The sequence below is a fragment of the Myroides sp. genome, assembly GCF_032073645.1.
In the GTDB taxonomy this organism is placed as follows: Bacteria; Bacteroidota; Bacteroidia; order Flavobacteriales; family Flavobacteriaceae; genus Flavobacterium; species Flavobacterium odoratimimum.
This window is the reverse complement of the sequence record NZ_DAMANB010000002.1, coordinates 115344-166344: the sequence shown is the minus strand read 5'-3', so window position 1 is coordinate 166344 and position 51001 is coordinate 115344. Positions and strand designations below refer to the sequence as shown.

General features: G+C 35.9%; 48 protein-coding genes, 1 tRNA gene and 2 riboswitches (2 of these 51 only partly in view). Of the genes, 28 read left to right on the top strand and 21 right to left on the bottom strand.

The annotated features are described in order from the left end of the window. A tRNA-Gly gene (locus tag RT228_RS02470) sits at positions 1-21 on the bottom strand; it reaches 152 nt to the left of the window's first position. 241 nt (positions 22-262) lie between these two features. Here RT228_RS02470 and RT228_RS02465 point away from each other — a divergent pair. From RT228_RS02465 to RT228_RS02445, 5 genes are all read left to right on the top strand, one after another. Beyond that, positions 263-736 carry a GbsR/MarR family transcriptional regulator gene (locus tag RT228_RS02465; protein ID WP_006262267.1) on the top strand — a complete coding sequence of 158 codons (474 nt, stop codon included), beginning with the start codon at positions 263-265 and terminating at the stop codon, positions 734-736. 8 nt (positions 737-744) lie between these two features. Then, a complete protein-coding gene (locus RT228_RS02460) occupies positions 745-1899 on the top strand; it encodes an efflux RND transporter periplasmic adaptor subunit (protein ID WP_006259722.1) in 1155 nt (384 codons plus the stop codon). Between the two features lie 3 nt (positions 1900-1902). Continuing rightward, positions 1903-5046 carry an efflux RND transporter permease subunit gene (locus RT228_RS02455; protein ID WP_313138382.1) on the top strand — a complete coding sequence of 1048 codons (3144 nt, stop codon included), beginning with the start codon at positions 1903-1905 and terminating at the stop codon, positions 5044-5046. A gap of 1 nt (position 5047) precedes the next feature. Beyond that, positions 5048-6457 (top strand): efflux transporter outer membrane subunit, encoded by a 1410-nt coding sequence (locus tag RT228_RS02450; RefSeq protein WP_058699151.1) that lies wholly within the window; start codon positions 5048-5050, stop codon positions 6455-6457. A 76-nt stretch (positions 6458-6533) separates the two neighbouring features. Beyond that, positions 6534-7163: a polysaccharide deacetylase family protein gene (locus tag RT228_RS02445; protein WP_006259725.1), complete on the top strand. Its 630-nt coding sequence runs from the start codon at positions 6534-6536 to the stop codon at positions 7161-7163. Here RT228_RS02445 and RT228_RS02440 read toward each other — a convergent pair. After that, positions 7158-7451, bottom strand: coding sequence for a thioredoxin family protein (locus RT228_RS02440; protein WP_006259726.1), 294 nt, complete (start codon positions 7449-7451; stop codon positions 7158-7160). The genes RT228_RS02445 and RT228_RS02440 overlap by 6 nt on opposite strands. Positions 7452-7519: 68 nt before the next feature. Then, complete coding sequence (locus RT228_RS02435) at positions 7520-8761, bottom strand: metallophosphoesterase (RefSeq protein WP_058699152.1); 1242 nt, start codon at positions 8759-8761, stop codon at positions 7520-7522. Positions 8762-8944: 183 nt separating this feature from the next. Here RT228_RS02435 and polA point away from each other — a divergent pair, with 183 nt between their 5' ends. After that, complete coding sequence (gene polA / locus RT228_RS02430; RefSeq protein WP_058699153.1) at positions 8945-11764, top strand: DNA polymerase I; 2820 nt, start codon at positions 8945-8947, stop codon at positions 11762-11764. A gap of 223 nt (positions 11765-11987) precedes the next feature. Next, positions 11988-12551 carry a 1-acyl-sn-glycerol-3-phosphate acyltransferase gene (locus tag RT228_RS02425; RefSeq protein WP_006264602.1) on the top strand — a complete coding sequence of 188 codons (564 nt, stop codon included), beginning with the start codon at positions 11988-11990 and terminating at the stop codon, positions 12549-12551. A 439-nt stretch (positions 12552-12990) separates the two neighbouring features. Here RT228_RS02425 and RT228_RS02420 read toward each other — a convergent pair whose 3' ends face one another. After that, positions 12991-13476 carry an immunoglobulin-like domain-containing protein gene (locus tag RT228_RS02420; RefSeq protein WP_058699154.1) on the bottom strand — a complete coding sequence of 162 codons (486 nt, stop codon included), beginning with the start codon at positions 13474-13476 and terminating at the stop codon, positions 12991-12993. A 270-nt stretch (positions 13477-13746) separates the two neighbouring features. On the opposite strand from RT228_RS02420, the gene rplM reads away from it, so the two are divergent. The 14 genes from rplM (at position 13747) to RT228_RS02350 (ending at position 25270) form a co-directional block, all read left to right on the top strand. Beyond that, complete coding sequence (rplM, locus tag RT228_RS02415; RefSeq protein ID WP_025124595.1) at positions 13747-14202, top strand: 50S ribosomal protein L13; 456 nt, start codon at positions 13747-13749, stop codon at positions 14200-14202. Further along, positions 14202-14588, top strand: a complete 387-nt coding sequence (gene rpsI / locus RT228_RS02410; RefSeq protein ID WP_006259732.1) for a 30S ribosomal protein S9 — start codon at positions 14202-14204, stop codon at positions 14586-14588. The genes rplM and rpsI overlap by 1 nt, the downstream gene beginning before the upstream one ends. Before the next feature lie 141 nt (positions 14589-14729). After that, positions 14730-15470, top strand: a complete 741-nt coding sequence (gene rpsB / locus RT228_RS02405; protein WP_006259733.1) for a 30S ribosomal protein S2 — start codon at positions 14730-14732, stop codon at positions 15468-15470. Between the two features lie 102 nt (positions 15471-15572). Then, on the top strand, positions 15573-16538 hold the full coding sequence (gene tsf / locus RT228_RS02400; protein ID WP_006259734.1) for a translation elongation factor Ts: 966 nt from the start codon (positions 15573-15575) through the stop codon (positions 16536-16538). A gap of 88 nt (positions 16539-16626) precedes the next feature. Further along, positions 16627-17802, top strand: a complete 1176-nt coding sequence (locus RT228_RS02395) for a dicarboxylate/amino acid:cation symporter (protein WP_006259735.1) — start codon at positions 16627-16629, stop codon at positions 17800-17802. 63 nt (positions 17803-17865) lie between these two features. Beyond that, positions 17866-18345 (top strand): methyltransferase, encoded by a 480-nt coding sequence (locus tag RT228_RS02390; protein ID WP_006262275.1) that lies wholly within the window; start codon positions 17866-17868, stop codon positions 18343-18345. A gap of 96 nt (positions 18346-18441) precedes the next feature. Beyond that, positions 18442-18541: riboswitch (TPP riboswitch) on the top strand. 64 nt (positions 18542-18605) lie between these two features. Continuing rightward, positions 18606-18812, top strand: coding sequence for a sulfur carrier protein ThiS (gene thiS / locus RT228_RS02385; RefSeq protein ID WP_006266784.1), 207 nt, complete (start codon positions 18606-18608; stop codon positions 18810-18812). A gap of 45 nt (positions 18813-18857) precedes the next feature. Further along, positions 18858-20672 (top strand): phosphomethylpyrimidine synthase ThiC, encoded by a 1815-nt coding sequence (thiC, locus tag RT228_RS02380; protein WP_058699155.1) that lies wholly within the window; start codon positions 18858-18860, stop codon positions 20670-20672. 12 nt (positions 20673-20684) lie between these two features. Further along, positions 20685-21317 carry a thiamine phosphate synthase gene (locus tag RT228_RS02375; protein ID WP_058699156.1) on the top strand — a complete coding sequence of 211 codons (633 nt, stop codon included), beginning with the start codon at positions 20685-20687 and terminating at the stop codon, positions 21315-21317. After that, positions 21284-22036 (top strand): hydroxymethylpyrimidine/phosphomethylpyrimidine kinase, encoded by a 753-nt coding sequence (locus tag RT228_RS02370; protein ID WP_006266780.1) that lies wholly within the window; start codon positions 21284-21286, stop codon positions 22034-22036. The genes RT228_RS02375 and RT228_RS02370 overlap by 34 nt, the downstream gene beginning before the upstream one ends. After that, complete coding sequence (locus RT228_RS02365) at positions 22026-22646, top strand: thiamine phosphate synthase (protein WP_006259742.1); 621 nt, start codon at positions 22026-22028, stop codon at positions 22644-22646. Before RT228_RS02370 ends, RT228_RS02365 begins: the two co-directional genes overlap by 11 nt. Beyond that, positions 22643-23419 (top strand): thiazole synthase, encoded by a 777-nt coding sequence (locus tag RT228_RS02360; RefSeq protein ID WP_016650305.1) that lies wholly within the window; start codon positions 22643-22645, stop codon positions 23417-23419. The genes RT228_RS02365 and RT228_RS02360 overlap by 4 nt, the downstream gene beginning before the upstream one ends. 3 nt (positions 23420-23422) lie before the next feature. Next, positions 23423-24532, top strand: a complete 1110-nt coding sequence (thiH, locus tag RT228_RS02355) for a 2-iminoacetate synthase ThiH (protein ID WP_058699157.1) — start codon at positions 23423-23425, stop codon at positions 24530-24532. A 15-nt stretch (positions 24533-24547) separates the two neighbouring features. After that, positions 24548-25270, top strand: coding sequence for a HesA/MoeB/ThiF family protein (locus tag RT228_RS02350; protein WP_006259745.1), 723 nt, complete (start codon positions 24548-24550; stop codon positions 25268-25270). Here RT228_RS02350 and aat read toward each other — a convergent pair. Genes aat through RT228_RS02335 form a run of 3 tightly spaced genes read right to left on the bottom strand, consistent with a single transcriptional unit; the run spans position 25260 to position 27515 of the window. Beyond that, entirely contained in the window at positions 25260-25910 is a 651-nt protein-coding gene (gene aat, locus RT228_RS02345) for a leucyl/phenylalanyl-tRNA--protein transferase (protein WP_025124583.1), read from the bottom strand. The two genes, RT228_RS02350 and aat, sit on opposite strands and share 11 nt — an antisense overlap. Before the next feature lie 47 nt (positions 25911-25957). After that, complete coding sequence (locus RT228_RS17955; RefSeq protein ID WP_058699158.1) at positions 25958-26617, bottom strand: DUF3127 domain-containing protein; 660 nt, start codon at positions 26615-26617, stop codon at positions 25958-25960. 25 nt (positions 26618-26642) lie between these two features. Next, positions 26643-27515: a flavin reductase family protein gene (locus RT228_RS02335; RefSeq protein WP_058699159.1), complete on the bottom strand. Its 873-nt coding sequence runs from the start codon at positions 27513-27515 to the stop codon at positions 26643-26645. 133 nt (positions 27516-27648) lie between these two features. Between RT228_RS02335 and RT228_RS02330 the strand changes: the two genes are divergently transcribed. Then, positions 27649-28803, top strand: coding sequence for a sensor histidine kinase (locus RT228_RS02330; protein WP_006259749.1), 1155 nt, complete (start codon positions 27649-27651; stop codon positions 28801-28803). Between the two features lie 34 nt (positions 28804-28837). On the opposite strand, the gene RT228_RS02325 is transcribed toward RT228_RS02330, so the two are convergent. Together RT228_RS02325 and greA are read right to left on the bottom strand one after the other, a co-directional pair. Then, a complete protein-coding gene (locus tag RT228_RS02325) occupies positions 28838-29227 on the bottom strand; it encodes an HIT family protein (protein ID WP_006259750.1) in 390 nt (129 codons plus the stop codon). A 16-nt stretch (positions 29228-29243) separates the two neighbouring features. Next, the gene (gene greA / locus RT228_RS02320) at positions 29244-29720 is read right to left on the bottom strand and encodes a transcription elongation factor GreA (protein ID WP_006259751.1); all 477 of its coding nucleotides are present in this window, start codon (positions 29718-29720) and stop codon (positions 29244-29246) included. 155 nt (positions 29721-29875) lie between these two features. Between greA and RT228_RS02315 the strand changes: the two genes are divergently transcribed. After that, on the top strand, positions 29876-30331 hold the full coding sequence (locus RT228_RS02315; RefSeq protein WP_006259752.1) for a Rieske (2Fe-2S) protein: 456 nt from the start codon (positions 29876-29878) through the stop codon (positions 30329-30331). A 401-nt stretch (positions 30332-30732) separates the two neighbouring features. Here RT228_RS02315 and RT228_RS02310 read toward each other — a convergent pair whose 3' ends face one another. The 12 genes from RT228_RS02310 to RT228_RS02255 all read right to left on the bottom strand — a co-directional run bounded on the left by RT228_RS02310 (position 30733) and on the right by RT228_RS02255 (position 46545). Then, complete coding sequence (locus RT228_RS02310; RefSeq protein ID WP_058699160.1) at positions 30733-32874, bottom strand: TonB-dependent receptor; 2142 nt, start codon at positions 32872-32874, stop codon at positions 30733-30735. Positions 32875-32951: 77 nt separating this feature from the next. Continuing rightward, positions 32952-33040: riboswitch (TPP riboswitch) on the bottom strand. Between the two features lie 75 nt (positions 33041-33115). Next, positions 33116-33514 carry an alternative ribosome rescue aminoacyl-tRNA hydrolase ArfB gene (gene arfB / locus RT228_RS02305; protein WP_006259754.1) on the bottom strand — a complete coding sequence of 133 codons (399 nt, stop codon included), beginning with the start codon at positions 33512-33514 and terminating at the stop codon, positions 33116-33118. Beyond that, a complete protein-coding gene (gene pnuC / locus RT228_RS02300) occupies positions 33499-34125 on the bottom strand; it encodes a nicotinamide riboside transporter PnuC (RefSeq protein WP_006259755.1) in 627 nt (208 codons plus the stop codon). The genes arfB and pnuC overlap by 16 nt, the downstream gene beginning before the upstream one ends. A 72-nt stretch (positions 34126-34197) precedes the next feature. Further along, positions 34198-34920, bottom strand: coding sequence for a Bax inhibitor-1 family protein (locus tag RT228_RS02295; RefSeq protein ID WP_006259756.1), 723 nt, complete (start codon positions 34918-34920; stop codon positions 34198-34200). A gap of 49 nt (positions 34921-34969) precedes the next feature. Further along, positions 34970-35581, bottom strand: a complete 612-nt coding sequence (locus RT228_RS02290) for a 4'-phosphopantetheinyl transferase family protein (RefSeq protein ID WP_006266769.1) — start codon at positions 35579-35581, stop codon at positions 34970-34972. 147 nt (positions 35582-35728) lie between these two features. Next, on the bottom strand, positions 35729-37075 hold the full coding sequence (locus tag RT228_RS02285; protein WP_006262293.1) for a DUF4302 domain-containing protein: 1347 nt from the start codon (positions 37073-37075) through the stop codon (positions 35729-35731). Positions 37076-37095: 20 nt separating this feature from the next. Then, entirely contained in the window at positions 37096-37974 is an 879-nt protein-coding gene (locus RT228_RS02280; RefSeq protein WP_006266768.1) for a putative zinc-binding metallopeptidase, read from the bottom strand. A gap of 21 nt (positions 37975-37995) precedes the next feature. Continuing rightward, a complete protein-coding gene (locus tag RT228_RS02275; protein ID WP_006262295.1) occupies positions 37996-39558 on the bottom strand; it encodes a RagB/SusD family nutrient uptake outer membrane protein in 1563 nt (520 codons plus the stop codon). A 13-nt stretch (positions 39559-39571) separates the two neighbouring features. Continuing rightward, positions 39572-42931 (bottom strand): SusC/RagA family TonB-linked outer membrane protein, encoded by a 3360-nt coding sequence (locus tag RT228_RS02270; RefSeq protein ID WP_006262296.1) that lies wholly within the window; start codon positions 42929-42931, stop codon positions 39572-39574. 266 nt (positions 42932-43197) lie between these two features. Continuing rightward, a complete protein-coding gene (gene mscL / locus RT228_RS02265) occupies positions 43198-43635 on the bottom strand; it encodes a large conductance mechanosensitive channel protein MscL (RefSeq protein WP_006259762.1) in 438 nt (145 codons plus the stop codon). Between the two features lie 44 nt (positions 43636-43679). After that, positions 43680-46121 (bottom strand): bifunctional UDP-N-acetylmuramoyl-tripeptide:D-alanyl-D-alanine ligase/alanine racemase, encoded by a 2442-nt coding sequence (locus RT228_RS02260; protein WP_006259763.1) that lies wholly within the window; start codon positions 46119-46121, stop codon positions 43680-43682. Positions 46122-46185: 64 nt separating this feature from the next. After that, positions 46186-46545, bottom strand: coding sequence for a DsrE family protein (locus RT228_RS02255; protein WP_006259764.1), 360 nt, complete (start codon positions 46543-46545; stop codon positions 46186-46188). Positions 46546-47204: 659 nt separating this feature from the next. Between RT228_RS02255 and RT228_RS02250 the strand changes: the two genes are divergently transcribed. The 5 genes from RT228_RS02250 to RT228_RS02230 all read left to right on the top strand — a co-directional run. Next, a complete protein-coding gene (locus RT228_RS02250) occupies positions 47205-47765 on the top strand; it encodes a YeeE/YedE family protein (RefSeq protein ID WP_016650296.1) in 561 nt (186 codons plus the stop codon). A gap of 37 nt (positions 47766-47802) precedes the next feature. Next, positions 47803-48216 carry a DUF6691 family protein gene (locus RT228_RS02245; protein ID WP_006259766.1) on the top strand — a complete coding sequence of 138 codons (414 nt, stop codon included), beginning with the start codon at positions 47803-47805 and terminating at the stop codon, positions 48214-48216. A gap of 89 nt (positions 48217-48305) precedes the next feature. Beyond that, positions 48306-48938 (top strand): Crp/Fnr family transcriptional regulator, encoded by a 633-nt coding sequence (locus tag RT228_RS02240; protein WP_006259767.1) that lies wholly within the window; start codon positions 48306-48308, stop codon positions 48936-48938. Positions 48939-48946: 8 nt separating this feature from the next. Further along, on the top strand, positions 48947-49738 hold the full coding sequence (locus RT228_RS02235) for a sulfite exporter TauE/SafE family protein (protein WP_006259768.1): 792 nt from the start codon (positions 48947-48949) through the stop codon (positions 49736-49738). 73 nt (positions 49739-49811) lie between these two features. Continuing rightward, positions 49812-51001 carry the 5' portion of an MBL fold metallo-hydrolase gene (locus tag RT228_RS02230; RefSeq protein ID WP_006259769.1) on the top strand. The gene runs 241 nt beyond the window's last position, so only the first 1190 of its 1431 coding nucleotides appear in the window; it begins with the start codon at positions 49812-49814; its stop codon lies beyond the right edge, outside the window.

The window sequence follows — 51001 nt, the reverse complement described above, 5'->3', positions numbered from 1 at the left end:
TACCAACTGAGCTACTTCCGCTTTTGTGGATGCAAATATAATGCTATTTTTAATTTTGATGCAAGCATTTTTGTTGATTTTTTTAAATAATTCTTCAATTAAATGTTTTCTATCATAATATCAAATAGATGCAAAAATGTTCCTACTATAAAATACATCTTATATAGACGCCATCTAAATAATTAAGAAACTTTTAAGTTTGGTTGGTTCGGTAATTACAAAACTAACCGTATATTTGCATCTCTCAAAACATTAAAGTAAAATGCAATACGACCAAAATTTAGTAGACTTATTCCAAGATTATTGCGCTCACCATGAACTGGTGCACCACTTCTCACCATTAACTGCACAGATTTATACATACATTATGTTTAATAATAACAGAGATGGCGTGACTTTTGATGAATTAGTTGAAAGATTAAATGCAAGTAAGAGTTCTGTCTCTACAAGTTTAAATCTATTGATTTCGAATAACCAAATTGAGCATTTCAATAAGATTGATGAAAGAAAAAGATACTTCAGATTGAACCCTAACTATATGACTCTAAGATTACAAATCATTAGAGATGTATTAGAACGTGAGCATGCATTGTGTCTTAAAATGCTTAAATTCGTTGATGAAGGTGTTTTAAAAACAGACAATTGCAACAATAAAGTAGAACTTTATATAGATCATTTAGCAAAAAGTAAAAGTCATTTAGCAGATACAATAGAAAAATTAAAAAGTACAAATTAAGTAATTATATGAAACGTTATTTACAATCGATCACTTTCGCTGCAATCGCTATCACTGTAGCGTCATGCGGAAATAAAGATCAACAGCAAGGGGGACCTCAGGCATTACCTTACAAAGTAATCGAAGTACCTACTCAAAATGTAACAGGTTATAAAAACTACCCTACTAATATCCAAGGGAAAGTTGCTAGTAGCGTTCGTGCTAAAATAGCTGGATACATTCAAGAAGTTTATGTAGACGAAGGTGCAATCGTTAGAAAAGGACAACCTCTATTTAGACTTGAGACGAACACTTTAAACGAAAGTGCTGATGCAGCTAAAGCAGCAATCAGAACAGCTGAAGCTCAAGTTAATGTTGCTCAAGTAAACGTTGACAAATTAGTACCTCTGGTAAACAAAGGGATTATCAGTAAAATCCAGTTAGAAACTGCTGAAGCTAACTTAGCTAGTGCAAAGAGTCAAGTAGCTAATGCTAAAGCACAACACAAAAGTATAGTTGCTAATATTGACTACGCTGTGGTTAAAAGCCCTATCGATGGTATTGTAGGACAAATTAACTTCCGTGAAGGGGCATTAGTAAGCCCTAGTGACCCTCAACCGTTAACTGTAGTATCAGATGACAGTAGTGTATTTGCTTATTTCACACTTAATGAAAAAGAATACTTCGATTTCTTAGAAAAAATAGAAGGTAAATCTTTAAAAGAGAAATTAAGTCACTTACCTACAGTAAAATTACAGTTAGCTAATGGACAAGTGTATGAAGAACCTGGTAAAATCGAAACTATCTCAGGTCAAATTAATCCAACTACGGGTACAGTACAGTTAAGAGCTGCTTTTAACAACCCTAACAGATTGTTGGCTAATGGTAATAGTGGTACCTTATTATTACCTAACGAATATACTAATGTATTAGTAGTTCCTGAATCAGCTACATTCGAACAACAAGGTCAGGTATATGTATATACTGTGGCAAACGATACAGCTAAGGCTACTAAGATCGAAGTAATCGATAGAATCAACAAGTTGGCAATCGTAAAAGATGGTGTCAAAAAAGGAGAAAAAATCATTGGAACAGGATTAGGAACACTGCGCAGTGGATCTCCTATAACTCCAGTACCAGAGAAATTTGAAAAAATTAACGAAGACATCAAATCAACATTCTAAAGTATGTTAAAAACATTTATTGAAAGACCTGTATTATCTACAGTTATTTCTATACTTATAGTAATACTAGGGGTACTGGGATTAACAGTACTTCCAGTTACGCAATATCCAGATATTGCGCCGCCTACTGTACAGATTGCTGCTTCATATCCTGGAGCCAATGCTGAGACAGTAATGCAATCTGTTGTTATTCCAATTGAAGAACAGGTGAATGGGGTTGAAAACATGGACTATATTACTTCTACTGCATCGAATGATGGTAGTGCTAGTATTCAAGTTGTGTTTAAGCAAGGAGTTGACCCAGATATCGCTGCAGTAAACGTACAAAACCGTGTGGCACGTGCTACACCACTTTTACCAGCAGAGGTAACGCGTTCAGGGGTAACTACTCAGAAACAACAAACAAGTGCATTAATGTTCTTGTCTTTCTATTCGACAAGCCCTAACTACGATGCTATTTACATCCAAAACTACATGAATATTAACGTTATTCCTGTACTAAAACGTGTAAGTGGTGTTGGGGATGCACAGGCTTTTGGTTCTCGTAACTACTCTATGCGTATTTGGATTGACCCTGCTAAGATGAAAGCTTATGGATTAGTTCCTTCTGATGTTGTAAGAGTCCTAAACGAACAGAGTTTAGAGGCTGCTGCTGGTCAGTTAGGTGAAAATAATGCTGAGGCATTCCAATATGTAATTAAGTATAGTGGTAAATATAAAACGCAAGACCAATACGAAAATATCGTAGTAAAATCATTGGGTAATGGACAAGTACTATACTTGAAAGATGTCGCTAAGATAGAATTAGGTGCAATGTCTTATGTAGGTAGTTCTGAACAAAATGGACACCCTGCTGTAGCTATGGCTATCTACCAAACACCAGGTTCTAACGCTCAAGAGATTATTCAGAACTTACATACTGAACTTGAGAATATGAAGACTTCGTTCCCTGATGGTATTAATTATACAGTACTGATGGATACGAACGAATTCTTAGATGCATCTATTAGTAAAGTAATCAGCACACTTATAGAGGCATTCTTACTAGTATTCGTAGTGGTATATATCTTCTTACAGGATTTCCGTTCTACGTTAATTCCTTTAATTGCTGTACCAGTTGCAATTATAGGTACGTTCTTTTTCTTAAGTGTATTCGGGTTCTCAATTAACTTGTTAACACTGTTTGCACTTGTACTGGCCATCGGTATTGTGGTGGATGATGCCATCGTGGTAGTAGAGGCTGTGCATGCGAAGATGGAAGAGACAGGCCAAGATGCTAAAGAAGCGAGTTTAAACACCATGAGTGAGATTTCAGGTGCTATTATCTCGATTACATTAGTAATGTCTGCTGTTTTTATACCTGTAACCTTTATTCCAGGTCCTACAGGAGTATTCTATAAGCAGTTCGGTATTACACTTATTGTTGCGATTTTAATTTCGGCTGTTAACGCCTTGACCTTGAGTCCTGCATTATGTGCACTGTTCTTAACTCAACATGGAGCTCATGGAGAAGGAAAGAAAAGAAACTTTATTCAACGCTTCTTTGATGCATTCAACGTTGCATTCAACAAATTAACTCACAAATACGGTAACTCATTTAAGTTCTTATTAAAACATAAATGGACTACGTTTGCCATCTTACTTGCGTGTTTAGGTATTACATATTATGCTGCTAAAACAATGCCTAGTGGATTCGTACCAAACGAAGACCGTGGATTCATCATGGGTAATATCGAGTTACCTGCTGGTGCTTCTCAAGACCGTGTAACGAGTTTACAACAACAGTTCTCTAAAGTAGTACAGCAAATCCCAGGAGTAGAAGGGGTAACTATCGTATCAGGATTCTCATTCATCAACGGACAAGGTTCTAACTACGGTATGGCGATGATTAAGCTAGACGACTTTAAAGATAGAACTACACCTGAGTTAGCAACTGATGCGATCATTGGTAAACTGTTTGGTATCGCTGCTACACAGTTCCAAGATGCTAGAATGATTTTCTTCCAACCGCCAAGTATACCAGGTTTCGGTATGTCTTCAGGTTTTGAGATGAAATTATTAGATAAAACTGGAGGTGCACTTACTGACTTCGACCAAAAATCAAAAGAGTACTTAGCTGCATTAATGGATCGTCCTGAAATCTTGTATGCTCAGTCATCATTTAATACAAACTATGCTCAGTATGAATTAGATCTTAATATTCCTCGTGCAAAAGAATCAGGAGTATTAGTAAGTGATATTTTCTCTGCTCTTCAAGGGTATATCGGAGGTATCTATGCAGCTGACTTTACTCGTTTTGGTAAACAATACCGTGTAATGGTACAGTCTTTACCTGAGTACAGATCAGACAAAAATAGCTTAAACGAGATTTATGTAAGAACTGCTTCAGGAGAAATGACACCAGTAACTCAGTTCGTTGATTTGAAAAAAGTATATGGTCCACAGTCAGTGAACCGCTATAACTTATTTACATCTTCGAATATCACAGGAGCTCCTAAACCAGGATACAGTTCTGGAGACGCAATTAAAGCGGTACAAGAAGTAGCTGCTCAAACCTTGAGCACTGATTACGGTATTGACTTTACAGGTCTATCTCGAGAGGAGATTAGCTCTGGTAACCAAACTGTGATGATCTTTGCTTTATGTATTATTTTCGTTTACTTCTTATTATCTGCTCAGTATGAAAGTTACTTATTACCACTAGCTGTAATCTTATCATTACCTACTGGTATCATGGGAGCGTTCATCGCACAGAAATATGCAGGATTAGAAAACAATATTTACTTCCAGATTGCACTGGTGATGCTGGTCGGGCTTCTTGCTAAGAATGCTATTCTTATTGTGGAGTTCGCTTTACAGAGACGTCAGCATGGAGAGTCTATAGCAGAGTCTGCAATCAACGGTGCTAAAGCTCGTCTAAGACCGATCTTAATGACCTCTTTTGCCTTCATCTTAGGTATGATGCCATTAGTATTCGCTAAAGGTGTTGGAGATGTGGGTAACAGATCTATCGGTACTGGTGCAGCATTTGGTCTATTGATTGGTACTATACTTGGGGTATTCGTAATTCCAGTACTTTACGCTATCTTCCAATACATACAAGAAAAAATTAAACCGATTAAATTCGTAGAGCACAAGTCAGAATAATATGAAAAAACAAACTTTATATAGAGCTTTACCTATTGCTGTTTTAGCTGTTACTATGCAGTCTTGTATCGTATCTAAAAATTACGAGAGACCTGAAGTAACTAACGAAGCGCAATTCCGTACTGATAACATATCTCAAGATACTCTTTCTATGGCAAATATGTCATGGAAAGAGCTATTCTCTGATCAAACGCTTATTCAATACATTGAACACGGATTAGAAAATAACTTAGATATCAGAATCGCATTAGAGAATATCAATGCTGCTCACGCTTATATGCAACAAGGTAAATGGGGATACGCTCCTACATTAAACCTAGGTGCTAACTATACTCACTCAGTATTATCTAAAAACGGACCTCAAGGAATCGCTTTCGGAGATACTAGAGTTAAAAATGATATGTATGATGTTACAGGACAGTTCTCTTGGGAACTAGATGTATGGGGTAAAATCAGAAGTGATAAAAGAGCTGCAGGTGCTAGTTACCTACAAACTCTTTCTGCTCACCAAGCTGTAAAAACTCAGTTAATCTCTACTATCGCTACAACGTATTTTCAATTAGTAGCTTTAGACGAGCAAAAACGTGTAACAGAACAAACTATCGTAAACAGAACTAACAGTTTAGAAACAATTGAAGCTTTAAAAGAATCTGGACAAGTGAATGAGGTAGCAGTTAAGCAAACTCAAGCACAGTTATTCAATGCAAAAGCTCTTTTAGTTGATCTTGAAAACAATATCAAACTAACAGAGAACGCATTCAGTATTCTATTAGGTAATAATCCTGGTACAATCACTAGAGGAGAACTTAAGAGTCAAAAACTTAATGCAGACCTTTCTGTTGGTGTACCACTTCAATTATTAAGCAATAGACCTGATGTAAGAGCTGCTGAGTATGGATTAATTAACGCTTTTGAAATGACTAATGTTTCTAGAGCGAACTTCTATCCATCTTTCAGACTTACAGCGAATGGTGGTTTACAGAGTTTAGATTTTGATAACTTATTCAATACAAGTTCTTTATTTGCAAACTTCATCGGTGGTTTAACTCAACCTTTATTAAATGGTAGAAAAGTTAGAACTGCACATGAGGTAGCTAAAGCAAAACAAGAATCTGCTTACCTAAGTTATAAACTATCTATTCTTAATGCGTCAAAAGAAGTTTCTGATGCATTATACACTTACCACAGTTCTTCAGATAAGTTAAAACTTAAAAAGCAAGAATACGAAGCATATAACCTAGCTACTGAATACTCAGAAGAGTTATTAGTACAAGGTATGGCTAACTACCTAGATGTATTGACAGCTAGAGAGAGTGCACTTGCTGCAGAATTAAGTTACATTAATACAGAATTAGCACAACTTACCTCTATCGTACAGCTTTATAGAGCTGTCGGAGGTGGTATAAAATAATTTTATAGTTAATTGTTATTCATTAAAAGAGAGTAGTTATTTAGTTAACTACTCTCTTTTTTTATACATTTGACTTATGAATATCTCTAGATTACTTCTTCCTCTTCTTTTTCCAAAATACACTTGGAAAAGGCCAAATACTCAAAAGCACATTTACTTAACTTTTGACGATGGCCCTATACCCGAAGTCACAGAATGGGTATTAGATATACTGAAGCAGTATCAAGTAAAAGCCACATTCTTCTGCATAGGTGATAATGTGAGAAAACACCCTGCTCTATTCAATAGAATCTTACAAGAAGGACATCAGATAGGCAATCATACTTTTAATCACTTAAATGGCTGGAAAAACGCAAATGAAGTATATATAAACAACTTCTGCTTATCAACGGAAGAAATGGCCAAACACACTAGCTTTGAGAACAGAACACGTCTATTCAGACCTCCTTATGGTAAAATAAAAAAGCAACAAGCTAAACAAGTAATATCAGAAGGATATGACATCATCATGTGGTCACATCTTACCAAAGATTATGATAAGAACACCACTCCTGAAGAATGTTATAAAAGAGCCATAACGAATATGGCTCCTGGAAGTATTATTGTATTTCATGATAGTATCAAGGCTAGTCATAATTTATACTATGCCTTACCTAAGACTATCGACTACTTATTATCTAAAGGGTATACCTTCTCTACGTTATAGTGTCTTAGTGACATTGATAAGAGAGTTTGCATCCATAACACCACTTTGGCGCCAGATCATACTACCTCTTTTATACAGCATCATAGTAGGCACTTGCTTTATTCTTAAAGCCTCTACTAGTTCACCATTTTTCTCAACATCTATTTTTACTATACGCAACCTATCCCCCATAGCAGCTGCTACATCGATTAAGACAGGATTCATAGTAGTACATGCTTCGTTCCACTGTGCATAAAAGTGGATTAAAACAGGAACATCTGCTGTTACTAACTCTCCGAATTTTGACATATAATATAAATTAACTTTACTATAAACTTCTTTTAATATACAAAAATATCACTTTTTAGCAATATTCTTTACTTTTTTCGCCTTAATTCTATCACTGTGATTTCTGGCCAGATACCTGTACGTCCTTGATAAGCGTGATATCCAAATCCTCTATTTACATAAATATACTTACCCATCTTCTCATAAAGCCCTGCCCACTGCTTATACACGTACTGTATAGGACTCCATTTTATAAATCCTGGTATCTCTATACCGAACTGACTACCATGCGTATGACCAGCTAGAGTCAATTGAAAGTTCTTTTCATGCTCTAATACTTTAGCTTCCCAGTGTGATGGATCATGGCTCATTAAGATCTTAAAGTCTTTAGAGCTCACTCCTTCTGTAGACTTATCTAAATCACCAAGTTTCTGAAAGTGTCCACGTACTCCCCAGTTCTCTACCCCTACTACCGCTATACGTTGACCATCTTTCTCAAACCACACATGCTCATTTCTCAATAATCTGAAACCTAACTTTGGACTGATTTCACAGATTTCCTTAAAGTTCTTTTGTCTATCTTCCTCTGTATCCCAATGTGCATAATCCCCATAATCATGATTTCCTAATATAGAGTATTTACCATATTTATAATGGCGTATTTTATTGAACACATCATACCACGGAATCATCTCATCTGCTAAACTATTCACTAAGTCTCCCGTAAATAACAATGCATCTGATTCTTGACTATTAATTAACTCTACCGCATATCTAATCTTCTCTTCATTGTCAAAACTCCCACTGTGTATATCAGAAATATGGGTAAACTTAAATCCATCAAACGCCTCTGGCAAATCCTCAAACTCTATGATACTCTTCCTAACCTCAAATTTATATCGCCCTATCGTGATACCGTGTAATACTGAGATAAAAGGTATAGACGCTATCCCAAAGGCAAGATGAGATACAAACTTTCTTCGCCCTGGCACGAAAGATTCTTTATCCTCTTTCTTTACTTTAACGCCTTTACTATAATTCCAGATACCTCTACCTATTCTTACTACATCCTCAGTAATTAGTAATATAGTAATAATCGCTTTAGGCAAATAGAATAAGATAACTAAAGCTCCTGCTACTAGCGACTGATGATTCCTAGCGTGATTGCGATCAAACTGTGAAAAACCATATATGATATATATAATACCCAATAAAGAGACCACCACATAGCCCCATCTCATTAGCTTATTTTTAGTCACCTGACGAACAGCCTGAAAACAATAAAACTCTATTATAATAAATACTAACAGTAATACTATAAATCTCCCCATTTCAATAATCTATAAATAACAAATTTAATTTTTTCCAAATGCTTTCAAAGTATCTTTAACAATATTTAATGATATTTATCAAACATCTAAATCACAAAACTTTTGTTCTCTCCTAAGTCCTACTACAAATTCATTATCTTTGAACATATAAATAATTACCCTTAATAAAAAACCACATTATAGATGGCTAATAAAAATCGTCTTTTCTTACTAGATGCCTATGCTTTAATATTTAGAGGATACTACGCATTTATAAAAAATCCTAGAATTAACTCAAAAGGTCTTGATACCTCTGCTATTCTAGGGTTTATGAACTCACTAATAGACGTTATAAAAAGAGAATCTCCTGATCACCTAGCTGTTGCTTTTGACAGAGGTGGTAGTGATTTAAGACTAGAATTATTTCCAGAATACAAGGCTAATAGAGATGAGACTCCAGAAGCCATCAAAATAGCTATTCCGTATATCAAACAAATCTTAGAAGCCATGCATATCCCTATCGTAGAAGTGAGCGGGTATGAAGCTGATGACCTTATCGGAACATTGTCTAAACAAGCAGAGAAAGAAGGCTTCGAAGTATATATGGTGACTCCGGATAAAGATTATGCTCAGTTAGTATCTGAGAACATCTTTATGTATAGACCAGCTCGTATGGGGAATGGTATCGAAATATGGGGAGTAGACCAAGTAAAAGAGAAATTCGAAGTAGACTATCCTGAACAAGTGATAGACTTCTTAGGAATGATGGGAGATGCTGTAGATAATATCCCTGGACTACCTGGTGTAGGAGAAAAAACAGCGAAGAAATTCATCAAGCAATACGGTTCTATGGAAAACCTATTAGCCAATACACATGAGCTAAAAGGTAAAATGAAAGAGAATATAGAAGCAAATAAAGAGAAAGGGTTACTTTCTAAAAAACTGGCTACTATCATCCTAGACTGTCCTGTACAATTCAATGAAAAAGACTATATACTAGAATGTCCTGATATCGAGAAATCAGAAGCTTTGTTTATTGAACTTGAGTTCAGAAGAATGAAAGAACAATTCGATAAACTATTCAATAAAGGAAAAGAAGCTATCCCTACTCCAACAGCTACTGCTACGACTACAAGTGGAGCTGATGAGCAATTCTCTCTTTTTGGAGATGATTCGAGTAATACCTCTTCTTCTACTGAAGCTTATTTTGGTAATCTAAATACAACTAATCACGTATACCAACTGTGTAATAGCGGTATGGCTATTCGTTTATTAATCCAAAACTTACTAAACCAAAAGTCAGTGTGCTTTGACACAGAGACGACAGGCTTAGACCCTTTTACTGCAGAATTAGTAGGTATAGCTTTCTCTTTTAAGAAAGGGACAGCATTCTACGTACCTTTCCCAGAGAACCAAGACGAAGCAAAAGCGCTTGCACAGCAATTCGTTCCTTTCTTTGAATCTGAAAATATTGAGAAAGTTGGGCAAAACCTTAAATATGATATCAAGATTCTAAAACAATATGACATTGTAGTAAAAGGTCCTCTGTTTGACACGATGATTGCTCATTATTTAATCAATCCTGATATGCGCCATAATATGGACGTATTAGCAGAGACTTACCTTAAATATACACCGCAACCTATCGAAGAACTAATCGGTAAAAAAGGAAAGAATCAAAAGACTATGCGTGACATAGAAGCCGAGATAGTCAAAGAATATGCAGGAGAAGATGCTGATATCACTTATCAACTAAAAGAAACTTTTGCTCCACAGCTAGTTGCTACGCATACACAAGAGTTATTTGACAATATCGAGATACCGCTAGTAAATGTACTAGCAGATATGGAGACAGAAGGTATACGCTTAGATACTGAATATCTAAAGTCGCTATCTGACACCTTATCTACTGACATTAAGCTACTAGAACAACGCATATTCTTAGAAGCAGGAGAAGAATTTAATCTTGCATCACCAAAACAATTAGGTGACATTCTATTCGAAAAACTTCAGATAGGAGGCTCTAAACCTAAGAAAACAAAAACAGGTCAATACGCTACTGGTGAAGAAATATTAAGTGACTTAGCACCTAAGCACGAAATAGTACGAGACATATTAGAATGGAGACAGTTAGTAAAACTACAGAATACTTATGTAGATGCACTACCTGACCAAGTAAATATAAAAACGAATAGAATACACACAGAATATATGCAAGCTGTAGCTGCTACAGGTCGTCTTAGTTCTAACAACCCTAACTTACAGAATATTCCTATTCGTACAGAGAGAGGTCGTCAGGTAAGAAAAGCCTTTGTAGCACGTGATGAGAACTTCGTACTACTAGCAGCCGATTATTCTCAGATAGAACTGCGCATCATAGCAGCACTAAGCCAAGAGCCTAATATGCTAGAATCGTTCCAACGTGGAGAGGATATTCACCGTTCTACTGCTGCTAAGGTATTCAATGTACCTTTAGAAGAAGTAACTAAAGAACAACGTAGTCATGCCAAGACTGTTAACTTCGGTATTATCTATGGAGTATCTGCCTTCGGACTAAGTAATCAGACTAATCTATCTCGCGCAGAGAGCAAGGAGCTAATCGATGCTTACTATGCTACCTATCCTAAACTGAAGAGCTATATCGCTACTCAGATAGATTTCGCTCGTGAGCATGGATATGTACAGACTATCTTAGGTCGTAGAAGATATCTAAAGGATATTCACTCTCATAATGCTGTCGTGAAAGGGGCAGCTGAGCGTAATGCTGTCAATGCTCCTATACAAGGTAGTGCGGCAGACATTATAAAGATAGCGATGATCAATATCAACAAGAAGTTGACTGCTGAGAATTGGAAATCTAAGATGCTACTACAAGTACACGATGAGCTTGTCTTTGATGCTCATAAAGAAGAACTTGAAGCATTAAAGACAATGGTCAAATCTGAAATGGAAAACGCTTATAAACTAGATGTACCACTAATAGTAGATCTAGGCACTGGTGATAACTGGTTAGAAGCACATTAATTAAAACATATATAGTATCCCCTTGAAGTTTAAATGTCTTCAAGGGGATTTCTTTTGTTCATATTTAGAATCAACTTATTGCATAATGATGAACATCACTTCTATTTTTAACTACCTACTCCACTACTGATAATAACATTAGCATTTTATTACAATAATCATGTAATCTAGACCTAACTAAATTATTCTATATTTGCCTCAATCAATTATTAAGATAAACAAGATGAAAAAGTTACTAGGCAAAATAATGTTAGGAATCACAGGATGGAAATACGCTCCTAATAACTTTGACCCAAAAAAAGAAAGGAAGACTGTACTAATCTGTGTTCCTCATACTTCTAACTGGGACTTCTACTACGCATTAGCCTGCTTCTGGATTATGGGGGTACCTATACGTATGTTTATAAAAGATTATTATACTAAGGCTTGGTTTGGCTTTTTCTTTAAAGCACTTGGATGTATCGGTGTAGATAGAACCAAAAGACAAAATCTAGTAGAATACGCAGTCAATGTCATTAACACCACTGACGATATCGCTATCATTAATACACCTGAAGGTACACGTGGGTATTCTGAACAGTGGAAACAAGGGTTTTACCATATCGCCAAATCTGCTAATGTACCTATCGTATTAGGATATGCAGATTATAAAAAGAAAGAATGTGGTATCATTAAACTTGTACATGTGGAAGATAAAACATTCGAACAAGTACTTGACGAAATCGCCCCTCACTATAATGCAGAGATGGCAAAATATCCTGAGAACTACAATTCTAAATTATATTAAAGACTTATAAAGGAAGTATATGATTATCATAGATAGGCAAGTAAAACCTCTTTAATTACCTATCTTCTAGCAATAAACCTGCTGTTTTATAGTAGATAGATTAGGTATATGACCTCCTTGCATAACTATTATGTCTATAGTGACTCCGATAAATTGTACAAAATAACGGACTCACTACGGACTCATTCAAAATTAAAGCGCACTCCTACTCTATCGAAACTAAGAGGTAATCGAAGCAAAATCGCCAATCAAATGAATCACATAACTACCGTACTGGATTATAAATTTGTCTTTGTATAACCACTTCACTCATCTAACTTCATAATTAGTCATTCGCCATACTAGAATGTATCGCTCAGATAAGTTACGCTATCACAAAAACATACCTTACTTATAAAAAACAAATATAATTATATACCGAAAGTACACACTTGTAATGCTACTTAATCACAAACTCTACTTCCTTAGTAAAGCTACCGATATCGTTACCTAATTGTTTTATGATTTTATAAGTTCCTTTATCATACTTAAATTCCTTAGTGAACAAATCGATATCAAAACCAACTCCCTCGCCTGGTTCGATAGGATGTATCATACGATCAAATCCTATTCCTTCCATATCCATTACTTCCCAAGAATCTCCTTTTAGAACACTTATAGAATAGTCAGAACCAGTATTGACTTCCGATGAAGATTGATTAGTTATCGTTAAATGAAGTACTTCAGGTGCTTTATCATAAGCCACTTGTTCTAACACCATAGTTACTTGGTTACTTATACTATCTAGCGACTCTTTCTGATTAGGCGTTTTAGTAACTACTTCTTCGATTACTTCTTCATGTGTTGCCGCTTCTTTCTTTTGTGGACACCCTGCCATTATTAGCGCTAATGTAGCCATTATAGGTAATGTGATCTTTTTCTTCATATCATTTATTTTTATTTACTAAATTACTCAAAACAAACATTTTATAATTACAAAAATCAATGAATTTAGTGTACATCGTATCTAGTAAAAAATACTAACCTAAATAGAGCAATTGATATTGGAAGTAGAGTAGCGATACAATTGTTAGTCAAACAATTGAGCGCCAATATTTTCTAAAAAAGGGAGTAGAAATTTGTAAAGTACAGAAATAATTGTACTTTTGCACTCCCTTAATTGGGAATGGAATGTTTAATTAAATACAAATTTATTGTGGAAAGTTTAAGCTACAAGACAGTATCGGCTAACAAAGCAACTGCTCAAAAAGAGTGGTTAATTGTTGACGCTGAAGGTCAAAATTTGGGACGTCTTGCTTCAAAAGTTGCAGTACTTTTAAGAGGTAAGCACAAAACAAATTATACACCGCACGTAGACTGTGGAGACAACGTAATCGTTATCAACGCAGAGAAAATCAACCTAACAGGTAACAAATTAGATGACAAGACTTACATCCGTCACACAGGTTACCCAGGAGGACAAAGATCATTAACTGCTAAAGTAATGCAACAAAAAAACCCTGCATTATTGATCGAGAAAGCAGTAAAAGGAATGTTGCCTAAAAACAAATTAGGAGCACAATTATTCCGTAATTTAAATGTTAATGTAGGTTCTGAGCACAAACATGAAGCTCAACAACCTAAGGCCGTTAATTTAAACGAAATTAAGTAATGGGAGTTATTCACAAAATCGGTAGAAGAAAAACCGCTGTTGCTCGTGTTTATGTTTCTGAAGGATCAGGTAACATCACAGTTAACAAAAAAGATTTTAAAACTTATTTCCCAACTGGTACATTACAGTACAAAGTATTACAGCCTCTTACAATGACTGAGAACGCTGAGAACTTTGACATAAAAGTAAATGTATACGGTGGAGGAACAACAGGTCAAGCTGAAGCAGTGCGTATGGCTATCGCTAGAGCAATGTGTGAACTTGATGTTGAGAACAGAGCAGTTCTTAAACCAGAAGGATTATTGACTCGTGACCCTCGTATGGTAGAGCGTAAGAAATTCGGGCAGAAGAAAGCTCGTAAGAGATTCCAATTCTCTAAACGTTAATATTTATTTATTATTAAAAATCTGGGTTTTTGTTGCCCCACTTACAACATGCTGTAAGAGGTAGTTTAGCATCTAAATAATTGAGACCAATTTATTGCTACTCGATTATTGCTAAAGTAACAGAACGTAAACTATTAGAAAATGGCAAACAAAGTAGAAGTAAAAGATTTACTAGAAGCAGGTGTTCATTTTGGACACATGACTAGAAAATGGGATCCAAACATGGCTCCTTATATCTATATGGAGCGTAATGGTATTCACATTATCAATCTATATAAAACTGCAGCTAAAATAGAAGAAGCTAATGAAGCTTTGAAAAAAATCGCTGCATCAGGAAGAAAAATCCTTTTCGTTGCAACTAAAAAGCAAGCGAAAGACATCGTAGCTGAAAAAGCAGCTGCTGCTAACATGCCTTACATCACTGAAAGATGGCCAGGTGGTATGTTAACAAACTTCGTTACTATTCGTAAAGCTGTTAAAAAAATGGCTTCAATCGATAGAATGAAAAAAGACGGTACATTTATGACTCTTTCTAAGAAAGAGCGTTTACAAGTTGAACGTCTTCGTGCAAAATTAGAGAAAAACTTAGGTTCTATTGCTGACATGACTCGTCTACCAGCAGCTCTATTTGTTGTAGATATTAAAGCTGAACACATTGCGATAAAAGAAGCTCAAAAATTAAACATTCCGATCTTCGCTATGGTTGATACAAACTCTGACCCACGTCAAGTAGATTTTGTTATTCCAGCAAACGATGATGCTTCTAAATCAATCGATAAAATTTTATCATTAGTGACTTCTGCTATTATCGAAGGTAATGCAGAAAGAAAGTCTGAAAAAGAAGAAGCTACTAAAGTAGAAGCTCCTGCTGCTAAGGCATAATTTTTTAACAATATCATAAAGTCGTTATGCTGATAGTTGTCTACCTTTGTATACACTGTCGATAACGACTTTTTTTTATTAACTCATTAATACTCTTTTAAAATGGCAAATATTACTGCTGCAGAAGTAAATAAACTAAGACAACAAACAGGTGCCGGAATGATGGACTGTAAAAAAGCTTTAGTTGAAGCTGAAGGAGATTTCGATAAAGCTATCGAAGTTTTACGTAAAAAAGGACAAAAAGTTGCTGCTAACCGTTCTGACCGCGAGTCAAGCGAGGGTGCTGCTGTAGCTTTAGTTAATGCAGACAAAACTAGAGGTGTAGTTATCACATTAAACTGTGAGACTGACTTCGTAGGTAAAAACGAAGGATTCCAAGCTTTAGCAAAAGAATTAGCTGAGAAAGCTATCAACTTTAACACTAAAGAAGAATTCTTAGCATCTCCATTCGACGCTACAATGACTGTTGCTGAAAAATGTGTTGAGCAAACAGGAGTTATCGGTGAGAAAATCGAGATTGGTTCTTTCGAAGTATTAGAAGGTGCTTTCATCGGTTCTTACGTTCACGGAAACAAAATCGCTGCAATCACTGCTTTATCTGAAGCTGTTGCTAAAGCTGACGAGATTGCTAAAGACGTATCTATGCAAGTTGCTTCAATGGGTGCTGAAACATTATCTTACAAAGATTTTGACGCAGAATTCGTTGCTAAAGAAACTGAGGCTCGTATCGCTGTTATCGTAAAAGAAAACGAAGAATTAGTACGTTTAGGGAAAACTCTTAAAAATGTACCTCAATATATTTCTTACGCTCAACTTACTGAAGAAGTATTAAAACAAGCGGAAGAAGATGCTAAAGCTGAATTAAAAGCTGAAGGTAAACCAGAAAACATTTGGGATAGAATCTTACCAGGTAAAATCCAACGTTTCATCAGTGACAACACTACTTTAGACCAAGAGAAAGCATTATTAGACCAAAACTTCATTAAAGATGAGTCTAAAAAAGTTGCTGACTATGTAAAAGGTTTCAACGTAGAAATCACTGGATTCAAAAGAGCTTCTTTAGGTTAATCAATAACCTTTTAGCAATATTTAGAAAAGCCTCAGTTAATTCTGAGGCTTTTTTTTATTACTTTTACCTGACACAACTAATTTTATTATGAAATTATTAAAGAACAATCTGCTAGTGCAGATCATTATCGCTATCGCATTAGGTAGTGTGTTAGGAAACTATCTACCAGAATCAATAGGTAGAATATTTAGTACTTTTAACAGTATATTCGGTGGCTTTCTAGGCTTCTCTATCCCACTTATCATTTTAGGGCTAATCGTTCCTGCGATTGGTAACATTGGCAAAAATGCAGGTAAATTACTTATCATTACCACAGCTATTGCTTATGGTTCTACCCTATTCGCAGGTTTTATATCTTATGGAGTGAGTATATCGACATTCCCAAGTATACTAGCTACAGAACAAATGGGAGATATTACAGAATCAACAAAGAACCTAGCTCCTTACTTTAATATCGAAATGCCTCCAATGTTTGATGTCATGAGTGCCTTAATCATCTCTTTTATTTTAGGAATAGGAATCTCTAAAGGTAATTTCAAATACTTAGAGGGTGTTTTTAACGACTTTCAGAGTATTATCATGTCATTAATCAACAAAGCCATTATTCCGTTCTTACCGCTCTTTATTTTCGGTATATTCTTGAATATGACTTATAATGGGCAAGTATTCATTGTACTAGACACCTTTATAAAAATCATAGGAGTGATCTTCTTACTACACATCTTCGTTCTACTGTTCCAATACATAATAGCAGGTACGATAAGTAAGCAGAACCCTATTAAGCTAATGAAAAATATGTTACCTGCGTACTTTACAGCTCTAGGAACACAATCTTCTGCAGCAACAATACCTGTGACATTAGAACAAACATTAAAGAATAATGTAGATCCTAAAATAGCTGGATTTGCTATACCTTTGTGTGCGACAATACACTTAGCAGGTAGTACATTAAAAATTGTAGCGTGTGCTGTTGCATTAATGTTAGTACAAGGGCAAGCTGTAGACTTTACGTTAATGGTTGGTTTTATCTGTATGTTAGGAGTTGCGATGGTAGCAGCGCCTGGTGTACCTGGAGGGGCTATTATGGCTTCTTTAGGAGTACTAAGTTCTATCTTAGGATTTGATACAGAACAACAAAGTTTAATGATTGCACTATATATCGCTATGGACAGCTTCGGTACAGCTTGTAACGTTATGGGTGATGGAGCTATCGCTATTATAGTAAACAGAATATCTAAAAACACAGCTATAACAGAAGCATAATGTTCTAGCGAATTCACAATTATGTACGAGAAAACATATCCGAGTAAGAGATTTAAAAAGACAATGGAGTTTGTCAATAAGCACATTTCAAAAGACTCACAAATACTAGATCTAGGAGTAGTTAACCCACTAGCCAAAATAATGAAAGAAGATGGTTATCAAGTAATCAATACTTCTGGTGAGGACTTAGACGAAGATCAGAATGTACTTTTAAATACTGATTATGATGTACTAACAGCTTTTGAAATTGTAGAACATTTACTAAATCCTTATACGGTATTAAAATCGTGTAAAGCTTCTAAAATAATGATTTCTGTTCCTTTGCGTTTGTGGTTTAGTACTGCATATAGAAGTAAAACAGATATGCTAGACAGACATTATCACGAATTCGAAGCTTGGCAATTAGACTGGCTAGTAGAGAAAGCAGGGTATAAAATCGTAGATAGAGATATGTGGACACACCCTATCAAAAAACTAGGGATACGTCCGATCTTTAGATGGTTTACCCCTAGATACTATATCGTTTACGCTGAAAAAATATAAGTATACAAACGCTGAGGAATTCCCTCAGCGTTTTTTTATTATATCATGTTATCCCTACACCTAATTTGCACAGTTCAAAAAAAGACCTATATTTGCCTCAAGCTTTAGGGGTGTCTACAAGACTTTGTAGGCTGAGACTTCACCCTTGGAACCTGATCTAGTTAATACTAGCGTAGGGAAAAGTAAGATGACTTCATTAGATAGGTACGTTCGTACCCTATTGTAGCCATTCCTAAAGTTATATATCAAAACGAAAAGGAATGGAACTAAAAATCAACAATCAACAAGTACTATTTGACACGGATACATTAAGTATTCAGGCTATGTTGGATATTTATTATCCACTGAAACAAAAAGGGATAGCGGTAGCTGTGAACCAAACTGTTATTGCTAAACCCCTATGGTCTACTTATCACTTATCTACTAGTGATGATATCTTAATTATAACTGCTACTCAAGGTGGTTGATTCCATTCGTTTAAAAAACTAAATAACTCATAAAACTAAAAGACAATGGAACAACACAGTATCTCGCAAACCCCTTTCCCTAACTCAAAAAAAGTATACATCAAGGGAGAGCTCTTCCCAATAGAAGTAGCGATGAGAGAGATATCTCTTAGCAACACTAAACTATCTAATGGCGGTACAGAAGAGAATCCACCTGTAACCGTATATGACACATCAGGTCCTTATACTGATCCGGATATTACCATAGACATACGCAAAGGTATTCCACGTCTACGCGAAGAATGGATACTAAATAGAGAGGATGTGAATACATTATCTTCTATCACATCAGAATATGGTAAAGCTAGATTAGCAGATGAAAAACTAGATTACTTGCGCTTTGAATTTAGACATAACCCAAAGGTTGCTAAAGAAGGAGCTAATGTTACTCAACTACATTATGCTAAAAAAGGTAAAATAACTCCTGAAATGGAATATGTAGCCATCAGAGAAAACCAAAGAATAGAACAGCTGAATAACGCAACCTCAGCCATGAAGCAACAGCATCAAGGCAATAGCTTCGGTGCCAATACTCCTAAAAACTTCATTACACCAGAGTTTGTCAGAGAAGAGATTGCTAGCGGACGTGCTATCATTCCTAATAATATCAACCACCCTGAAAGCGAACCTATGATTATCGGGCGTAACTTCTTAGTGAAGATCAATGCTAATATTGGAAATAGTGCTGTGACCTCATCGATAGAAGAAGAAGTGGAGAAAGCAGTTTGGGCATGTCGCTGGGGAGCAGATACGATTATGGACTTATCAACAGGTAAGAATATTCACGAAACAAGAGAGTGGATTATACGCAACTCTCCAGTACCTATCGGAACAGTACCTATCTACCAAGCATTAGAGAAAGTAAAAGGAATAGCCGAAGATTTGACGTGGGAGATCTTTAGAGATACCCTAATTGAACAAGCAGAACAGGGAGTATCATACTTTACTATACACGCTGGAGTACTACTACGCTATATTCACTTGACTGCTAATCGAGTGACAGGTATTGTATCCCGTGGAGGGTCTATTATGGCGAAGTGGTGTCTATTCCATCACAAAGAAAACTTCTTATATACTCACTTTGAAGAAATATGTGAAATAATGAAGCAATACGATATAGCATTCTCTTTAGGTGATGGACTAAGACCTGGCTCTATTGCAGATGCAAATGATGCAGCTCAATTTGCAGAGTTAGAAACACTAGGTGAACTAACTAAAATCGCGTGGAAACACGATGTACAGGTCATGATAGAAGGACCGGGACATGTACCTATGCACATGATTAAGGAGAATATGGAAAAGCAACTTCGCGACTGTGGAGAAGCCCCATTCTATACATTAGGTCCTTTGACTACAGATATAGCTCCTGGTTATGATCATATCACTTCAGCTATCGGAGCAGCTATGATAGGATGGTACGGAACGGCTATGCTATGTTATGTAACACCAAAAGAACACTTAGGTCTACCTAACAAAAAAGACGTGAAGGATGGTGTGATTACTTATAAACTAGCTGCTCATGCAGCAGACTTAGCGAAAGGACATCCTGGAGCACAATACAGAGATAATGCACTGAGTAAAGCCCGCTTTGAATTTAGATGGGAAGACCAATTCAACTTATCACTAGATCCAGACACAGCAAGAGAGTTTCACGATGAAACACTACCTGCTGATGGTGCTAAAGTAGCTCACTTCTGTTCTATGTGTGGACCTAAATTCTGTTCTATGAAAATATCACAAGAGATTAGAGATACGGCAGAACAAGGAATGCGTGAGAAGTCAGAAGAGTTTATAGAATTAGGAAAAGAAATATATCTATAAAAGAGAACAGAGATGGTGGTCATAACCTACCCTACTTCTATAGAAAATGAGACAAGCCTTATCAACAAAATGTTTGAGAAAGGCTTGCCTCTACTTCATGTTCGCAAACCAAATATGCCCTTTGAAGAGCTAGTAAAATGGGTAAATAATATTGATAATTACTATCATCCATACTTAGTTATACACATACCAACAATAGTTATTAACAACAATGAACACGTTTTTAAACAATATAAAGCACTTATCAACAAGATAAACAGTACTTATACACACTTATCAACAACCAATTGTTTATATGTTAATAACTATAGTGCAGAACTACCTAAGTTATCAACATCTGTTCATTGTATAAGTGAGATTAATAAGTTATCAACAAGCATCGACAGAGCATTCATCAGTCCTATCTATCCTAGTATATCTAAGAGAGGGTATGTCTCAACTATTGATTGGACAGAGGAATTAAAGCAAAGAACTAATAACAGAGTAACCTTAGTTGCCCTTGGAGGTATCACTCCTTTTCACATCGAATCCATTCATACAATGGGATTTGATGATTATGCCTTATTAGGAACAATATGGGAAGCTGAGCAACCCTTAAAACAATTTGAATTATGTCAATATTACGACCAATTGCATTGGCAATAGCTGGCTTTGACCCTACTAGTGGTGCTGGGGTTATGGCAGATATCAAAACATTTGAACATCATCAAGTATACCCTATGGCAGTGCTATCTGCTAATACGATACAGACAGAAGATAACTTTATCCATGTAAGATGGGAAGAAGAATATACTATTCGTCAATTATCTGTTATACTTGAGAACTATACTATAGCAGCAATAAAAATAGGTATTGTCAAAGACCTAGACACATTGAAGCTATATGTGGATACTATCAAAGGTTTATCTCCAACGACCAAAGTTATTTGGGACCCTGTATTGCGTTCATCTAGTGGTTTTGACTTTCAGACTATTGAACGAATTGATTCTTTAACTACTGTATTACAACAGATAGATCTGATTACGCCAAACTACCTAGAGATACACCAATTAGTCACTACAAATGACGATGCTCTTCAAAAAGCACAGCGATTAAGTCAATACTGTGATCTACTTCTAAAAGGAGGACATAATCCTAATGCATTGGGCTTTGACTACTATGTGAGTAAAGAGGTGATACAAACTATACCTCCAACTCAGCTATCTGACTATCCCAAACATGGTTCTGGCTGCGTATTATCCTCTGCGATAACAGCTAATATTGCAAAAGGAGATCACACATTGACAGCTATTCAGAAGGCTAAAGCCTACATAGAAACATTCTTCAACTCTAATCATACCTTACTCGGATATCATGCTAAATAAAATACAATACATCAGTCATGGAGATACTCCACAAGAACAGCTATATCATATAGAAACTGTATTAGGAGCAGGACAACAGTGGATACAGTATCGCTTCAAAAATACGACGAATACTACCCTGTGGCAAACAGCAGAACAAGTCAAAAAACTATGCGAACAATATCAAGCTACTCTGATCATTAATGATCATGTAGACTTAGCTAAAGCTATAGAGGCCGATGGTGTCCACTTAGGACTTACTGATCTAAGCATCACACAAGCCAAAGCTTATTTGCCTAACAAAATCATAGGAGGTACAGCTAATACAATAGAAGACATCCAACTTAGACATGCAGAAGGTTGTGATTATATCGGTCTAGGCCCTTATCGATTTACTACTACTAAACAGAAGCTAAGCCCTATACTTGGTCTAGCAGGTTATCAACAGCTCCTAAAACAGATGCAAGAACTAGATATCAACATCCCCGTAGTAGCTATAGGTGGCATACAACTAGAAGATGTAGAAGACTTAAAACAAGCAGGACTACATGGCATAGCGATATCTGGTTTACTTCAAAACAGCACTGATAAAAAAACATTACTACAACAACTAAACTATATACTCAAATGAATACACAACCACTTACAATAGCGGATAAGACCTTTCAGTCACGCTTATTCTTAGGAACGGGTAAATATGGTTCTAACGCAGATATGGAAATCGCTACATTAGCATCCGAAAGCGAACTAGTCACAGTCGCTCTGAAGCGAATAGACACGACCACTGACACCAATGCTATACTCACTCATCTACAGTACCCACATATCCACCTTCTACCTAATACATCAGGAGCAAGAAATGCTAAAGAAGCAATCTTCGCAGCACAACTAGCTAGAGAAGCACTAGAAACCAACTGGCTTAAACTAGAAATACACCCAGACCCAAAATACCTCCTTCCCGATCCTATCGAAACCTTAAAAGCTACAGAAGAACTAGCCAAACTAGGTTTTGTTGTCTTGCCTTATATACATGCTGACCCTGTATTGTGTAAACGACTAGAAGAAGTAGGTACTGCAGCTGTAATGCCTTTAGGAGCACCTATAGGTACCAATAAAGGGTTAAAGACAATGGACTTCTTAGAAATTATCATTGAGAATAGTAAAGTCCCAGTTATTGTAGATGCTGGTATCGGAGCGCCTTCGGACGCAGCTAAGGCTATGGAGATAGGCGCTGATGCAGTACTTGTTAATACTGCCATAGCTGTAGCTGGTAACCCTGAACAAATGGCTACTGCCTTTAAACTCGCTGTCAGAGCTGGTCGCCTAGCGTACGAGGCTAAGCTAGCTACTGTAGTAAATCACGCTCAAGCTTCTAGTCCACTAACTGCATTTCTAACAGAATAAACTATGTCTTTTATACAAACTTATGAACAATACGACTGGGAAGAGATTAAGAGAACAATCTATGAGACAACCTCTGTACAAGTAGAACAGAGCTTAGCTAAGAATAAGAAGACCCTCACAGACTTTATCCATCTTATCTCTCCTGCTGCTACACCCTATCTAGAAGAGATGGCTCAGCAGAGTCAACAGCTTACTCAAAAGAGATTTGGCAAGACGATATCACTATATGCTCCGATGTATCTTAGTAATGAGTGCAATAATATCTGTACCTACTGTGGCTTCAGCTTAGATAACAACATTCGTAGAAAGACTCTCTCTCCAAAAGAAATAGAACAAGAAGTCAAAGTAATCAAAGCACAGGGGTATGATCATATATTACTCGTAACAGGAGAGGCTAATCACATAGTCAATATCAATTACTTCAAACAGAGTATAGAACAGATACAGCAGTCTTTTTCTACCATTTCTATAGAGGTACAACCCCTAAAACAAGATGAGTATGAACAGTTAGCTGATCTAGGTGTGTATGCTGTACTGGTATATCAAGAGACCTATCATAAAGAGGTATATAAACAATACCACCCTAAGGGGAAGAAATCTAACTTTGAATATAGATTAGATACTCCTGATAGAATAGGGAGAGCTGGCATACATAAGATAGGACTAGGTGTACTCCTTGGACTAGAAGACTGGCGAGTAGATAGCTTCTTTAATGCGCTACATATAGACTATTTACAAAAGACTTATTGGCAAACGAAATACTCTGTATCCTTCCCTAGACTAAGACCTGCAGAAGGCGTTATAGAACCTAACTTCATCATGGAAGATAGAGACCTCATACAGCTCTTATGTGCATACAGAATATGGAATGAAGACCTAGAGATATCTATCTCTACCCGTGAGAGTGAAATACTGAGAAACAATGTATTTAAACTAGGTGCTACTACGATGAGTGCCGGTTCAAAAACTAATCCTGGAGGATATAGTGTATCAGAAGACTCATTAGAACAATTTGAGATCTGTGATACTAGAAGTACATCAGAGATATACCAGCTGATAAAAGAAGCAGGATATGATCCTATATGGAAAGACTGGGATAAAGCCTATCAATAAATAAAGAACTATAATATGGATACAACAGATTTCTTGCGATATAACAGACAGATGAATCTACCTGAAGTAGGAATAGACGGTCAGATGAAGATAAAACAAGCTAAGGTATTAGTAATAGGTGCTGGAGGATTAGGTTCTCCAGTGCTAACTTACCTTGCTAGTTGTGGTGTAGGCACACTAGCGGTAATAGACTTTGATACTATCGAACATCACAACCTTCACAGACAAATACTATTTACAGAAGCTGACATCAACAAAAACAAGACTAGTATAGCCAAACAACGCATCGAACAAATAAACCCACATATCCACTTCACAATATACGATGAACAGTTAACCTCTGACAATGCAGTAGCTATTCTGAGTTCATTCGATATTATCGTAGATGGTAGTGATAATTTTAGCACACGTTATCTAGTGAATGACACATGTGTAGCATTAGATAAGACACTAGTCTATGGTACTATATTAGGTTTTGAAGGTCAGGTGAGTGTCTTTAATCATCATAACAATGCCAACCTCCGTGATCTCTTCCCAGAGCCTCCTGCTCCAGAAGATGTCCCTAACTGTAGTCTTAATGGGGTACTTGGTACATTCCCTGGTATAATAGGAACTATTATGGCTCATGAGACACTGAAAGTCATCTTAGACCTTCCCTCCCTTTCTGGTCAACTTCTTATCCTCAACACGTTGACCTGGGAAATAAACAAACTGAAGTATGGTAGCGTTACCTCTTAGGTAAATATTCTAGAAATACCTCTCTAGGTATCTCATAAGCACCTAAAGAACTTAGATGATCATTATATACTTGACAGTCTAACAAAGTATACTTTTTGTCTCTTAAATACTCACAGAGGGAGATAAAGGCTACTTTACTAGCATTTGGTATGAGGGAGAACATACTCTCTCCGCAGAACACAGGTTTCATGTCTACGCCATACAGACCACCTACCAGTTCTCCATCTTGCCAAACCTCAACAGATTTAGCGATGCCTAAGTCATGTAGATTGCAGTATGCCTTGATCATATCATCTGTAATCCAAGTACCTAACTGCCCATCGCGCTTAGCGTTCTGGCAATTATTAATTACATCTGCAAAACAAGTATTAAAAGTAACTGTAAATATATTTTTCTTTAAGATACTACGCATACTCTTAGAGATATATACCTCATCAGGCTCTAGCACCATACGCATACTAGGAGACCACCATGTAATAGGCTCTCCATCTTCAAACCAAGGAAATATCCCAGACTTATACGCTAATATCAATCTATTAGCAGATAAATCACCACCGATGGCTAAAATACCTGACTCATGCGTATTATCTACTGCTGGAAAGTATAAGTAATTACTGTCTAAGAGTGTTATCATAGGCATAAAAAAGTCCCTAAGAATAATCTTAGGGACATCTTAAAAGAATATTTTTAGAATGGTAAATCATCGTGATCTTCCTCCATATAGCTTGAAGCAGGAGGAAACTGTTGTCCCATATTACTTTGTCCTTGGTTAAAACCTTGTTGGTTTTGGTTTTGATTGAACCCTCCCATTTGTTGAGATTGAGTATTCTGAGCAAAACCTTGTTGTTGGTTTTGGTTAAATCCTCCTTGTTGAGCTTGGTTATTTTGAGCGAAACCACCTTGTTGCCCTTGATTAAACCCACCCATTTGTTGAGCTTGATTGTTCTGAGCGAAACCTTGTTGTTGGTTAGATTGTTGTTGCATACCAGTATTTCCGTATTGAGACTGCATATTATCTTGTTGTCCCATATAAGGTTGTTGGTTTTGTCCCATGTTACCACCTTGTTGAACTGGCATCATGTGTTCTATTCTCCACCCTTGGATTGTATTAAAGTATCTGATTTCTCCTTGTGGACTTTGCCACTCTCTACCTCTCAAATTAATAGATACACGTACTTGCTCACCTACTTGATAAGAGTCTAATAAATTTACTTTATCTTGTGTAAACTCAATCATAATGTGCTGAGGATATTGCTCTTCCGTAGTTACTACTACTTCTCTCTTTCTGAATGATGAACTGATATCTTGTGTATGTCCAATTAATTTGATTCTTCCTGTAACTTCCATTTTAATCTCTTTTTTTAATTACAATCTATTTGGCTAAAATTGTTTTCCAAGCCAAAGGTACATTATTTTCTTCTAAATATTTTTTTGCTAATTTAAATTTATTGATTTGATTCTTAGCAACCAAAATTTCTTTTAACTCTTCATTTGCATTCACAAAAGAAGCAATCTCCTCTTCAGTAGGCAGCTGCTCTACATTACCTAATACTCCAAGGTCATTACCAGAGAACACTCCACTCTCCACTACTCCTTCTGGTAGAGCATCTACTCCTAGGCCTAGTGTAGTCAATGGTTTTTCTACTTCAAATATACCATCATTCGCACGAGTATACCAGTTCGCTCCCATACGTGCTACTAGATCTATCTTATGCTGATCTATCTGTCCGTTCTCATCTAATATTTCCTCATTGACATGTATTTTTACCACCTCACAGATTACTAGATTACCAGCACCTCCATCATTACCCAGTCCGATTACCTCCTGTACCACACATTCATACTGCACTGGACTTTCTTTGACTCTGAATGGCTTCACGATATCAGATGGCACCATCGTCAATCCTGATTTGACAAACTCATTCACCCCATCCTTATATTCTGTACTAGATAGAGAAGTCTGCTGTACCATATCATAAGTCACCACATTAATCACTACTTGTAGATTAGCTTGTACGTTAAATAAGGTATGTTTATTCGTATTATCTCTTACACGTCTAGACGGAGAGAAGACCAATATAGGCGGGTTAGTACTCACCATATTAAAGAAGCTAAACGGCGACAGGTTAGGTCTACCATCAGCATCTACGGTACTTGCTAGTGCTATAGGACGAGGTCCGATAGACGTCTGCATTAATCTCTGTAATTCTACTACAGATATATCTTTAGGTTCTATAGATTTCATATGTATATTTAATTGAAGAAAAGTAAAGTTACAAAAGCTTTTAGGAACCATAAAATTTTTAATACTTCATTAAACTAAATTCAATTCATTTATTTTAATTACTTTTAAATGTTCATAAAACCCATATCAGAACTTGAGAAGTAAAAAAGAAATATTTCGTTGGTCAGTAATTACTGCAGCCTTAATCACCTTATTAGTCATCTTGTGGAACACCTATTCCTTTTTTCAAACCTATAAGACAGAGGAGAGAACCAAGATGAAAATCTGGGCAGAAGCGCTGAATACACTTGATATAGCCACTTCTATAGAAGCTGACGTTTCTCTACCTTTTCTGATCATTATGGAGAATAAGACTATCCCTATTATTCAGACAGATGAGCATGATAAGATCATCTCTCTAAACAATATAGACGAACAAATAGTCAATACTCCTGAGAAAAAAGAAGCTCTACTGCGCAAACTGAAGTTTCAGAACCCTCCTATTATCCTAAAAGTAGGTAAGCAAACTCAGTATGTCTATTATGGTAACTCATCCTTACTGACCAAGCTAAAGTACTACCCTGTCACATTAGTACTTATATTCTTATTCTTCACAGTACTGCTATTCTACTTCTATAGAAGTAATAAGATCGCTACTCAGAACAAGCTATGGACAGGAATGGCCAAAGAAACAGCTCATCAGATAGGTACACCTCTATCCTCACTATTAGGTTGGGTAGAGATTATGAAGCTAGATAATGTAAGCCCTGAAATTACAGATGAAATAGAAAAAGATGTCAAAAAACTTCAGATAATAGCAGATCGTTTTTCTAAGATCGGGTCTATACCGAAGCTAACTAATGTAGATATCGTATCAGAGACGAGGAAGTCATTTGATTATTTCTCTCTGAGAAACTCTAAGCAGATTATCTTCACGCTAGACTGTCCTGACTACGAAATTAATATTCCTCTAAACAAGGAATTACATAGCTGGACTATAGAGAACCTAATCAAGAATGCTATCGATGCCATGAAAGGAAAAGGAAAACTAGCTATCCTGATACAGGATAGTGAGAAGACTGTCAATATCTATGTAACAGATACAGGAAGCGGGATACCGAAGAAGATGTTTAATAAAATATTCGAGCCTGGTTATACCACTAAAAAACGTGGATGGGGGCTAGGACTATCTCTAACGAAGAGAATCGTAGAAGAATTCCAAAACGGAAAGATTAAAGTAACGCAATCAGAAATAGGTAAAGGAACTACATTCTGTATCACATATCACAAAAAAAAGGCTGATCTATAATCTAGACAGCCTTTGTTACATTATCCATACAGTCTTATAAATGACTGTTAATAGCTTTAGCTACACTCTCGAACTCTTCTGGAGTTAGCTTTTCTTTCTTAATGAAACGCATATCATCCATTTCTTGAAGAGGGATTAAATGCACATGTACATGAGGTACTTCTAACCCTACTACAGCCATCCCTACTCTCTTACACGGTACAGCTAGCTCTAACGCCTTAGCCACCTTACGAGAGAACCTCATCAATTCCATATAATGATCCTCTTCCATATCAAAAATCTTATTGATTTCCTTTTTTGGAATACATAGTGTATGTCCCTTTGCATTCGGATTAATATCTAAGAATGCAAGGAAATTATCATCCTCTGCTACCTTATAGGCAGGAATCTCTCCAGTAATGATTTTAGTGAAAATAGAACTCATAATATACTTTTTAAAATTAGTCTCTAGTGATCTCAAGAATCTCAAACTTCATGATTCCATTAGGAACCTGGATCTCCGCTACATCTCCAACAGATTTGCCTAGAAGTCCTCTTCCAATAGGTGAAGTTACTGAAATTTTTGCAGCTTTTAAGTCTGCTTCACTTTCAGCTACTAATGTATAGGTAATCTCCATTCCATTAGCTTGATTCTTTATTTTCACTTTAGATAATACTAAAGCCTTAGACATATCTAACTGAGATTCGTCTATCAACCTAGCATTAGCTACTACTTCCTCTACTTTTGCTATTTTTAGTTCTAATAAACCTTGTGCTTCCTTAGCGGCATCATACTCTGCATTCTCAGATAAGTCTCCCTTATCTCTCGCATCTGCAATAGCTTGAGATGCCTTTGGACGCTCCACACTCTTCAACTGCTCTAACTCGTCTTTTAGTTTTTTAAGACCCTCCGCAGTATAATACGAAATCTTACTCATAATTAACACGTTTATATAAATAGAAAAAATCCCATAAAAACGGGATTCTTCGCTATAAAGATATTTTTATTTTTATCGTTAAATCAATAATTAACTGTTCTACTATATTTGTCAAAGTTAAATAATTAAATTTGTTTTTCAAATAGTTTATTAAAATGAAGAAATTATTTCTAATCCTATTTACTTTACTAATATCTATAGCATGTAGTAAAAGCGGTAGTGGGTATCACAACCCTTATCTACCCAATGTAAAAGTCAATCTTATGGTAAATCTGTACCAAGCAGATGCAGACTACCTAAGATATCAGAACGGTACTTATGTGAATTATAGTCAAGGCATTATAGGTGTAGCAATATTCAACGCTGGCTCACAATATTTCGCTTATGATCTAACCTGTCCTGACCATGCGTTTGACCCTGTTACCTCTAGATTAGTACAAAAAAAACCTAATGATCCGTATGTATACTGTACCAATAAACATCAACATAACGGAGAGGAACCTGCCTTCTATCTAGGTAATGGGCAGTCTATAAAACCAGGGTTAAAATACAACCAACTGAAGCCTTATCCAGTAAGAAAAAGTGGTGACAATATCTTCGTGACTTATTAATAAGTAAATCCTATCAATCTATATCAATACTCCTTCATCGGAGTATTTTTTTGTACCTTACTCTCTTGTGGAGATGGTTCGGGTAGAGATTTAGTACGGTTCGGTAAACCCCTTCTCAACCCAAGTAAATACTAGTTATTACCGAATAGCTTCCGAACGAAATAAAAACAAAAAAGAATAAACACTTATATTTCAATCATTTAAAACAAAAACAATTCTCCATTATAAGTCAAAAAGAGCAAATAGAGTCATTCTCTCTATATTAGTTCATTAGATCTTATAAGACCTACAGCATCTTACTAAAAGCAACATTACGATAAAACGAGGTCAAAAAAAACCACCATATCGCTATGGTGGTCTCTATAAATAATCTAGCCTATTAGATTGTTTATTAATATGGATTAGAACTTAATAGTCAGTCCTGCCAAGATATTAAACTCTGCCTGTGGATAATAAGCAGGTCCCCATTCTGGGTCATAATATCCATTAGACATATATTTTACATTAAATATATTATTTGCTAATACAGATACGCCTACAGATCTTACCCATCCTTTAATCGGGAACTCATAAGTAGCACTTAGATCGTTGATAAAGTATGAATCAAGCTTTGATTCCTTAGCATCTAAGTTGGCCATATATTGTTCTCCTACGAACTTCGTTAGAAGAGATACACTCATCCCCTCTACAGGTAAATACGTAATGGCATTAGAAGCAATAAAATCAGGAGAGAATGCGATATTCGTAGTACCTAGGTTTACAGGTAAATCAGCTACTGTAGTCATAAAGTTCTTATTCTTATTAGCACTAATAGTCATACTAGGAGCCCAATATAACTTATCTAATATTCTCACATTCGCATCGATCTCGATACCTGCTCTATAACTATCACCACTATTCGCTCTTAACATAGCTCCTACATCGTTTATTTCTCCTGTTAAGATAAGTTGGTTTCTATACTTCATATAGTACGCATTCACATTCACAGTAGCACGGTCTCCTTTAAATCTCCATCCTAGCTCATAGTCATCCATGCTCTCAGACTTAGGTTTTCCTTCGCCTTCGTAGTCCTTTCTATTCGGCTCTCTATTCCCTTTAGCATAAGAGAAATATAGTTGGTTCGAATTATTCAGTTGATAAGTAATACCTCCTTTTGGGTTAAAGAAGTTAAATTTATCATCTACTAACCCTGTCTCGATACCGTTAGCTTCATAAGTAACACGTCTATACTGCATATCTCCATATAAACTCCACTGATCAGCGAACTGCCAAGTAGCTTTCGCGTAAAAGTTAAGATCTGTCTTTACAGCATCGTCTCTGTAGTACTCATAGTTAGGTGCTATCTTCACAGGTTCTCTAGTCCACAACACATTACCGAAGTGGTCTCCTTCGTATTTATTAGCTCCTCCACCTAAGATTATATTAAGCTTATCTGTAGTGTAGTTCGTATTAAACACCATACCGTAGAAATGATTCGCTAAACTCTTCTGTCTGATAAGGTCTGTCTTATTTACCTCCTTACCGTCTACGATAATAGGTTGGAATCCATAAGTCTTAAACTTCTGGTTCGTCTTATAGTTCTCATAGTATCCATCGCCCTTAGTATAATGAAGTGATACGTTAGATGACCATGCTGGTGACCACTTCTCGCTCCAATGTAGTTGATAGTGTGTCTGGATGTAATTATCTGTCTCATTGTCATAGAACTGTGTATTGCCTTGATCATCCTTATACTTACCTGCAGGATTATAACGACGACCATACTTATCTATGTCTGCCTGAGATACACCATTCCACGCCTGATAAGTCTTCTGTTTACCACCGAATACGACAGCCTTTACTAATGATGTCTCACCTACATACACTCCCTGTAAGTAGTATGACTTCATCCTAGAAGACGCACGGTCTATATACCCATCAGACCTCATATCTGATAGACGACCAGCAATCTCAAACTTATCATTGATCAATCCTGTGCTAAACTTCACAGTAGACTTACGCGTATTATAACTTCCGAAAGAATTAGAAATTTCTCCATTCGCCTCATGTGAGAAGTCATCTGTCTTTAGATTAAGACTTGCACCGAATGCTGCTGATCCGTTAGTAGAAGTACCTACACCACGCTGTAACTGTAGATTCTGAACAGATGATGTAAAGTCTGGCATATTTACCCAAAACGAACCTTGTGACTCTCCATCGTTATAGGGAATCCCGTTTAAGGTCACGTTGACACGTGTAGCGTCTGATCCTCGTACCCTGAAGCTAGAGTACCCTATCCCATTACCGGCATCGGTAGTAGTCACTACTGAGGTCATATAAGACATGATGGTAGGGATATCTTGTCCAAGATTGCGCTTTCCGATCTCATTCTTAGACAAGTTAGCATAAGCGATAGGCGTCTTCTCATCTGCACGCACAGCTGATAATACGATCTCGTTAAGTGTTGATTGTTGAACAGAATCTTTAACTTGTTTCTCTTGTGCATAGGTCAAACTTGCACAAACAGCAGTTAACAATAAAGATTGAAGTAATGTTTTTTTCATTCGTAAAAAAAATATCTACAAATAAAAGGGGCAATTATTCTTATTAATTAATAATTACACTAGTCCACAACAGTTCTAGAATGAACTGTATATACTCCCTTGGCAGCATTACCCGCCCAGGTTCTATGGGTATGATCTCAGCCGTACGGCACCCCTTTGAGATTTATGGTACAAAGATAGGCTGTTTTTCTAGAGAAAAACAACTATATCGAAGAAGAAGAGATGTTTAACACCTTTTGGGTTAAAACACTCTCTTTCTCAAGGCTTTCTTTAAAGAATTCTGTTGTTTATTGTCTTTTCTTTTTTGCAATACTCTACGAGGAGTTTTCGTCTCTCTACGTTCTTTCTCGATGTGTAATCCTATCGCTAATAACTGAAAGAAACGATCAATAACAATCTCTTTATTCTTAACCTGACTACGTGTATTATCCGCGTCTAGAATAAGCACACCTTCTTTATTAAATCTATTCTTCAGACGTTCTAATAGCAGTGTTCTCTCTTCTTCTGTTACTCCTTGAGAGTTTAGACAGTCCCAAGACAGAACCACTTTAGACGATACTTTATTTACATTCTGACCACCAGCTCCACTACTGCGCACAGCCTTAAATGTCAGTTCTCTTTCGATTATTTCTCTAAGCATTTTTCTCTATTTATTGTTTTATACCACGATATATAAGCCATCGTAGCTAATACTGTAAAGATAGCAAATTGTACTGCTAATATCCCATATCCTCTATAAGCATATAACGGAACAGAGATAATATCTCCTATAATCCACAGTGTCCAGTTCTCTATCTTCTTTAGTGCCATATAGTACATTCCTGTGAAGAAGATACCTGATGTGATAATATCTATATAGTTCTCAGGTAGGATCTCTTTGCCAGAGAAGTGATATACGCCATAGATGATCACAAGAGTAACTGCGAATATGATAAGTCCTTTTATCTTCTCACTAGTGTTCGTACGACTAATCTTCAGAAGAGTATCTCCGTCTTTCTGTCTAGACCAGTTATACCACCCATAAACACTCATGATAGAATAATACCCATTCAAAATCATATCTCCATAATATCCTATCACATAGAGTAAGTAAACAGTGATAATCGTAGCAATAATGCCTGTAGGGTAGACAAGGATGTTCTCCTTACCTGCATACCATACACTCATAATCCCAAAGATAAATACGATAGATTCTAACACTATCTGAAGCGTACTAGTCTCTCTATATGCTCCAAAAAAAAAGTCAATCATAACAAATACACTTAAAATAAAAAACCGCACTCTTCATGGAATGCGGTTCAAAAGTATAATATATCTTTCTAATTAGTTGTTTCTACTCATTACAATTCTCAGAATATACCAGAAAAGTAACATTAACGAAGCAAATAATGATAGAGCAGCTGGTACGTGTTGGTTAGCTGCGTATTCATTTTTAATCTGCCATGTAGAGTATAAGATCGATCCAGAAGCTAAAGCTACCATCGCTAAAGAGAACCATAACCCAAGGTTAAATCCGAAGATCATACCACAAATAATAGTACCTAAAGCTAAGAAGAATCCAATACTAAGGATAGATCTCATAAAAGAGAAGTTAGCATTAGAGCTAAATACTACTCCTGTCAATCCCCCAAATAAAGCCAATGTCATAATACCTGCCTGAGAAATCAGAGTAAGGTCATTAGTCATAGACATAGCGATATATAAAATAGGCACAAAAATAAATGCCTCTGCTAATACGTATAAAAACAGTCCAGCATACTGTACCTTCTTATCTACTGAGTTATCAGCAAGTCTCTGTGCATACCAAGTGATCCCCATAAAGGCACCTAGCACGATCAACCATGAGAACTTACCCATCCCAATAATAGTAAACATACCTTCTACAATGAAAGGCGTGTTCAACATAATAGCTTCTAATACAATAAAAGCTAATACCCCTGCTGCTAAAGTAGCATACGTCTTTTTATAAAACTGTGCTCTTACTACTTCAGATTCCATAGCTACAGGAAGCGTGTAATCAACATTTTCAAAATTGTTTTTCATCATCTATATTTTTCTCAAAAGTACTAATTATCTTTTTAAAATTACAATAGCATTAAGACTCTAATGCATAAACCAACACAAAGTTATCTAATTCTATTGTTTTATATTCGAATTTTTGATTAAAAACTTCATTATTAACAAAACATTCTTTCGTTTTAAGTTCTACCTGCATATCACTTTTAAAACTCAGGCTACGTGACTCACACATCTTAAACATAGCTTCTTTCGCACACCATATCTCTGTCAATGTATCAATCTCATCCGAAGAATTGAAAGCTGTGTTTAGTTCTTCTTCATTGCAAAACTTATTTGCAATACGCTTTATCTTATCGCGCTTCATTTCTACATCTATACCCACATTCTCCTTGCCAATGATAATACTAGCATACTCAAACGAATGCGAAATAGAGATAAATGAACCATCACTAAGACTAGGTCTACCGTTTATATCATAACACAAGTCGTTATCACTATATCCTCCATTGTGCAGCAACTGTCTGACGGCCATAAATCCTTTTTGGTGTACTTCAGATTTCATTCCTTTTAATCGCTCAGCAGAGCGCTCTTGTAGCATAACACCGTTCATCAGTTCCTCGAGATTCTCTTCTACTTTCCAAACTAACACCTTGTAGGTTATTCCTTTGATTTCTTTTACTAAAGGCATCTTATCTATTTAATTACGCAGACAAATATACTTGAATAATAAAAAATCTTAAAGAAACATTTTACTCAATGGTATATACAGCTTTTATAAGCTACAAAAAAAGCCGCTCGAATGAGCGGCTTTAACTAATCAATAATTTATATTTTTTTAGAAAGTCTTAGGCACTCCTACATCCCATGTAGAGAATGCTATACCTTCTTTACTTCCAATAAAAGTAACGACTGGATTAGAATACTGGATTTTAAAGTTCTCTTGTTTAACAAAAATATTCTCTTGCATTAAACCATGATTAAACTTCTGAAGTTCTTGAGGAACTCTTGCTGCTCCTCCATACCATTTACCTTCTGCAACCTTAACAGCTATATCTCCATCAAGATTCTTAAACTCATAATAATAATTTACTCCTTTATATCTATATCTGATGTAACTAGATTCTCCATTATCTTCTTTATCATTAAAGTTAAATATAATCAAATCTAAATTATATCCTCCTAATGCAGTTTTCCCTAAATCATTCAACATCTTTAAAAATAGAGGAGAATTACTTTTAGAGTTAATTAATGAAGTATTACTTTGAAACTGGAATAACCTATCTTGCTTAACCTCAGGCGTATTCAAAACTTTCTTATAGTCTGAGTAAGTATTAATTGGTGCAAAACTATATTGAATAGATGCAAAATTTCCGTTTGCATTATATTCAAAATCACCTGTTTTCGCATTATAATCAAACTGTGTAACCAAATCGCTTCCAACTTTAAGTGCAGGTGCTACTTTTATACCTTGAGGGTTAAAACTAATACCAAAAGCAGAGCCATCAACTACATTATCTCCCCCTTCGATCTCAATAAATCTAACAGAAGGAGAATATGCTAAATCGTATGCTTTCACTTCGCCAGTTGTCTTAATTTGTAAAGTTCTAAAATAGGGTTTATCTAAAGAAGACATTTTTCCAATCATTGATGGAATCGATTTAAAATTCTCCCAATCTTCTTTAGTCGCTTTTACAAAAACAACTTCTCTATCCTTCTTCGCTGTTCTAAAATGAATTTCATTCTCTGTATTACCAAAGTAACCAAATTGATATTCACCATAGTAACCTTGACCAGATTCATAAGGGGAATTTATTGGATCAGACAATTCATGGATTTTTGTACGGGTAGTAAATATTAAACTTGTTGTAGCTCTTTGTTGAATAGTGTATTCACTATTTTCAATTGTTTGTCCAGAAAGATCAAAATCAGATACCATTTCGACATTACGAGCATCTTTAAACCTCATTAAATATGTAAATCCTCCTAGTCCATCTGTATCAGTAAAATATACTACTCTCCACCCATATTCAGAAGAAAGTAATAGATCTTTTAGCTTTTTCTCTTGTTCAGAAAGTCTTTCTGCTACAGATTTATCAAAAACTCTATCTTCCTCTTTTTGACAAGAAACTACTCCAGCAAGAATTATTGTCGCTAAAAAAGCCTTTGCTATATATTTTTTCATAATTAAAAGTCTTTATAATATTATTCTTCTACCTCACCCGATACTACAGCATTAGTATTTCTCTCTGCAGCATCACGTAAAGCATAAAAGTCCATATCGAATTGCTCTTTAAAGTACTTTTCTACAATGTCAATCTTACGTTGAATAACAGCTCTACCTGGTTCTGGTACAGTTAACATAAATGCAGCCAATTCTGTTTTACTTTTTTCAAGTACAAAAGATGCAGTCTCAGCAAAATCTTCATCATAGTTGTTACGAGCATAAGGAGTAACAAAACCAAGAGCGTTACTTGCTTTTGCAGTTTGATTATACCAAGAAGAAGTATACCCTCCACCTTTTGCGACATCAGTCCAAGCTGTTAAGTCATAAGGCTTAGTTTGGTTTAAAATATGGATATACTCGTGTTGTATAGTATGTACAAACTGTTTTACATTATCTATGTTTTTTAAGTTTAAAAAATCAGTATTATACAATGTGATTTTGGCACCACCCCCAGCATCACCTAATACAATTGTACCATTGTGATTTAGGTTATAACTACCTATTAAGTGCAATTGTCTAGGAGCTATCTTTTTTACAAAATCTTCACCTCCTATTTCAGAGTAACTATCAATCCAAATCTTCTTAATAACTTGAAGAGCTGGTTTAACACTAGACACCTTTGGAGGATATAGCGTTTTATCAGCTTTACCCATTGCTTCGTCCCATAAATAGGTAGCAGCAATATTATAAGGTTTAGTATATTTAGCTTCAATCCACAGATCTAATTCTGTTTTTGGCTTTTCTGTTGTATCAAAAATAGATTCACTGCGCAATGAGTCATCTTTAGAACAAGCAGTCATTAATAGCGTCGTAGTAAACACAATACTTGCTCCTTTAACTATATTTTTAATTATCATAATTACTTGATTTTATTGTATTTATCTTGGATTAGCTGGTATTCCTCTATCTAAAGCAACCTGTGGTAACTGTAATTGATACCTCAAATCACCTTTTTGAAGTATATGTTCTGAACCACCCGTTAGTTTGTGTTTAACCTCTAAATTAAATCTTCTAATATCAAACCAACGATATCCTTCTTGGAATCCTTCTCTTCTTCTCATTTCCGATATTGCCTCAAGCATAACGGCCTGTTCTCTATTAATTTTTGTTATGGGCGAGTACTTTCCTTCCTCATAACCAATCAACTTTTCAATATCCTCATACTGTAAAATTCCTATTAAACTTTCAGGTTTAAACTGTGGAGGAAGCTCTGTTCTTAATAACACTAAATAAGTATACATTTTAATTGCTTCATCAATTCTATTCTCCATCACAAAAGCCTCCATACGATCTAAATACAACATATCATTTGAAAATAGTACAAAAGTAACATGAGGAATACCTGTCATATTAGTGAAGTCATTAATCTTAAAATATTCATTAAACTTAGGAACATAAAAAGCGTCATTATTACTATAGTTCGCATTAGGATAATTCCAATTCATTGGCGACTTAATAACTTCTGAAACTGGATTAGTACTTGAACTAAACAATCCTTTATCTCCCTTAGTTGCTTCTCCTTGAGTAAGTACAAATCTAGATGCATAAGTAGTTCTCTTCTTTCTAGAAGGAGATGTTACTACTAACAGGTTTGTGTCTAACTCTGTTCTCGAGAAGTGAATTTCATTTTGAGCAGTTGAAAAATCAGCAGTACCAGCAACATCTCTTAGCTTACCAATAGGTAAATCTCCTAACGTATTAGAATATTCAATTGACTTAGCAAACTCTCCTTTATATAGATAAAAACGAGCTGCAAAAGCCTTAGCAGAAGCTTCTGTAAAATGATACTTAGCTATATTTGCTGATTCATATTGAGCTCCTTTAATTCCAATAAGTCCTTCAAGTAAGTCTTGTTCAATTAACTTATATACCTCTGCAACACTAAGACGTTTATATTCTTTTAAAAGTACATTTTCTACTTCAGTAACATAAGGTATCCCTAGATCACTTTCAGCTGTAGCAGGATTATAGTGCTTAGCCCATAAGTTTACTAACATAAAGTGATTATAAGCACGAGCTAATAATGCCTCCGCTCTTAAATGAGTTAATCCATATTTAAAAGAAGGTTTATTTGCATATTCCTTTTCCATACTAGATAAAGCATCTAATGCTGCATTTGCATTTGCAATTGCCTCATAACAAGCCATCCAAAACGCTTTTGGTGTTTCATAACTTTCTTCCGTATTCACTACCCAAGTAAAGTTCTGCTCGCTTTGTAATGTTGATTGATTTAGTTTTCCGTTGTCAATAACGTTATCACTCATCTCTTCTGCAAACTCAACATGTGTAGCAGAAGGGTAAGCACCTACTAATAATTCACTAACTTTTTTAGGTGTATCTATTTGGGTTCTATTGTCTGGTACTTCCGAAAGAAAGTCACTACACCCTACTGTAGCTGTAGCCAAGAACAATAAACCAACTAATATCTTTACTCTCTTCATAATAATCTATAATTTAAAAACCAACATTAAGTGTCAATGTATATTGACTTGTTTGTGGCATTGCTACCCCTCCTGTTCTGTAGAACTCTGGATCCTCTCCATTTAACTTCTTATCAGCATAGATTAACCATGGATTAGTCGCATTAAAACGCAATGAGAAATTAGACATTTTCATAGATCGCTTAAAGTGATCAGGGAATTCATAAGTCAAAGAAACATTCTTTAATCTCACAAAACCTCCATCAGCTACACGCTCTGAAGAATAATTATACGTATTATATCCTCTTAAAATTGATGTAGCCCCTACTGTATTAGCTGTTGTTAAATCAGGAATTGTAGGAACATTTGTAAAGTTCTCATCTCCTGGGTTAATCCAACGGTCTTCAAATGTTTTACCAAATACATCCGTATCATTGTATCTACTTGCATAAGATGGATATAATCTGATCTTATTTCCTCCTGAAGCAACAATTAAGAAATTTAAGCTCCAGTTTTTGTAAGTGAATGTATTCGTTAACCCTAAAGTTTTATTTGGCTCAATAGATCCTTCATACTTTAAGTATCCTGTTGGATTAGTTGTATCTTGGAAATTTGCTCCCCCAATAACGTTTGTTTCACCAGGTGCTTGTGCAAATGTTGGTAATCCTAAGTGATTCAGTCCCGTGAATTGGTATGAATATAAAGAGTTACGAGGTTTTCCTACAACGTTACCTCCAAATCCTTGAACTAAATCAAGTACACGTGGAGTATTTTGTAAACTAGTAACTTCTTGATCATAATAAGAACCATTAACTGTAGTTGACCAACTAAACTCAGGAGTTTTGATATTAGTTGTAGTAATTCCAAACTCAACTCCTCTAGTACGCATATCTGCATTATTACCGAGTTTAATTTCCTGACCTCCAATACCTGAAGTTCTGATATAATCAATTAAATCAAATGCTTTTCTCTCGTAAACATCTGCCACTAATTGCACTCTATTATTCCATAATCCTAAATCAACACCTACGTTTAATTCGTGCTGTTTCTCCCAAGTTAAATCAGTATTTTGAAGATCTTTAATACTAATACCATTCTCTATATTACCTAAATTAGGTCTAGGAGTAACATAAGGTTTATAAATAGCTAAAGAATTCGTAGCTGGTCCTGATGTTGCAGTTAAACCATAAGAAGCGCGTAAAGCTAAATTACTCACCGTATGTGAGTTCTCCATAAACTTTTCACTAGAGATATTCCACTTTCCTGAAGCAGTCCATGTTGGTAACCATCTAGAAGAACCTGTATCCCCCTGTCTATTTGATCCATCATAGCGTCCTGTTAGAGCCACAGTATAACGTCTATCATAAGTATATGCCGCTCTAGCAAAAAAAGCAACTGTTCGCTCTCTCTCTTCTCCATAGTTAAAATACTCTCCTCCTTGTTCTAACAATTTACGCATTGCCAATAACTCTGGATAAGTAGTCATCCCTTTGTCAAATTGAACTCCTTGCGCTAAGAAATAATCCTTATTACGATTTACAACTCTCATCTCTGTTCCTCCGAATACATCTAATTCATGTACATCGTTAAACACGTTATCGTAAGTAAAACTATTTCTCAATAAGAAAGAAGTCATATCATTCGTATATGTTCTCTTTAATCCTGAATTTGTCATGATAGGTGTTGGAGGTAATGCAGCATTATTAGGATCTTTATATAAGAATATATTTTGATCACGTTCTACAGTAGACTCATCAGCATTATACGCTGCTATTACATTTGAATCTTGAGTTACGTTATGTACACGTTTAGTTGTAGCATAACGAGCTGACCCACTTAGATTATACGTTAAGTTAGGTAGTATTTTATAATCAATATCTGCTTGGAAACGAATATCTTTTACATCAATATCCATATAGTTATTGTCTAACTCATTCATGATATTGAATGGAGCCCAATTACTTCTGTAATACTCATAATTACCTTTATTATCATAAGGACGCAATGTTCTAGTTGTATTTAAAGCATAACTAAATGGATTAATGTCAAAATCACGTTTTACAGAGCCATTTACTACATCTTTCTCAGCATCATAAGCTCCAGGTGCTTTTTGATCACGTACAGAAGCAATTGATGATAATGAAATTTTTAATTTGTCATTAACAAAGAATGTATTTTTTAAGTTCATTGTTAAACGATGTACTTTATCAGCAATAGACCATCCCGAATCTGCTAAATAACCAACAGAAGCAAAATATGCACTATTCTTTCCTCCTCCGTTAAAACTTAATGAATGCTGTTGCACAATAGATGGTCTAAACAATTCTTTAAACCAATTTGTATTTGCTTTTTCATGTGTTTGTAGAAAGCTATTCTGTGCAGCCTGACTATTATACACTCCGTACTGATTATGTACAGGATCATATTGGTTCATAGCGCGATACATGATACCATAAGCCCCACTGTTACGCCCATATAACATAGAAGAGTAATCTAAATACCCTTTGCTTTGAAGCTCTCGATAAACCATCATATTATCTTGAGAGTTCATCACATCATATTGGCTATACTGAGGTATAGGACGCAATGTATTCTCCATACTATAACTGATACTCATAGGTGTTTCTCTTCTACCAGATTTAGTAGTGATCACCACTACCCCATTCATAGCACGAGAACCGTAGATAGCCGTTGCAGACGCGTCTTTAAGTACATCTATACTCAATACATCATCTGCATTAATTCCAGACAAAGCAGAACTCAATACAGATTCAGAGTTACCTGATGCCAATTGTTCAAAAGATACATTGATAATATCCTCTTGAACCACCCCGTCAATAACCCATAGTGGTTTAGTATCTCCCATAATAGAAGAAGCTCCACGAATAGTAATTTTAGGAGCAGCTCCGAAAGTACCTGAAGGGTTTTGTATAGTTACCCCTGCTACCTTACCTTCGATCATTCTACTCACATCCGCTACCCCATCTACCTTCAGATCTTTCGCTTCGATACGACTTACAGCTCCAGCCTCCTTACGTTTAGTAATAGTCTGATACCCTGTATTAATCACTACTTCGTCAATCATCTCCGTTGCTTCTCCTAAAGAAACATTGATAACTGCTAGCTCTCCGACTTTCTTCTCTGCTGAATTGAATCCCATGAATTCAAACACAAGAACGGCGTCCTTACCATTTACCTTAATAGAGTAATTTCCATCTATATCTGTCTGTACTCCCTCTTTAGTACCTTTGACAAATATAGTAGCGCCAGGCAATGATGAACCATCATCAGAAGCCACAACTCTTCCTTTAATTACCTTTTCTTGCGCATACACACTTCCAGTAACTGTAAGTGCTAATGAGAAGAAAAAGAATTTAAGTAAACCTTTCTTCATACTTGTTAACTATTAATTAATTTATCATTAACAAATAAATAACATAATATTATCAAAAACTAGAGGTAATGTGATTTTTATCAAATTATCATCATAATACACTATTTATTAAATAATATAACTTTTAAATATATTTAATAAAAATTACACACTATAATTTATTTATATTAACTACTATGTCAGATAAGGTAAATAAAAAAGGGTATACATAAAGTATACCCTTTTTTATTATCACAAAGCGATTTTAAGAAACCACAGTCATAATATTATTGTTTCTTTAACAAATCTCTGATTTCTGCTAAAAGATCCTCTTGAGTAGGTGCTGGTGGTCCTGCAGGTGCTTCTGGTGCAGCCTCCTCTTTCTTTCTTAATGAGTTAACTCCTTTTACTAAAAGGAATACACATAGAGCTAACAATGTAAAGTTGATTACCTCTGTAATAAAGCTACCATAAGCAAATACAACATTACCGTCTATTCCTCTTGCTGCTGCTAGAGGTGCCCCATCAGGTGCATCTCCTTTTAACACTACATACATATTAGTGAAATCAGGTGTTCCGATGATAGCAGATACTAATGGCATAATAACATCGTTTACAACACTCGTTACAATTTTACCGAATGCTCCCCCGATGATTACCCCTACCGCTAGGTCCATTACATTGCCTTTGACAGCGAATTCTTTAAATTCTTTTACAAATCCCATAGTCTTTATTGTTTAAGTTTTGAATAGTTAAAAATATAACTTTTTTACTCTATAAAAAAAATTCTTTTAACGCGAAGTGCAATACTCGTTAAAATCTCATATGGTATTGTTTTTATTTTATCTGCTATAATAGTGACTGGCAGGTCTTTACCAAAAATAACAACCTCATCATTTTCTTGGCATTTTATTTCTGTTACATTGATCATTAACATATCCATACAGATAGATCCTGTGATCTCTGCTTTTTGCCCATTTACTAAGACATAGCCCACAGGTCCCCATGAGCGATGTACTCCATCAGCATATCCTATGGGCACAGTGGCGATACGTGTTTTACCTTCTGCGCGAAATCTCCGACCGTATCCTACACTGTCTTTATCTTTGATTTCTTTGATTTGCATAATGCGAGTTTTAAGCGTACTAACATTAGCCAATTGTTGCATTTCTTCTCTATCATTACCAACTCCATACAATCCTATTCCCAATCGAACCATATCAAACTGATGCTCCGAAAAGTTAAAAATACCGGATGTATTCAGAATATGACGTATTGGGTTAATCCCTAATTCTTGTATTAGTTTATCTGAGTTATCTGTAAACATCTCTATCTGTCCAAGTGTAAAGTCTGTATATTCAGGCATATCACTTGATGATAGATGTGAGAATATAGATTTGACTTCGACCACATTAGTATGTCTAAGCACTTCTATTAACTCGTCTAGATCTTCAGTCAAAAAACCATGTCTATGCATACCCGTATCCAGCTTGATATGGATAGGATATTCATAGCAGTTGCGTTCTCTAGCTACTTTTAAGAATGCATTAAGCTCACGTACAGAGTACACCTCTGGCTCTAGATCATACGCTATCATCGCTGAGAATGCATTAATCTCAGGATTCATCACGATAATCTTAGTATTCACACCAGCCTTGCGCAATTCTATTCCCTCATCTGCAAAAGCTACTCCTAGATAATCTACCTTCTCATGAGCTAATAATTTCGCTACTTCATAGCTACCATTACCATATCCGAATGCCTTCACCATGACCATCACTTTAGTCTCTGGCTTTAGCTTTGAACGGTAGAAATTAAGGTTGTGACACATCGCAGTAAGATTAACTTCTAGTACAGTCTCATGCGTTTTCTTCTCTAGCATCGTGACGATTCTGTCAAAGCGGAATCCTCTAGCCCCTTTGACTAAGATATTCTCATCACTAAAATCCTCTACAGATACTTTCTGTAAGAACTCTTCAGTGTCTCTATATAGATAAGTGTTCGTCGTCCCGATTAGATACTTACTTATATGCTCTCCTATACCGATCACCCGAGTTATCTGATGTGTAGACAACAGCTCTTTTAGCTGACCATATATCTCCTCCTCCTCATACCCACTCTTAAACATATCTGATAGTATCACAGTCTTAGACGCACTCACCTTATGCTTCTCTAGAAAGTCAAGAGCGATAGATAGTGACTGATAATCTGCATTATACGCATCATCTATTATCGTACAGTTATTCACACCATTCTTTACCTGCATACGCAGTTCTACTGGATAGAGTCCTTGGATACGCTGTGCTATCTTCTCTAAGTCATACCCTAAGTAAGACATCGTACTAATACAAGTCATTATATTACGCACAGAACTATCATCTGTGAATGGAAGTTCTACTGAGTACGAATCACCTTGATCAATAGATACAGTAAGACTAGAGGAATAAAGCTGTCCATAGACATTCGCTGACGTATCTGTCAGACTCCAAGTATATACAGAAGCAACAGAACTAAAATATTGTAATAACAACTCATTCTGCTCACAAATAACTACCTCAGCATCCTGGAATAGTTTAGCTTTCTCACTCACTTTTTCTTCTAATGAGCGAAAACCTTCTCCATGCTCTTCTGTAAGTGCTGTAAAAACACCTATAGTAGGCTTGACCACCTTAGCAAGTCTCTCCATTTCACCCACAGTAGATATTCCAACTTCGAAGATACCTAAGTTGTGCTTCTCCTCTATCCCAAATACAGATAGTGGCACACCCGTCTGAGAATTATAACTCTTAGGGCTCTTAATGATCTTATACTCTTCGCTCAGTAGATAGTTAAGCCATTCCTTTACTACCGTCTTTCCTTTACTACCTGTAATTCCGATAACTGGAAAATCAAAACGATCTCTATGAAAAATAGCCGCACCCTGAAGTGCAGCTAATGTATTATTTACTTTAAAGAAAAGTACTCCTTCTATAGGACGTACCTTAGTCTGGTCAGAGATCACGATATATCTGACTCCTTTATTTACCAATTCTTCGATATAATCATGTCCATCATGATTACCCCCTTTTAATGCAAAAAATAAAGTGTGCTGATCATTCTGCAATGACCTACTGTCTACGGATATATTCGAAATATCTACATATTCACTCTTACTGTTTCCTATAATGTCTGCTCCAATGAATGAACAGAACGCATCCGTATTAAATTTCATTATTTTGCCTTATTTGATATACAAAGGTAAAGAGAGTCATACCACTCTCTATCTATACAAAATCTTAAAAATTACATTTTATATAAGACCAACCTTCCTCTTGTTTTTCGATGATATAAACTAATCCTGAAGGTACGAATCCTACATTCTCGATAATATCTGATTTATCTATTTTGCGAGCATTGATTGTATTCTCACACGCAAAGAATTGTATACCTTTTTGCATCACTGCCTTAAGAGGTTCTCCTACCATCGTTTTGCTTTTTCTAAGCATTCCGATACCAGGCCCATGCACGACTACTTGTATCGTTACATCCTCTTTCCAGTGATTTCTAACATTAGATACATAAGTCATTAGTGCATTCTGTTCGTTAATGTTGTCTGTGTTTAATTGAAATACAACGTTGTGCTTTGTATTTTTCATAAGTATATCTATTTTTAAGTTTTGGGTTCTATTTTTTAAGTTCTATAAAACTACTAAAAACCACTCATATCGACTAATAAACTCTCACAAACTTTTACTACTATTCTGTTTAAAATTCTATTCAGATCTAAATCTATCCTTTCAAAAAAAGGAATTTCTTTTTTTTGTTTTCAGCATAAATAAGTTCCTATTTATACCCTAAATTCACTTTTAATACCTTCTTTTTTTTAAAAAGTATCCCTAAAATTATCTATAAGAACAATTTTACTAAAAAAATGCTTTACTTTTTTTTCTACAAAATAAATCACAATACATTAATTATCAATATAATAACCCAAAATCAACCCTATAACCTCTCAACCACAATACTCCCCTTACACCTAGTAAAATAAGGCTTTACAGGCTTTTCCTTCGACAATACATGGACAATACCCCGATAATAATGGACGTAAAAACCCTTTTGTCCAACAAGACACCTTTTATACACCAATCATTCTCCTCTTATCTCAGTATTACGTAGTATTAATTTTCACTTCCATTCCTATATCCAATCATCTTTCATTATAAATGGTATACTAACAAAAAAGAAGTGCTGTGTATCCTAGGTTACATTTCTTCTCGATTTTAATCGAGAACTTTGTCTTATTAAATTAAATGTTATGGAATGGATATATGGCCCATGGCCTTGGTATGTAGGAGGTTTATTCATCGCTACTACACTTATATTACTTTTATTAATGGGCAAATCTTTTGGGTTTTCCTCTAATCTACGCACCATGTGCTCGATGATGGGAGCAGGTAAGAGTTGTGATTTCTTCTGCTTTAACTGGAAAGCTCAGACGTGGAACTTACTTTTCTTAGTAGGAACTATCCTAGGAGGGTTCATCGCATACCACTTCTTAAGTGTCGAGCCAGCAGCGATACCACTAGCCAATCAGACGATAGAGAAGCTCCATACACTAGGTATAGAAAGTGCTGGCAAGGCATATATACCTACAGAGTTATTCTCTAATGAAGTCTTTGGTTCTATTAAATCTATCGGACTACTATTATTAGCAGGGTTCTTCGTAGGGTTTGGTTCTAGATATGCAGGAGGATGTACTTCAGGACATGCAATCAGTGGGTTAAGTAATCTACAATTGCCTTCCTTGATAGCAGTAATTGGTTTCTTTATAGGAGGGTTAATTATGGTACACCTACTGTTCCCTTTTATTTTCTAACACAAATGATTAACAATATTTACATCAATAAGATACAATGAAAAAATTAGCCTATTTATTAGTCGGGATGCTTTTCGGGATAGGAATGTTTAAATCTGGAGCAGCATCGTGGTTCAGAATATATGAAATGTTTCAATTCGACAGCTTCCACATGTACGGTATTATGGGAACTGCATTAACTATCGCTGTTATCGCAACCTATATTATCAAGAAAAAGAATATCAAAGACTTCTCTGGTAACCCGATTGAGTTCACCCCAAAAGAGAAGAGTGTACCACGCTATCTGATAGGAGGAATCTTTTTCGGGTTAGGGTGGGCATTAGGAGGAGCTTGTCCCGGACCTATGTTTGCCTTATTTGGAGCAGGCTTTTTACCTATTTTGATTGCCATCATCGGAGCATTATTAGGGACTTGGTTCTATGGATTGATCAGAAGATGGCTTCCTCATTAATAAACAATATGGATTAAAGGAACTAATACTTTTGATATATTGTCACGATAAAGTAACTTAGAACCATTAATTCATTTGTTTATTCTTTTATGGAACATATCATACGAAACAAATACCGCTCTACCTTCGAGGAGAAGTTATTAGAAGAAATCATAGAAGTATCTACTATAAAAGACTTTAAAGAAGGAGAAAAGTTGATGGAGATAGGAGAATACATTAAGAAGATTCCTCTACTCCTAGAAGGTGCTATCAAAATCATCAGAGAAGATCAGCGAGAGGGAGAGATAGTCCTATACTATATAGAAGAAGGAGATACCTGCGCGATGACACTGACCTGCTGCTTAGGTGAGACGAAGAGTCAGGTGCGCTCTATAGCAGAACGCGATGGTAGTGTAGTCTTAGTTCCTGTAGGAAAAATGGATGAATGGCTGGTAAAATATAAGAGTTGGCGCAACTTCGTACTCAACAGTTATAACAACCGTATGAACGAAATGCTAACTGCTATAGATAGTCTTGCCTTCATGAATATGGAAGAACGTCTATGTAACTTACTGAGAAGTAAAGCGAAGATATACAACAGTCGATTTATCAACAATACACATCAAGAATTAGCTGACGAACTAAATACCTCTAGAGTAGTGATCTCTAGAATACTAAAAACTTTAGAAAACGAAGGTATTATACAGCTCAATAGAAAATATATCGAGCTACTTAAGCCTTAAGTACAGATATGGATTATACAGCATTAATAGGGTATGCACTAGCCTTACTTATCGGGATATCACTAGGCCTTATCGGTAGTGGTGGATCTATACTCACCGTACCTATCCTCGTGTATATCATGAAGGTAGAGCCCTTCGTAGCTACAGCATACTCACTATTCATAGTAGGATCTACTTCTCTAGTAGGTGGTATAAAAAACTATATAGACAAAAAAGTAGATCTAAAAACAGTATTGCTCTTCGGGATACCCTCTGTCATCACAGTATATATCACGAGAGCCTACTTACTCCCACTTGTACCAGATGTAATATCCATCGGTAGCTGGAGTATAGATAAGAATATTGTGCTGATGGTCTTATTTGCCTTAGTGATGTTCACTTCGGCAACTAAAATGATCAGACCAAAAAAAGAAATAGAGGTAATAGATACTAAGCCAGCCTTATCAGGGCTAGTATTACAAGGCATCTTGATCGGACTGCTAGCAGGTACAGTAGGTGCTGGAGGAGGATTCTTAATCATTCCCGCTTTAGTCTTATTTGCCAAAATGCCTATGAGACAAGCTGTCGGCACCTCATTATGCATTATCGCTATACAGTCCTTAATAGGATTCTTAGGCGATCTAGGTCATACCGCTATGGACTGGGCGATGCTACTTACTTTTAGCGGGATATCTATGGTAGGGATCTTCATCGGTATCTATTTAACAAAGTACGTTCCTGATAAAAATTTAAAAAAGTGCTTTGGTTATTTCGTACTAATCATGGCTATTTATATCCTAATTAAGGAAGTGTTTTTATAGTTTGTAACCTAAGTTACTGTCATTTTAAAAACATCTTCTTACTTTTACTACAAACAAAGAAATAAACTACAATATGAAAATAGAACAAATTTATACAGGATGTTTAGCTCAAGGAGCTTACTATATAGAGAGCAACGGAGAAGTTGCTATCATCGATCCACTAAGAGAGGTACAGCCTTACTTAGACAGAGCGGCTAAAGATAATGCGACGATTAAATATATCTTCGAAACACACTTCCACGCAGACTTCGTGAGTGGACACGTTACATTAGCTGAGAAAACAAATGCTCCTATCGTATACGGACCAAATGCTAACCCAACGTTTAAGGCACATATCGCTACAGATGGAGAGGTATTTAAAATAGGAAATATCACAATCACAGCATTACACACTCCGGGGCATACGATGGAGAGTACTACGTACTTACTAAAAGATGAGAATGGAAAAGATCACGCTATCTTCAGTGGAGATACGTTATTCTTAGGTGATGTAGGTCGTCCTGACTTAGCTCAGAAAGCGGCTGACTTGACTCAAGAGCAATTAGCAGCTACGCTATACAATAGCTTACGCACGAAGATTATGACGTTAGCAGATGATGTTATCGTATATCCTGCGCATGGTGCTGGGTCTGCTTGTGGAAAGAACTTAAGCAAAGAAACTGTTGGTACCCTAGGGGATCAAAAACAAACGAACTATGCACTACGTGCTGATATGACAGAAGCAGAGTTCGTAAAAGAAGTAACAGATGGTCTACTACCTCCTCCTGCATACTTCCCACTAAATGTGAAGTTAAATAAAGAAGGATATGAGAATGTAGAGACGATCATCAATAACAACAAAGCCCTTACTCCAAAAGAGTTCCAAGCTTTAGCAGAAGAGTCTGGTGCCTTATTATTAGACGTACGTTCTGCTTCAGACTTCGCTAGTGGACATATACCAGGAGCTATCTTTATCGGATTAGATGGTCAATTCGCTCCTTGGGTAGGTGCATTAATCACAGATATTAAACAACCTATCTTATTAATCACTCCAGAAGGACGTGAAGAAGAAGCTGTGATTCGTCTATCTCGTGTAGGATATGACAATACGTTAGGGTACTTAAAAGGAGGATTCTCTACTTGGAAAACAGAAGGTTTTGAATACGATACTGTACAACAAGTAACAGCAGAAGAACTAGCTGATAAAATAGTGAATGAAGATATCAAGGTAGTAGATGTACGTAAGCCAGGAGAGTACAATTCTGCTCATATCAACTATAAAAA

Coding starts and splice junctions, on each gene's coding strand:
- RT228_RS17955 (WP_058699158.1), bottom strand. CDS start 26,617: ATGGAAGTTACAGGAAGAATCAAATTAATTGGACATACACAAGATATC.
- aat (WP_025124583.1), bottom strand. CDS start 25,910: ATGCCTATGATAACACTCTTAGACAGTAATTACTTATACTTTCCAGCA.
- RT228_RS02375 (WP_058699156.1), top strand. CDS start 20,685: ATGGTGGTCATAACCTACCCTACTTCTATAGAAAATGAGACAAGCCTT.
- RT228_RS02235 (WP_006259768.1), top strand. CDS start 48,947: ATGGATTATACAGCATTAATAGGGTATGCACTAGCCTTACTTATCGGG.
- RT228_RS02260 (WP_006259763.1), bottom strand. CDS start 46,121: ATGAAATTTAATACGGATGCGTTCTGTTCATTCATTGGAGCAGACATT.
- RT228_RS02315 (WP_006259752.1), top strand. CDS start 29,876: ATGAAGAAATTATTTCTAATCCTATTTACTTTACTAATATCTATAGCA.
- RT228_RS02450 (WP_058699151.1), top strand. CDS start 5,048: ATGAAAAAACAAACTTTATATAGAGCTTTACCTATTGCTGTTTTAGCT.
- RT228_RS02275 (WP_006262295.1), bottom strand. CDS start 39,558: ATGAAGAGAGTAAAGATATTAGTTGGTTTATTGTTCTTGGCTACAGCT.
- mscL (WP_006259762.1), bottom strand. CDS start 43,635: ATGGGATTTGTAAAAGAATTTAAAGAATTCGCTGTCAAAGGCAATGTA.
- thiS (WP_006266784.1), top strand. CDS start 18,606: ATGGAACTAAAAATCAACAATCAACAAGTACTATTTGACACGGATACA.
- RT228_RS02460 (WP_006259722.1), top strand. CDS start 745: ATGAAACGTTATTTACAATCGATCACTTTCGCTGCAATCGCTATCACT.
- rpsI (WP_006259732.1), top strand. CDS start 14,202: ATGGGAGTTATTCACAAAATCGGTAGAAGAAAAACCGCTGTTGCTCGT.
- RT228_RS02290 (WP_006266769.1), bottom strand. CDS start 35,581: ATGCCTTTAGTAAAAGAAATCAAAGGAATAACCTACAAGGTGTTAGTT.
- RT228_RS02255 (WP_006259764.1), bottom strand. CDS start 46,545: ATGAAAAATACAAAGCACAACGTTGTATTTCAATTAAACACAGACAAC.
- greA (WP_006259751.1), bottom strand. CDS start 29,720: ATGAGTAAGATTTCGTATTATACTGCGGAGGGTCTTAAAAAACTAAAA.
- RT228_RS02270 (WP_006262296.1), bottom strand. CDS start 42,931: ATGAAGAAAGGTTTACTTAAATTCTTTTTCTTCTCATTAGCACTTACA.
- RT228_RS02390 (WP_006262275.1), top strand. CDS start 17,866: ATGGAGTTTGTCAATAAGCACATTTCAAAAGACTCACAAATACTAGAT.
- RT228_RS02310 (WP_058699160.1), bottom strand. CDS start 32,874: ATGAAAAAAACATTACTTCAATCTTTATTGTTAACTGCTGTTTGTGCA.
- RT228_RS02445 (WP_006259725.1), top strand. CDS start 6,534: ATGAATATCTCTAGATTACTTCTTCCTCTTCTTTTTCCAAAATACACT.
- RT228_RS02440 (WP_006259726.1), bottom strand. CDS start 7,451: ATGTCAAAATTCGGAGAGTTAGTAACAGCAGATGTTCCTGTTTTAATC.
- RT228_RS02435 (WP_058699152.1), bottom strand. CDS start 8,761: ATGGGGAGATTTATAGTATTACTGTTAGTATTTATTATAATAGAGTTT.
- thiH (WP_058699157.1), top strand. CDS start 23,423: ATGTCTTTTATACAAACTTATGAACAATACGACTGGGAAGAGATTAAG.
- RT228_RS02245 (WP_006259766.1), top strand. CDS start 47,803: ATGAAAAAATTAGCCTATTTATTAGTCGGGATGCTTTTCGGGATAGGA.
- RT228_RS02420 (WP_058699154.1), bottom strand. CDS start 13,476: ATGAAGAAAAAGATCACATTACCTATAATGGCTACATTAGCGCTAATA.
- pnuC (WP_006259755.1), bottom strand. CDS start 34,125: ATGATTGACTTTTTTTTTGGAGCATATAGAGAGACTAGTACGCTTCAG.
- RT228_RS02365 (WP_006259742.1), top strand. CDS start 22,026: ATGCTAAATAAAATACAATACATCAGTCATGGAGATACTCCACAAGAA.
- RT228_RS02360 (WP_016650305.1), top strand. CDS start 22,643: ATGAATACACAACCACTTACAATAGCGGATAAGACCTTTCAGTCACGC.
- RT228_RS02325 (WP_006259750.1), bottom strand. CDS start 29,227: ATGAGTTCTATTTTCACTAAAATCATTACTGGAGAGATTCCTGCCTAT.
- RT228_RS02465 (WP_006262267.1), top strand. CDS start 263: ATGCAATACGACCAAAATTTAGTAGACTTATTCCAAGATTATTGCGCT.
- RT228_RS02295 (WP_006259756.1), bottom strand. CDS start 34,920: ATGATGAAAAACAATTTTGAAAATGTTGATTACACGCTTCCTGTAGCT.
- RT228_RS02240 (WP_006259767.1), top strand. CDS start 48,306: ATGGAACATATCATACGAAACAAATACCGCTCTACCTTCGAGGAGAAG.
- RT228_RS02350 (WP_006259745.1), top strand. CDS start 24,548: ATGGATACAACAGATTTCTTGCGATATAACAGACAGATGAATCTACCT.
- arfB (WP_006259754.1), bottom strand. CDS start 33,514: ATGCTTAGAGAAATAATCGAAAGAGAACTGACATTTAAGGCTGTGCGC.
- RT228_RS02250 (WP_016650296.1), top strand. CDS start 47,205: ATGGAATGGATATATGGCCCATGGCCTTGGTATGTAGGAGGTTTATTC.
- polA (WP_058699153.1), top strand. CDS start 8,945: ATGGCTAATAAAAATCGTCTTTTCTTACTAGATGCCTATGCTTTAATA.
- RT228_RS02455 (WP_313138382.1), top strand. CDS start 1,903: ATGTTAAAAACATTTATTGAAAGACCTGTATTATCTACAGTTATTTCT.
- RT228_RS02395 (WP_006259735.1), top strand. CDS start 16,627: ATGAAATTATTAAAGAACAATCTGCTAGTGCAGATCATTATCGCTATC.
- RT228_RS02335 (WP_058699159.1), bottom strand. CDS start 27,515: ATGAAATCTATAGAACCTAAAGATATATCTGTAGTAGAATTACAGAGA.
- RT228_RS02280 (WP_006266768.1), bottom strand. CDS start 37,974: ATGATAATTAAAAATATAGTTAAAGGAGCAAGTATTGTGTTTACTACG.
- tsf (WP_006259734.1), top strand. CDS start 15,573: ATGGCAAATATTACTGCTGCAGAAGTAAATAAACTAAGACAACAAACA.
- RT228_RS02285 (WP_006262293.1), bottom strand. CDS start 37,075: ATGAAAAAATATATAGCAAAGGCTTTTTTAGCGACAATAATTCTTGCT.
- rpsB (WP_006259733.1), top strand. CDS start 14,730: ATGGCAAACAAAGTAGAAGTAAAAGATTTACTAGAAGCAGGTGTTCAT.
- RT228_RS02370 (WP_006266780.1), top strand. CDS start 21,284: ATGTCAATATTACGACCAATTGCATTGGCAATAGCTGGCTTTGACCCT.
- RT228_RS02425 (WP_006264602.1), top strand. CDS start 11,988: ATGAAAAAGTTACTAGGCAAAATAATGTTAGGAATCACAGGATGGAAA.
- thiC (WP_058699155.1), top strand. CDS start 18,858: ATGGAACAACACAGTATCTCGCAAACCCCTTTCCCTAACTCAAAAAAA.